The 40,516-nt window shown below is 39.4% G+C and carries 45 protein-coding genes; 32 read left to right on the plus strand and 13 right to left on the minus strand.

Annotated elements, in window-relative coordinates:
* Nucleotides 1-163: 163 nt before the first annotated feature.
* Nucleotides 164-784 carry a YktB family protein gene (locus ACQKKK_RS25315; RefSeq protein WP_427619881.1) on the minus strand — a complete coding sequence of 207 codons (621 nt, stop codon included), beginning with the start codon at nt 782-784 and terminating at the stop codon, nt 164-166.
* A gap of 200 nt (nt 785-984) precedes the next feature.
* Between ACQKKK_RS25315 and ACQKKK_RS25320 the strand changes: the two genes are divergently transcribed.
* Entirely contained in the window at nt 985-1,182 is a 198-nt protein-coding gene (locus ACQKKK_RS25320) for a hypothetical protein (protein WP_034314018.1), read from the plus strand.
* 414 nt (nt 1,183-1,596) lie between these two features.
* Complete coding sequence (locus tag ACQKKK_RS25325; RefSeq protein WP_427619882.1) at nt 1,597-2,400, plus strand: inositol monophosphatase family protein; 804 nt, start codon at nt 1,597-1,599, stop codon at nt 2,398-2,400.
* A 120-nt stretch (nt 2,401-2,520) separates the two neighbouring features.
* Here ACQKKK_RS25325 and ACQKKK_RS25330 read toward each other — a convergent pair whose 3' ends face one another.
* On the minus strand, nt 2,521-2,703 hold the full coding sequence (locus tag ACQKKK_RS25330) for a YlaF family protein (RefSeq protein ID WP_427619883.1): 183 nt from the start codon (nt 2,701-2,703) through the stop codon (nt 2,521-2,523).
* Nucleotides 2,704-2,827: 124 nt separating this feature from the next.
* Here ACQKKK_RS25330 and typA point away from each other — a divergent pair, with 124 nt between their 5' ends.
* Genes typA through ACQKKK_RS25345 form a run of 3 tightly spaced genes read left to right on the plus strand, consistent with a single transcriptional unit; the run spans nt 2,828 to nt 5,295 of the window.
* Entirely contained in the window at nt 2,828-4,675 is a 1,848-nt protein-coding gene (typA, locus tag ACQKKK_RS25335) for a translational GTPase TypA (RefSeq protein ID WP_427619884.1), read from the plus strand.
* Nucleotides 4,676-4,697: 22 nt separating this feature from the next.
* A complete protein-coding gene (locus ACQKKK_RS25340) occupies nt 4,698-5,006 on the plus strand; it encodes a YlaH-like family protein (RefSeq protein ID WP_053345193.1) in 309 nt (102 codons plus the stop codon).
* A 4-nt stretch (nt 5,007-5,010) separates the two neighbouring features.
* Nucleotides 5,011-5,295, plus strand: coding sequence for a hypothetical protein (locus ACQKKK_RS25345; protein ID WP_427619885.1), 285 nt, complete (start codon nt 5,011-5,013; stop codon nt 5,293-5,295).
* 37 nt (nt 5,296-5,332) lie between these two features.
* Here the strand turns inward: ACQKKK_RS25345 and ACQKKK_RS25350 are convergent, their stop codons facing one another.
* The 3 genes from ACQKKK_RS25350 to ACQKKK_RS25360 form a co-directional block, all read right to left on the minus strand.
* The gene (locus tag ACQKKK_RS25350) at nt 5,333-5,764 is read right to left on the minus strand and encodes a hypothetical protein (protein WP_427619886.1); all 432 of its coding nucleotides are present in this window, start codon (nt 5,762-5,764) and stop codon (nt 5,333-5,335) included.
* Entirely contained in the window at nt 5,748-5,948 is a 201-nt protein-coding gene (locus ACQKKK_RS25355; protein ID WP_061462287.1) for a YlaI family protein, read from the minus strand. Before ACQKKK_RS25355 ends, ACQKKK_RS25350 begins: the two co-directional genes overlap by 17 nt.
* 158 nt (nt 5,949-6,106) lie before the next feature.
* Entirely contained in the window at nt 6,107-6,703 is a 597-nt protein-coding gene (locus ACQKKK_RS25360; protein WP_427619887.1) for a YhcN/YlaJ family sporulation lipoprotein, read from the minus strand.
* Between the two features lie 266 nt (nt 6,704-6,969).
* Here ACQKKK_RS25360 and ACQKKK_RS25365 point away from each other — a divergent pair, with 266 nt between their 5' ends.
* Entirely contained in the window at nt 6,970-8,301 is a 1,332-nt protein-coding gene (locus tag ACQKKK_RS25365; RefSeq protein ID WP_427619888.1) for a PhoH family protein, read from the plus strand.
* Between the two features lie 66 nt (nt 8,302-8,367).
* On the opposite strand, the gene ACQKKK_RS25370 is transcribed toward ACQKKK_RS25365, so the two are convergent.
* Nucleotides 8,368-8,871, minus strand: a complete 504-nt coding sequence (locus tag ACQKKK_RS25370; RefSeq protein ID WP_427619889.1) for a peptidyl-prolyl cis-trans isomerase — start codon at nt 8,869-8,871, stop codon at nt 8,368-8,370.
* A gap of 222 nt (nt 8,872-9,093) precedes the next feature.
* Here ACQKKK_RS25370 and ACQKKK_RS25375 point away from each other — a divergent pair, with 222 nt between their 5' ends.
* Nucleotides 9,094-9,375 carry a YlaN family protein gene (locus tag ACQKKK_RS25375; RefSeq protein ID WP_034313996.1) on the plus strand — a complete coding sequence of 94 codons (282 nt, stop codon included), beginning with the start codon at nt 9,094-9,096 and terminating at the stop codon, nt 9,373-9,375.
* A 601-nt stretch (nt 9,376-9,976) separates the two neighbouring features.
* Nucleotides 9,977-13,414: a pyruvate carboxylase gene (gene pyc / locus ACQKKK_RS25380; protein WP_427619890.1), complete on the plus strand. Its 3,438-nt coding sequence runs from the start codon at nt 9,977-9,979 to the stop codon at nt 13,412-13,414.
* A gap of 177 nt (nt 13,415-13,591) precedes the next feature.
* Here pyc and ACQKKK_RS25385 read toward each other — a convergent pair whose 3' ends face one another.
* Nucleotides 13,592-14,578 carry a COX15/CtaA family protein gene (locus ACQKKK_RS25385; protein ID WP_427619891.1) on the minus strand — a complete coding sequence of 329 codons (987 nt, stop codon included), beginning with the start codon at nt 14,576-14,578 and terminating at the stop codon, nt 13,592-13,594.
* A gap of 605 nt (nt 14,579-15,183) precedes the next feature.
* Here ACQKKK_RS25385 and cyoE point away from each other — a divergent pair.
* From cyoE to ACQKKK_RS25420, 7 genes are all read left to right on the plus strand, one after another.
* Nucleotides 15,184-16,122 carry a heme o synthase gene (gene cyoE / locus ACQKKK_RS25390; RefSeq protein WP_427619892.1) on the plus strand — a complete coding sequence of 313 codons (939 nt, stop codon included), beginning with the start codon at nt 15,184-15,186 and terminating at the stop codon, nt 16,120-16,122.
* 263 nt (nt 16,123-16,385) lie between these two features.
* Entirely contained in the window at nt 16,386-17,468 is a 1,083-nt protein-coding gene (gene coxB / locus ACQKKK_RS25395; protein ID WP_427619893.1) for a cytochrome c oxidase subunit II, read from the plus strand.
* 24 nt (nt 17,469-17,492) lie between these two features.
* Entirely contained in the window at nt 17,493-19,364 is a 1,872-nt protein-coding gene (gene ctaD / locus ACQKKK_RS25400; RefSeq protein WP_427619894.1) for a cytochrome c oxidase subunit I, read from the plus strand.
* Nucleotides 19,364-19,993, plus strand: a complete 630-nt coding sequence (locus ACQKKK_RS25405; protein ID WP_427619895.1) for a cytochrome (ubi)quinol oxidase subunit III — start codon at nt 19,364-19,366, stop codon at nt 19,991-19,993. The genes ctaD and ACQKKK_RS25405 overlap by 1 nt, the downstream gene beginning before the upstream one ends.
* A 3-nt stretch (nt 19,994-19,996) precedes the next feature.
* Complete coding sequence (ctaF, locus tag ACQKKK_RS25410) at nt 19,997-20,332, plus strand: cytochrome c oxidase subunit IVB (protein ID WP_427619896.1); 336 nt, start codon at nt 19,997-19,999, stop codon at nt 20,330-20,332.
* 146 nt (nt 20,333-20,478) lie between these two features.
* Complete coding sequence (gene ctaG / locus ACQKKK_RS25415) at nt 20,479-21,381, plus strand: cytochrome c oxidase assembly factor CtaG (RefSeq protein ID WP_427619897.1); 903 nt, start codon at nt 20,479-20,481, stop codon at nt 21,379-21,381.
* A 249-nt stretch (nt 21,382-21,630) separates the two neighbouring features.
* Complete coding sequence (locus ACQKKK_RS25420; RefSeq protein ID WP_427619898.1) at nt 21,631-22,092, plus strand: DUF420 domain-containing protein; 462 nt, start codon at nt 21,631-21,633, stop codon at nt 22,090-22,092.
* A 105-nt stretch (nt 22,093-22,197) separates the two neighbouring features.
* On the opposite strand, the gene ACQKKK_RS25425 is transcribed toward ACQKKK_RS25420, so the two are convergent.
* A complete protein-coding gene (locus tag ACQKKK_RS25425) occupies nt 22,198-22,560 on the minus strand; it encodes a YugN family protein (protein ID WP_061462299.1) in 363 nt (120 codons plus the stop codon).
* Nucleotides 22,561-22,904: 344 nt separating this feature from the next.
* Here ACQKKK_RS25425 and ACQKKK_RS25430 point away from each other — a divergent pair, with 344 nt between their 5' ends.
* From ACQKKK_RS25430 to ACQKKK_RS25450, 5 genes are all read left to right on the plus strand, one after another.
* Entirely contained in the window at nt 22,905-23,939 is a 1,035-nt protein-coding gene (locus tag ACQKKK_RS25430) for a CAP domain-containing protein (protein ID WP_427619899.1), read from the plus strand.
* Between the two features lie 490 nt (nt 23,940-24,429).
* The gene (locus ACQKKK_RS25435; RefSeq protein ID WP_427619900.1) at nt 24,430-24,861 is read left to right on the plus strand and encodes a YlbD family protein; all 432 of its coding nucleotides are present in this window, start codon (nt 24,430-24,432) and stop codon (nt 24,859-24,861) included.
* 12 nt (nt 24,862-24,873) lie between these two features.
* Entirely contained in the window at nt 24,874-25,116 is a 243-nt protein-coding gene (locus ACQKKK_RS25440; protein ID WP_427619901.1) for a YlbE-like family protein, read from the plus strand.
* Nucleotides 25,117-25,176: 60 nt separating this feature from the next.
* The gene (locus tag ACQKKK_RS25445; protein ID WP_427619902.1) at nt 25,177-25,602 is read left to right on the plus strand and encodes a hypothetical protein; all 426 of its coding nucleotides are present in this window, start codon (nt 25,177-25,179) and stop codon (nt 25,600-25,602) included.
* Between the two features lie 60 nt (nt 25,603-25,662).
* Entirely contained in the window at nt 25,663-26,112 is a 450-nt protein-coding gene (locus ACQKKK_RS25450) for a YlbF family regulator (protein WP_125162517.1), read from the plus strand.
* A 214-nt stretch (nt 26,113-26,326) separates the two neighbouring features.
* Here the strand turns inward: ACQKKK_RS25450 and ACQKKK_RS25455 are convergent, their stop codons facing one another.
* Nucleotides 26,327-26,650, minus strand: a complete 324-nt coding sequence (locus tag ACQKKK_RS25455) for a hypothetical protein (protein ID WP_427619903.1) — start codon at nt 26,648-26,650, stop codon at nt 26,327-26,329.
* 137 nt (nt 26,651-26,787) lie between these two features.
* Between ACQKKK_RS25455 and ACQKKK_RS25460 the strand changes: the two genes are divergently transcribed.
* Nucleotides 26,788-27,063 carry a YlbG family protein gene (locus ACQKKK_RS25460; RefSeq protein ID WP_048684554.1) on the plus strand — a complete coding sequence of 92 codons (276 nt, stop codon included), beginning with the start codon at nt 26,788-26,790 and terminating at the stop codon, nt 27,061-27,063.
* 53 nt (nt 27,064-27,116) lie between these two features.
* On the opposite strand, the gene ACQKKK_RS25465 is transcribed toward ACQKKK_RS25460, so the two are convergent.
* Entirely contained in the window at nt 27,117-27,506 is a 390-nt protein-coding gene (locus ACQKKK_RS25465; protein WP_427619904.1) for a DUF7147 family protein, read from the minus strand.
* A gap of 471 nt (nt 27,507-27,977) precedes the next feature.
* Between ACQKKK_RS25465 and rsmD the strand changes: the two genes are divergently transcribed.
* Both rsmD and coaD read left to right on the plus strand, forming a co-directional pair.
* Nucleotides 27,978-28,553: a 16S rRNA (guanine(966)-N(2))-methyltransferase RsmD gene (gene rsmD, locus ACQKKK_RS25470; protein ID WP_427619915.1), complete on the plus strand. Its 576-nt coding sequence runs from the start codon at nt 27,978-27,980 to the stop codon at nt 28,551-28,553.
* Complete coding sequence (coaD, locus tag ACQKKK_RS25475; protein ID WP_427619905.1) at nt 28,554-29,045, plus strand: pantetheine-phosphate adenylyltransferase; 492 nt, start codon at nt 28,554-28,556, stop codon at nt 29,043-29,045.
* 41 nt (nt 29,046-29,086) lie between these two features.
* On the opposite strand, the gene ylbJ is transcribed toward coaD, so the two are convergent.
* A complete protein-coding gene (gene ylbJ / locus ACQKKK_RS25480; protein ID WP_427619906.1) occupies nt 29,087-30,304 on the minus strand; it encodes a sporulation integral membrane protein YlbJ in 1,218 nt (405 codons plus the stop codon).
* A 289-nt stretch (nt 30,305-30,593) separates the two neighbouring features.
* Between ylbJ and ACQKKK_RS25485 the strand changes: the two genes are divergently transcribed.
* Together ACQKKK_RS25485 and ACQKKK_RS25490 are read left to right on the plus strand one after the other, a co-directional pair.
* The gene (locus ACQKKK_RS25485) at nt 30,594-31,391 is read left to right on the plus strand and encodes a patatin-like phospholipase family protein (RefSeq protein ID WP_427619907.1); all 798 of its coding nucleotides are present in this window, start codon (nt 30,594-30,596) and stop codon (nt 31,389-31,391) included.
* Complete coding sequence (locus ACQKKK_RS25490) at nt 31,381-32,406, plus strand: SepM family pheromone-processing serine protease (protein WP_427619908.1); 1,026 nt, start codon at nt 31,381-31,383, stop codon at nt 32,404-32,406. The genes ACQKKK_RS25485 and ACQKKK_RS25490 overlap by 11 nt, the downstream gene beginning before the upstream one ends.
* Nucleotides 32,407-32,497: 91 nt before the next feature.
* On the opposite strand, the gene ACQKKK_RS25495 is transcribed toward ACQKKK_RS25490, so the two are convergent.
* Nucleotides 32,498-33,703 (minus strand): nucleotidyltransferase, encoded by a 1,206-nt coding sequence (locus tag ACQKKK_RS25495; RefSeq protein ID WP_427619909.1) that lies wholly within the window; start codon nt 33,701-33,703, stop codon nt 32,498-32,500.
* A gap of 217 nt (nt 33,704-33,920) precedes the next feature.
* Here ACQKKK_RS25495 and ACQKKK_RS25500 point away from each other — a divergent pair, with 217 nt between their 5' ends.
* The 4 genes from ACQKKK_RS25500 (at nt 33,921) to ACQKKK_RS25515 (ending at nt 36,293) form a co-directional block, all read left to right on the plus strand.
* Nucleotides 33,921-34,442, plus strand: a complete 522-nt coding sequence (locus ACQKKK_RS25500; protein WP_048684570.1) for a YceD family protein — start codon at nt 33,921-33,923, stop codon at nt 34,440-34,442.
* A gap of 65 nt (nt 34,443-34,507) precedes the next feature.
* On the plus strand, nt 34,508-34,681 hold the full coding sequence (gene rpmF / locus ACQKKK_RS25505; RefSeq protein WP_034313929.1) for a 50S ribosomal protein L32: 174 nt from the start codon (nt 34,508-34,510) through the stop codon (nt 34,679-34,681).
* Nucleotides 34,682-34,838: 157 nt separating this feature from the next.
* Nucleotides 34,839-35,594 (plus strand): enoyl-CoA hydratase/isomerase family protein, encoded by a 756-nt coding sequence (locus ACQKKK_RS25510; RefSeq protein ID WP_427619916.1) that lies wholly within the window; start codon nt 34,839-34,841, stop codon nt 35,592-35,594.
* Between the two features lie 78 nt (nt 35,595-35,672).
* Entirely contained in the window at nt 35,673-36,293 is a 621-nt protein-coding gene (locus ACQKKK_RS25515) for an RsfA family transcriptional regulator (RefSeq protein ID WP_427619910.1), read from the plus strand.
* Nucleotides 36,294-36,335: 42 nt separating this feature from the next.
* Here the strand turns inward: ACQKKK_RS25515 and ACQKKK_RS25520 are convergent, their stop codons facing one another.
* Nucleotides 36,336-36,824, minus strand: coding sequence for an N-acetyltransferase (locus ACQKKK_RS25520; RefSeq protein WP_427619911.1), 489 nt, complete (start codon nt 36,822-36,824; stop codon nt 36,336-36,338).
* A 468-nt stretch (nt 36,825-37,292) separates the two neighbouring features.
* On the opposite strand from ACQKKK_RS25520, the gene ACQKKK_RS25525 reads away from it, so the two are divergent.
* The 3 genes from ACQKKK_RS25525 to bshC all read left to right on the plus strand — a co-directional run bounded on the left by ACQKKK_RS25525 (nt 37,293) and on the right by bshC (nt 40,312).
* Nucleotides 37,293-38,177, plus strand: coding sequence for a 2-dehydropantoate 2-reductase (locus ACQKKK_RS25525; protein WP_427619912.1), 885 nt, complete (start codon nt 37,293-37,295; stop codon nt 38,175-38,177).
* Between the two features lie 4 nt (nt 38,178-38,181).
* Nucleotides 38,182-38,574: a DUF3397 domain-containing protein gene (locus ACQKKK_RS25530; RefSeq protein ID WP_427619913.1), complete on the plus strand. Its 393-nt coding sequence runs from the start codon at nt 38,182-38,184 to the stop codon at nt 38,572-38,574.
* A 109-nt stretch (nt 38,575-38,683) separates the two neighbouring features.
* Nucleotides 38,684-40,312 carry a bacillithiol biosynthesis cysteine-adding enzyme BshC gene (gene bshC / locus ACQKKK_RS25535; RefSeq protein ID WP_427619914.1) on the plus strand — a complete coding sequence of 543 codons (1,629 nt, stop codon included), beginning with the start codon at nt 38,684-38,686 and terminating at the stop codon, nt 40,310-40,312.
* The last annotated feature ends 204 nt before the right edge of the window (nt 40,313-40,516 follow it).

Raw genomic sequence — 40,516 nt, forward strand, 5'->3', positions numbered from 1 at the left:
CGTTCTCCTCTGCCTGTAATCATTTCATTGTACAAAAAAAGACCCTGTAGGGCAGCCACTTTTTTTAAAGTGTCTACTCTACAGGGTACAGTTTATTGGGGCTCTCCTTTTTTCTTAATCAGTTTTATTTCCGATAATTCAATCCGAATACTATCAAAGTTGTTTAATTTAATTTATATAAGGGTAAAAGATGTTCAAACGCATCTTGAATGGTTTGAATGAAATCATCATCATTTAACTTAATCGCGTCATCTCGGGAAATTCTAATGCCGCATAGGATTTCGGCTTTCTTTACAGTTTGCAATCGAGTGAACATTGAATTCAAATCATCGACTCCAAGACCATCGTGAGGAATGACATCAGGTTTTGTATGGTCCATTGACCAAACATAATGGGAGGGAATGCTATTCACTAATCGGTCCGCCTGCTGCTCCAGTTGCTTTCCGATTTCAATTTTATTAGGCGCTTCATAAATGACGGCGTACCAAATGAACATATGCGTTTCCCACAACCCAATTTGGAAATGAGGCATCATTTTATAGCCTCTGCTGTTGGCAGCGAAAGCAACCCATGTATCATTAGGAGGATTCACTTTCCGTCTGGCATGCTTGGCGACGTGAGGGTACATTTCATCCCCCGTCAAAACTGACAGTTGTTGTGAAAATTGCTCTCCAAGAGCTTGTAGTTTAGGCTGGATACGTTCTTTTAACGCATCCATGCGGGGTTCCAATCCATCAATTTTAAAAACATTAAAATCATCTGCTGTAAAACTAGCTATATTCATAATCATCTCTCCTACCGTAATATCTGCACATATTGTAGCATAAGTAAAAGTGAAATTTAATAAATACGATTTGGATTGGCACTGCAAAAATTCCTTATAGGTTAAAGCACAAATTAGTTGCTATTTGTGGTAGGAAGTCATATGATAAAATAAAATAAATTCAGAAGATTAAGTTAATTGATGAAGGGAGAATGTTAATTATGAAACAAGTCATGAACCAAGCATTAAAAGCTAAAGAAGTTGAAAGACATAGAGCTGCAGTGTTAAGAATGGAAATGGACTATGAATTAGCAACCCTTTTTGAAGCAATTGGTGAAGAGAATGACCAAAAGAGATCACAATGTAAGCAAAGGCTAGAACGCATCCGGTTGGAACTGTTGAAACTGAAAGCCTTGTAAATGATTGGCTTAGATCTTGAAGGAGAATGAGTGAAAGAAATGAATCAATTTCAATACAAGGAATTTTATTATAGATGAACGGACACTTATTTTATTTTAAAAATAATGTGTCCGTTTTTCATTAAATGTCCAATATATATATATAAGGCGGTATTTTTTTCAAGCATCATTGGTGCGGCTCCATTTAATAAGGAAGGGAACTGGTAGAGTGATTTGAAAGTATTTGTACGGGATTATTCATGATCGGGAACTCGATTAATGGATGGGTGAGGAAGAAACCATCATTCCTCATTCTTTTTTTAATAATGGAAAATTTAAGATGTTAAAAACTTGAAGACAAGCTCTATTTGCTTTAATCTTTAGTAGAGGATCATTTTAATGTAGTTTCTGATCATAAAGGACGGGGATATTATAATGGTATCGATTAATGAAATGGATACATATGCGAAGTTATGGATGAAAGAAGCGGGTACGACGCTAAGGGCGTCCTTTAAAACCAAGTTGAATATTGAAATGAAAACGAATCCCAATGATTTAGTTACAAATATGGATAAAGCGATAGAAAAGTTTTTTTGCGAAAAGATTAGCGAAGTCTTTCCTGAACACCGGATTTTTGGGGAAGAGGGAATGGGTAATGATATTAAAGACCTAAAAGGAACTGTATGGATTATTGATCCGATTGATGGAACTTTGAATTTCATCCATCAACAGCGGAATTTTGCAATTTCTCTTGGGGTTTATGAGGATGGCATCGGAAAAATCGGCATGGTTTATGATGTCGTTACCGATGAATTATATCATGCGATTAAGGGGCAGGGAGCATTCATGAATGATCAAAGGCTTCCACCCCTTGAAGAGGCATCAGTAAGCAAAGCCATCGTTTCCATTAATGCCAGCTGGGTAACGGAAAATCGTAGAATTGATCCGAGCCTTCTTGCACCACTTGTTCGGGATGCAAGAGGGACCCGTTCCTATGGCTCGGCAGCATTGGAGCTTGCATTCGTGGCAGCTGGAAGGATTGATGCATACATAACCATGAGACTCATGCCCTGGGACTTTGCTGGAGGAGTTTTACTGGTTGAGGAAGTGGGCGGGGAAGTTAGTAATATTAATGGTGACAAATTGGATTTTTTAGAAGGTGACTCACTTTTCGTTTCTAAACCAAGGCTGCATAAAGAAGTATTCGATAAATACTTATCAGGTACTTCCGGCAATTAGCGCCATGGCCAAAGTTCCGAAATGGTTATGATTTTTCCAGATTTCAGTAATACTGGTGTTGAAAACCGAATTTCAAATAATTAACAAAAAAAACTCGCTGTCCGACAGCGAGTTTTTATATTATAACTTTCCTGCTTCGCGTAATTTCTTCTTTTGAGTGAAACCGAACCCCATAACTCCGCAAAGTATAACGATTGCAGCTAATATTCCAATCAAGCTTTTTTCAGCAATGAAGATGCCAATTGAGCCAATGCTGGATGCTGCCAATACCGCTAATATTAAGAAATTCCATTTAATATTCATTAATATCACCCCTAATATATCTATTGTACATAATTTCTGTATTTGTTTCTAGTATGTTTGTGATATAATATGTAAGTTAATACTAGTGATACGTTAAACACAAACTTTTTTAGGAGTGAATTTTTTGAAATTAAGAGAAAATATTCGTAATATAGCCATCATTGCCCACGTTGACCATGGTAAAACGACATTAGTGGATCAGTTGCTTAAGCAATCTGGTACTTTCCGTGAAAATGAACATGTGGAAGAACGTGCGATGGATTCTAATGCGATTGAAAAAGAACGCGGAATTACGATTCTTGCGAAAAATACAGCAGTTCAATATCAAGATACAAGAATCAATATTTTGGATACCCCTGGTCATGCCGACTTTGGCGGTGAAGTGGAACGGATCATGAAAATGGTTGATGGTGTTCTGCTTGTTGTTGATGCATATGAAGGCTGTATGCCGCAAACTCGTTTCGTGTTGAAAAAAGCATTGGAACAAAAGATCACGCCAATCGTTGTCGTGAACAAAATCGATAAAGATTCTGCACGTCCAGATGAAGTAGTAGATGAAGTAATTGACTTATTCATCGAACTAGGAGCTGAAGAAGAACAATTAGAATTCCCTGTTGTCTTCACTTCAGGTATTGCTGGTACGGCAAGCTTGGATTCAGATCCTGCTAAACAAGAAAAAGACATGACCCCACTATTCGAAACAATCGTCGAAACGATTCCTGCACCAATTGATAACACGGATGAACCGCTTCAATTCCAAGTGGCTTTACTTGACTACAATGATTATGTAGGTCGTATTGGTGTTGGCCGTGTATTCCGCGGTAAAATGCATGTAGGTCAACAAGTTTCATTAATGAAACTTGATGGATCGGTTAAGCAATTCCGTGTAACGAAAATCTTTGGTTATATTGGCTTGAAGAAAGTTGAAATCCAAGAAGCTGTTGCCGGTGATTTAATTGCCGTTTCTGGTATGGAAGATATTAACGTAGGGGAGACGGTTTGTCCGATCGAACACCCTGACGCTTTACCTATCCTGCGTATTGACGAGCCGACATTACAAATGACTTTCCTTGTAAATAACAGCCCGTTCGCAGGCCGTGAAGGTAAGTTCGTTACAGCTCGTAAAATTGAAGAGCGTTTGAAAAACCAATTGCAAACTGATGTTAGCTTAAGAGTTGAAAATACAGATTCTCCAGATGTCTGGATTGTATCAGGTCGTGGAGAGCTTCACCTTTCAATCTTAATTGAAAACATGAGACGTGAAGGTTATGAACTGCAAGTTTCTAAACCTGAAGTTATCGTTCGTTTGATTGATGGAGTGCGTTGTGAGCCAGTTGAACGTGTTCAAATCGATGTTCCTGAAGAGCACACTGGTTCTATCATGGAATCCATGGGAGCACGTAAAGGTGAATTGTTAGATATGATCAATAGCGGAAGCGGTCAAGTTCGTTTACTATTCACGATCCCAGCTCGCGGACTTATTGGTTATTCTACTGAGTTCTTAACAATCACACGTGGTTATGGTATCATGAACCACTCATTTGACAGCTACCAACCAATGGCCCAAGGTCAAGTCGGTGGAAGACGTCAAGGTGTACTTGTTTCAATGGAATCTGGAAAAACTACACAATATGGTACGATGCAAGTAGAAGACCGCGGCGTCATTTTCATTGAGCCTGGTACTGATATTTATGAAGGTATGATCGTCGGGGAACATAACCGTGATAGCGATTTGACTGTTAATATCGTAAAAGCGAAACAAATGACAAATATGCGTTCAGCTAATAAAGACCAAACTTCTTCAATGAAGAAACCAAGAATTTTGTCTCTTGAAGAAGCTCTAGAGTATTTGAACGACGATGAGTACTGTGAAGTAACTCCGGAATCAATCCGTCTTCGTAAAAAAATTCTTGATAAAAACGAGCGTGAAAGAGCGGCTAAAAGAAAAAAAGTTGCTGTTGAAGAAAAATAAATAGCAAGAGGAGGAGAAAAGATTGGATATCCAAGAGCGATTATCATTTTTTGCAGCATTGTACAGAGTGGATGAAAATCCTGAAGCAGGAATGTGGTATTTATATTTGACGATCTTTGGATTATGCATCCTTGTCTATCAGTTAGGTTTTGCCAAAAAGTTACCTTTGCTAAAAAATGTGATCATTTATGCGGTAATGGCACTTGGATGTACCCTTCTTTCTTTCTTTGCGGTGTTTCTTCCTATGGGGGAAGCATTAGTCATCGCTTCACTTGTTCTTGGGATTTATAGAATCCGTCTTCATAATTCGAGAAAAGAAGAACAGGCTTAAGACGATGAAATCATTACAGGATGCTTTATACAATTGGTTGACGATCAAAGTTGTCTGTGATGCAAGGCCGGATGATACAGCTGCCCGCGATACAGAAATGTTTTTCATGCAGATGTTGAAAGCCGATCATCAGGTAATCATCGATTCAGTATCAAAAACGGAACCTTTTTATTTCGTCGAGTATCTATTGGGAGACGAAATGAAAAAGCAACGTTTTCCGATTGAATTGATTGATATCATGCTAGACCAAATTCAGCTTGAGCCAGATAAGTATAAAAATATCGAGTGATGATAAAAAGAACCGTGCGATTTTCGCGCGGTTCTTTTTATATTGCTTTAGGGAGGAATAGTGCATAAAAAAGATGTAAGAGTGACCAAAAAAAGAAAGCTGTCAAATCAGAAGGAAGGACAACTTCTGTTATGGACAGCTCCGATAATGGAAAGTAAAGCATGATGACAGGTATAATCGTAAGAAAAGCAAGTGTGTATTTGTTCCATTCCCTGAACAGTTTTAAGGGATGAAGGATATAAACGTAACTAAACGTAATTGCCAATGAGAATAGAAGATGGAAAAAGTACAATGATGCCTCATTCCAAGGAATAGCTCCGATTACAGGAAGGAAATCCACATTCAATAACAGCTTATACACTTGTTTACCAGAAAACATTTCAACCCACTTCATTGTCAATCCAAGCATGACTCCATTTATGAGACCAATCAGGGAAACCTTATAAAATGTTTTACCATTCATCTTCATTTTTGATTGTCCGGTAAAGACGGAAGTTTCCAGTTGCAATCCGTTCGTTCGTACGCTTTTCTATGCGTTGATTGCATGCATTGCACATATAGGTATGTATAGGACGGTTACGAAGTTTCTTTGCTTCTGGGCTATCGTCAGGTATAGATTCGATTTGATCGCATATTACACATTTAACCTTCATATTATTTGAACCCCACTTCAATTTGAATATGCTTTTAAGTATACCAATAATTTTATGGTAAAACGAGGATAAAGTGAAACCACATTTGATCGTTAACGTTATTGGGTTAATGGCGGATATAGAAAAAAACCCGAAGATTCACTTCGGGTTGGGAAAATTCATTCTTTATAGTGATTGGATTGATCATTTTGCTCTTTATCAAGTTTTTTCCTTTCCGTATTATCAAGTTTGTTTTTTTCCTTATCGATGGCCTTTGAAGGCGTTGGGGTTAAAATATCACCAGGAACCTCAGGGATGACTCGACTTGTGATGTCAGCCAGTTCATTTAGTATCCCTGTTACCGGTTTACCGTCTTTAATATCCTTGGCTACCTCCCTGATCCGCTCATTTAAATCCGGGTCAGCGACGACGATGGCATTTGCACCTTTAGGATCGTGTTTTAAGGTTTCTCCAACTGAATACTTAATCGTACCTACCTGTGAACGCTCAATATCTTGGTCAATATCTACTCCGACAATGGCATATTTGCCAAGTACGACGGCAGTGGCATCGTTCACCTCCGGAATGGCTTTAGCCAAACCTGTGAGTCTTTGTGCTGTTTCCTGACCTGTAGTTCTGTCTGTTTCCTGGATGGTCGAGTTATTGACTTTCGTTATATTATTTTTAGCATTATTTTCAGACGCTCCATTTTTATTATTCATTGAGCAACCTGTCATCAGCAGAACAGCAGCGAGTGACAATATGATTTTTTGCAATGTACAACCTCCTTAATGTTTATCATTAGTTACAGCCTGTCCACACCGGCTAAGTCTGATGCATATAAGTATAAAATGAAGCGAAGTATGGGGTAATCCATGTTGAGTAAAGTATTCTTTGCTGGAAGTTTTCTTTATAGTCTGCAAATGTTCTTCTATCTTTATGCAAAGGAACATATATTTTATCAACAGTCTCGTCCGCTACATAACTGCTGAGTGTAGTAAATGGTAAGGCATATCCTAAAGAGCAGGCAGGAGGCGTCATATTGGGGAAAAAAATCTATGTTTTAGATACTAATGTCCTGTTGCAGGATCCATATTCGATTTATTCATTCGAAGATAATGAAGTTGTCATTCCAGCAGTCGTACTAGAAGAATTGGATTCGAAAAAAAGGTATATGGATGAAATCGGAAGGAATGCCAGGCAAGTATCGAAATTAATCGACAGCTTCCGTGAAAAAGGGAAGCTTCATCAAAGCATTCCGCTTCATAATGGGGGCAGCCTAAGAATTGAACTCAATCATCGTTCATTTCATAAGCTTCAGGAAATTTTTGTTGAGAAAACGAACGATAACAGAATATTGGCGGTCGCAAAAAATTTATCTTTGGAAGAAGAGACAAAGGAAAATGGGAAAACGGTCATTTTGGTTAGCAAAGATACTCTCGTCAGGGTAAAAGCCGATGCAATCGGACTCGAGGCAGAGGACTTTTTAAATGATCGTGTCGTAGAAATGGATCATATATACGGTGGGCATAAAGAAGTATTTGTATCAATTGATAATCTGAATAAGTTTTATGAGAAAAGTTTTCTGGCACTTGAAGAACTGACAAAAGATTCATATTATCCAAATCAATTCCTTTTGATGAAGGACATGCTGGGCAGTTCAGCCTCTGCGATTGGGATTGTGGACGAGAACTGCAGGTTGGTTAAGAAATTGATGTATGAAGGGGAACATATTTGGGGAATTAAACCGAGAAACGTCCAGCAAACGATGGCCCTCGATTTGTTGCTCCGTTCGGATATTCAACTTGTGACACTTATTGGTAAGGCAGGGACAGGTAAGACGCTATTGGCATTGGCAACAGGATTATTGCAAACTGAAGATTTGTCACAATATAAGAAACTTCTGGTCGCTAGGCCAATTGTACCGGTTGGTAAGGATATTGGTTATCTGCCAGGGGAAAAAGAAGAAAAATTAAGACCATGGATGCAGCCTATTTTTGATAATCTTCAATTTTTGTTCAATACGAAGAAACCAGGGGAATTGGATGCCATTTTAGCTGGCATGAGTTCGATTGAAGTGGAAGCCCTGACATATATCAGGGGAAGGAGCATCCCAGATCAGTTCATCATCATCGATGAAGCGCAGAATTTAACGAAACATGAGGTTAAGACAATATTGACGAGAGTCGGGGAGGGGAGCAAAATTGTCTTAATGGGAGATCCTGAGCAAATAGATCATCCTTATTTAGATGAATATAATAATGGCTTGACCTATGTGGTTGAAAAATTCAAGACCGAGCGTATTGCAGGCCATGTTAAATTGATAAAAGGGGAAAGATCGGGATTGGCCCAACTCGCTGCAACACTTTTATAATACAATCGGCAAGGGATTCCCCCTTGCCGATTGCCCTAAAGTTTTGTAGTCATTATGGGCTAAGTCTTATTTAACAGTGAAAGACCTTACATTTTTTATCGGATCATTGATGTTAGAAGCATCTCCGAAATAAATTTCCAAAGGGCCGCCCTCGGATACTTTAAGCGGCTTTCCATCCTTTGAAAAGCCAAGGAAAAATTCTAGTGCCACTTCCAACGGGAATGTAAGTTCCTCATCATCGGTAGTAACGATGACTTCAGTTACCCCATTTTCAAGTTCGGCATTTTTTAAAAAAGGTTCAAACGGGATGCCGAAGGTCCCTTCCAGCAATCTTTGCTTCTCGAATTTTCGTTCTGTTTTTAATGTGGGCGGCATGGTTGCGCCTTCCTGTATTTCTTTTTGCCAGTGTTTGGAGGCGGCAATCGTATATTCTTCTAATTCATTGACTTGTACTCTTTCAGCGTGGAAATATGTATCAATTTCAACTTTACGGTCATCAAAGATCCACACTCCAGGATCTAGCGTAATTGGATATTTCACTTTTCCATTAATAAATACGATGGGTTCCAAATATCTCATTCCTTTCTGTTGCTCTTTAATAATTATAATCAATTATAATTGAAATGTCACATCTGCACGATGGTGAACAATTTCTATATCTGGCTATTTTCAGCTGAGGGGTGAGTGTGTTATCTCGAAGGGTAAATTGTTTGTCAATGTCCTTGCTTTTTCACAAAACTAAAGGTAGAATTTAAAGATAAGATTTAATCGCTCTGAGCGGGGGGATTTAACATGGCATCTGATATGCTTGTCAATCATCGAGAAAAAGCTTATGCTTTATTAAAAGCAGATGCTGACAAGATTCTAAAACTGATAAAAGTTCAAATGGAAAATCTCACTATGCCTCAATGTCCTTTATATGAAGAGGTACTTGATACACAAATGTTCGGCCTATCACGAGAAATTGATTTTGCCGTACGCTTAGGCTTGGTAGAGGAAACCGAGGGCAAATCCCTTTTGGAAACCCTTGAACAGGAATTGTCAGTTTTGCATGAAGCATCATTAAAAAAATAATAAATAAAACATACTAACTCAAACAAATCTCGATGATTGTTTGAGTTTTTTATTTATGTACATCTATTAGTTTAAAGTGTTACACTATATTTAATAATGACATACTAATTAAATGCGCATATGCTTAATGGGGCTTTTTTTATTTTTTTTGAATTTTCATTTAATCCCTTCGACTCTTTCAAACTAGCATTTAAACCTGGTTGTGCCATTGTTAAATTACAATCGATCCGTTAGGCGGAAGAACAGAGAATTCCTTGTGTTTACATACAAATGTTCGTAATTTTTCATTTTTTTATTGTATTCAGTTTATTTTAGTATTATGGTTATATTAATTGTATTTTAAATCCAACTGATTCCCTTTTGATAATATACTATAATAACTAAATTTTCTTTTGGCTAATTGGTATGGTTCCTTTTTGGTATTTATGGATGAAAAACGAAAATATAAATATATATCGAAATAATTACATCAGCATCAAAAAGAGCCTTATCAGATCGGTCTCCTTTGTGGGGAAATAAACTTATGAATAAAAAGTGGTGAATCTATCACGCTTTTTTTCTATATATTCAATAAAAATACATATTGATTAGGGTGGTAGCAATGGGGAAACGTATAGAAAAAGTACTTGCGGCAAATCGTGGAGAAATAGCGATACGGATTTTTCGGGCATGTACGGAATTAGACATTCAAACAGTTGCAATCTATTCGAAGGAAGATTATGGTTCTTATCACCGATATAAAGCGGATGAGGCATATTTGGTTGGGGAAGGAAAAAAGCCGATTGATGCATACCTGGATATTGAAGGCATAATCGAGATTGCCAAAATGAGCGGAGTTGATGCGATTCATCCCGGTTATGGTTTCCTTTCAGAAAATATTGACTTTGCGAAACGTTGTGAGGAAGAAGGAATCATCTTCATCGGACCAGAATCAAGACATCTAGATATGTTTGGTGACAAAGTGAAAGCTAGAACACAAGCTGAACTAGCTGATATTCCGGTCATCCCTGGTAGCGATGGACCGGTGACCAATGTTGAAGAAGTAAAGGAATTTGGAAAACAATTCGGTTTTCCAATTATTATAAAAGCATCTTTGGGCGGCGGCGGACGTGGAATGCGGATTGTCGAAAAAATCGAAGAAGTTGAAGAGGCATATGATCGCGCAAAATCAGAAGCTAAAGCAGCCTTTGGTAATGATGAAGTCTATGTAGAGAGATTCATACAGAATCCAAAGCATATCGAAGTTCAGATTTTGGCTGATACTCATGGGAATATCGTTCATCTATATGAACGTGACTGTTCCGTGCAAAGAAGGCATCAAAAAGTTGTGGAAGTGGCACCTTCCGTATCCCTTTCCGAGGATTTAAGGGAAAGAATTTGTGAGGCAGCGGTCAAGTTGGCGAAGAATATTGATTATGTAAATGCTGGTACGGTAGAGTTCCTGGTGGCAAATGGCGAATTTTACTTTATTGAAGTCAATCCACGGGTGCAGGTTGAGCATACCATTACTGAAATGATTACGGGCATTGATATCGTTCAATCTCAAATCATGGTAGCCGAAGGGCATGATCTCCATGGCAAAAAGATCGGGATTCCCGAACAAGCAGGGATTAAAACACATGGATATGCAATTCAATCACGGGTGACCACTGAGGACCCATTGAATAATTTCATGCCTGATACCGGGAAAATGATGGTATATCGTTCTGGTGGAGGATTTGGTGTCCGTCTGGACGCTGGAAATGGGTTCCAAGGTGCGGTCATCACACCATATTATGATTCCCTTCTCGTTAAACTTTCTACTCATGCACTTTCATTTGAGCAGGCAGCTTCTAAAATGGTTCGTAACCTTAAGGAATTCAGGATTCGTGGAATTAAAACAAATATCCCCTTCCTTGAAAATGTTGTTAAACATGAAAAATTCATAAATGGGGAATATGATACATCATTCATCGATTCAACACCGGAATTATTTAGCTTCCCAATTAGAAAAGACCGTGGGACAAAAATGCTTTCATATATCGGAAATGTAACTGTGAATGGTTTCCCGGGCGTCGAGAAAAAGAAAAAACCTGTTTTTGATCCAGCCCCAATTCCGAATGTTGGTGGCCTGCCGCTTATCTCGGGTACAAAAAATATACTTGAACAGCAAGGTGCCGAGGGACTGGTCAAATGGATTAAAGAACAGAAAGAGGTATTGATCACAGATACGACTTTCCGTGATGCACATCAATCTTTACTGGCGACGAGAATTAGATCGAAGGATATCCTTGATATCGCTGAGCCTACAGCAAAACTCCTTCCTGATTTATTTTCAATGGAAATGTGGGGCGGGGCAACTTTCGATGTAGCTTATCGCTTCTTGAAAGAAGATCCATGGAACAGGCTGTTAAATTTCAGAAAAAAAGCACCGAACGTCCTTTTACAAATGCTTTTAAGGGCTTCTAATGCAGTTGGTTATAAAAATTACCCTGATAATGTCATTCGTGAATTCGTAGAGAAATCAGCGGATGCTGGCATTGATGTTTTCCGGATCTTCGATAGTTTAAACTGGGTTAAAGGGATGGAAGTGGCTATTGATGCAGTCCGTCAATCCGGCAAAATTGCGGAAGCGGCCATTTGTTATACCGGGGATTTGAATGATCCATCACGCAGCAAATATAATATCGGATACTATAAAAATATGGCGATGGAATTAGAAAATGCCGGTGCCCATATTTTAGCGATCAAGGATATGGCTGGCCTCTTGAAACCGGATGCTGCTTACCGTCTTGTATCGGAACTGAAAGAAACGACATCGCTTCCGATCCATTTGCATACTCATGATACAAGCGGAAATGGAATTTACATGTATTCAAAAGCAATTGAAGCTGGTGTGGATATCGTTGATACGGCGATTGGGTCATTAGCTGGCCTTACTTCGCAGCCAAGTGTACAAACGCTTCATTATGCTCTGGAGGGGTCAAGCAGACAGCCTAAATTGGAAGTCGATTCACTAGAGCGGTTAGGAGAATACTGGGGAGAGGTCAGAAAATTCTACCATGACTTCGAAAGTGGCATGAATGCTCCTCATACCGAAGTGTACAAACACGAGATGCCTGGCGGTCAATATAGTAATCTGCAGCAGCAAGCTAAAGCTGTGGGGCTGGGAGACCGCTGGAATGAAGTGAAAGAAATGTACCAGCGCGTCAATGCAATGTTCGGCGATATCGTAAAAGTAACGCCTTCATCCAAAGTCGTAGGAGACATGGCCTTATTCATGGTGCAAAATAACCTTTCTGAAGAAGATGTTCTTACAAAAGGTAAATCCATCGATTTCCCTGATTCAGTCATAGAGTTATTCGAAGGCTATCTGGGTCAGCCAGTTGGTGGATTCCCTGAAGAGCTTCAGGAGGTTATCCTGAAAGGGAAAAAGCCTATAACAGTTAGACCGGGTGAATTATTGGAAGAAGTGGACTTTACTTCCCTTAAAGAAGAGTTATTCAAGGAATTGGGACGGGCTGTCACTGATTTCGATGTGCTTGCATATGCTCTATATCCAAAAGTGTTCTTAGACTACAATAAAACAATTGAGCTGTTTGGAGATGTTTCAAACCTTGATACCGCGACTTTCTTATATGGCATGAGGCTAGGTGAAGAAATCGAAGTTGAAATTGAAAAGGGTAAAACGCTCATCGTTAAATTAGTTTCAATCGGTCAACCATTGGCTGATGGAACACGGGTCGTGTATTTTGAGTTAAATGGTCAGTCACGTGAAGTGATCATCAAGGATGAAAACATTAAATCTTCCGTTATATCAAAAATGAAAGCTGACCTGAAAAATAAAGAACAAATCGGTGCGACAATGCCCGGTACGGTTATTCGTGTAGTAGTCGAGAAAGGCGATCAGGTCAAACAGGGCGATCACCTGATCATTACGGAAGCGATGAAAATGGAAACTACCGTACAAGCGCCATTCTCCGGGACCATTAAAGACATCTATGTAAAAGATGGAGAAGCGATCAGTACCGGTGATTTATTGATTGAAATAACAAAGTAATATCGTGACTATGACCTTGTAAATGATTTGGGGTATATTGGGTGTGCTTGAGGTTTCAAGCTGCTCTGTACCCTCTTTTAGGCAATGTACGGTCACTCTCTCTTTAAGGTAAAACAAAAACCACCATTATGGTGGTTTTTGTTTTACCTATGATCTTATTGATTGAACAATCAGACATTAACGGGCGGGTATCGTTGGCTTTATATCGTGTTCATCCTGCCCTTTGACCGTGTGGGTGGAGCTTTCTTTTTGATTGGCCAGGGCATTTTTTTTGCTTCTCGAAGTCAGTAGCATCAAATAGCTCATTACACCAAAAAAGCAGGCAATGAATAAAGCGTGTGCCAATGCGATATATAAGTTCTGCCTTGAGAAAATTATAAAGGCTCCAGCGGTAACCTGTAAAAAAACGAGAATGAATGCAGCAATCCAACCGCCATATAACGCTTTTTGATCTCTGTAATATTTTTTTGCAATATAAGCCACATAAGAAACCCAAATGAAAATAGCGCCAGCAATTGCACGGTGCCCCATCTGAATCCATTCATAAAGGTTGGAGGGGAGCGCAAGGCTGCCATTTGCACATAAAGGCCAATCCTTACAGATTAGACTGGATTCCGTATGCCTTACAAGAGCACCCGTATATACGACTACCAGACAAAAAATCAATACGCCAATAATATGAAATTTCATTCGTTTATCAACTATAAGTTTTTCGGCTTCGAACTTCTTGTCGATTTCAAAAATCAATAGTGTCAGTAAAAAGACGGAAGCAAAGGAAATGAGTGATATGCCAAAATGAAGGGCAAGAACGAAATCGGATTGAGACCAAAGGACGGCGGCAGCGCCAATCAACCCTTGTAATAACAGAAAACCAAAAGAAAGGACGGATAAGAAACGAGCTTCACGGATATGGCCAATTTTTCGCCAGGACAAATACGATAAAATTAAAACCAAGAAACCCCCTGCACCTGAAACGAGTCGATGGGAAAGCTCAATGACCAATTCTAGCGTGATTTTGTCTGGGATCAATTGGCCATTGCACAATGGCCAGGATCTGCCGCATCCCATGCCGGAATCCGTCTTCGTGACCAAAGCTCCACCCAGTAAGATGAAAAGCATTACAATCGTAGTTAAAACAGCAAACCATTTAAGAGACGATTTCACTAGTAGTCCCACCTTTTTCTCTGTAGCCAAATTAGGTTGTTCAATAAAATAAATAATAGCATAAGATTTTTCATAATATTTGTCGAACTTCCTCGATATTACACAATATAGAATGATTTTACAAGTTCAGTTAATATTATATCTATTAATTAAAATGCCGGAAATAGTTGAAAGTTACAAAAGACTTTGATAGAAATAAAGGGAGTGTAAACCTTCAAGTAGGAGCAAAATAGGGAAGAGCCTAAGGGATGATGATAATAGCGTACTATTCATGTTCTTGATGAACATCTTAAAAGTGAATTGAAATTATTGAGACACAAATTGGTCAAAAAATAACCGAAAAATTTTCACAAAAGCTTCCAAAAATGTGTTTTAATATATTGAAGAAATGATTTTACTAAATTTTACTGTATTTAGGTATAATATTAAGAATGATAGCTCTCGATGGATTCCATTTACAACGGCCATTGGTAAATAATTTACTTTTTGTGTACGCTTCCTTGGTTACAAATATCAAAAAGTATGAAATAATGTTCTATAGCATATGTAAGTAAGTATTTTTTGCATTTGCGTCAGTGCTGAATGGATTTAAAGGAGGAAAACAAATGTCAGAAACAAGGGGTTTGTCAGAAGCTGTCATGAAGGACAGTAAAGCCGCCCTTCAATCGGATATACCGGAAACAACAGCTTGGAAGGATTTTCTCGCACTTATAAAAGTGGGGATTGTCAATTCAAATATAATCACAGCTTTTACCGGCGTATGGTTAGCCCTTCATTTTTCGGGGCTTAGCTTCTTAAGTAATCTTGATATAGTGTTTTATACACTTGCAGGTTCAGCGCTCATTATGGCAGGTTCCTGCAGTTTCAATAATTATTATGACCGTGATATCGATCATTTAATGGAAAGAACGAAAAATCGGCCAACGGTAACCGGTAAAGTACAGCCTTCAAAGGTATTGGCGTTAAGTTTTGGCTTAATTGCTGCAGGGCTGGTATTACTTGCTTTGACTAATATGACAACTGCCATACTTGGCGCATCCGGCGTCTTCGCCTATGTTGTCTTATATACCATGGTTTTTAAACGGAGATTTGTCTCGAATACGATAATAGGCAGTATATCAGGAGCGGTACCTCCACTTATTGGGTGGGCTGCCGTCGACCCGAGCCTTGATACGATCGCTTGGGTCTTGTTCGCGATCATGTTCTTGTGGCAGCCTCCTCATTTTTATGCACTTGCAATGAGGCGTGTCGAAGAATACCGTGCAGCGGGGGTACCAATGCTTCCGGTTGTAAAAGGGTTCAAGGCCGCAAAAAGATCAATTATGTTATGGATCGTCTGTTTAATGTTCATTCCTTTCTTTTTAACTCCATTAGGAACTCCACTGGTTATTCTTGCTGCATTATTGAGCACAGGTTGGCTTATTTTAGGAATTAAGGGGTATAGGAAGAAAGATGATGTTAAATGGGCAACATCCATGTTTGTATATTCTTTAAATTATATGACCATTTTATTTGTAGCTATGGTTATTGTCACACTCATCTAGTTTTTGTTAAATAAAAGTTACTGCGCGGCCTGTTTTTACAGGCTGCAGCTTACTTATAAATAATGCATTGACCGCCATTCATACATATTAACGGAAAACTTATCAACAGGGTCATTCATAAGAGCGGTTACATGAATCATCGTAATAATTCCTTAAGTTAGGGATTCTTTCTTTTTTAGAAATTGACATAGAGAGAATATTCGCAATTGCGCCCATTTTTATTTTTGTGAGAAAATTTTGACGAAAGAGGGGTTTCTGAAGCTATGAAAAAAAGGCTGCACAAATGGCGCCTAATTGCTTTGCTGGGAATTGTAGGACTTGTCCTTTCGGGCTGCGGCGAACCATTTCTATCCGCGCTGAAGCCAGCAGGCGATGTTGCGCAATCTCAGTATGACTTACTGATATTGAGTACACTAATCATGGTTCTGGTAATTATTGTTGTGGTTATTTTGTTCGTTGTAGTTTTACTGCGCTTCCGTCGGAAGAAAGGCGACGAAACAATACCGAAACAAATTGAAGGAAGTCATAAACTTGAAATTATCTGGACTGTTATTCCTATCCTTCTTTTAATTGTTCTGGCTGTTCCAACCGTCGTCACTACATTCGACTTAGCTGACACAAAGGCAATGGATAAGAAAGATAAGGATGGAAAAACGAAGGATGCACTTGTCGTGAATGTTAGGGCAAATCTTTATTGGTGGGAGTTTGAATATCCAGACCTTGGTGTTGTCACAAGTCAGGATTTGGTTGTGCCTACCGATCAAAAAGTGTACTTCAATCTAACTGCTTCTGATGTTAAGCATTCATTCTGGATACCGGCTGCCGGAGGAAAGATGGATACAAATACAGATGGAGTCAATCAGTTTTTCTTAGAATTCGATAGTGAAAAGGCGGAAGATTCGAACAACTTATTTTACGGGAAATGTGCTGAACTTTGCGGTCCTTCCCATGCCTTGATGGATTTTAAGGTCGTACCGAAGTCTAAAAGCGACTTTGTAGCTTGGACTAAAGATATGAAAGCCGCGAAAGAACCTGTCGTGGAAGGTGACCTAGCAAAACAGGGTGAAGATGTCTTTAATCAAAGTTGTATAGGTTGTCATGCAGTGACACCAAATGACAGTAGGCCTGAGGCTGCTCGTCAGGCACCAAATCTGGCTACATTTGGTGAACGTCAAAAAATAGCTGGCGTATTGGATCACACGGAAGAAAATGTGAAAAAGTGGATCAAGGATCCTGAGAAGTATAAACCGGGTAACACAATGACCGGTACTTACGGCCAACTTTCAGATTCAGATATTAATGCACTGGCTGCCTATCTTTTAGAGCTTAAGGTGGAAGAAAAATAGAACATTGATTAAGGAGGTTAAATCGTGAGTACGTACGCTAATAAAAAAGGATTTGGCGCTACGATTTGGGATTATCTGACGACGGTAGACCATAAGAAAATCGCCATCTTATATCTTATTGCTGGCGGATTGTTCTTTGTGATCGGCGGTTTGGAAGCGATGTTTATTCGTATCCAGCTTGCAGTCCCAAATAATGACTTCGTAAGTGCCGGATTTTATAATGAAATTTTGACCATGCACGGTACGACAATGATATTTCTGGCGGCCATGCCATTAGTATTTGCTGTTATGAATGCGGTTGTACCATTACAGATAGGGGCACGTGATGTTGCGTTCCCATTTTTGAACTCATTAGGTTTTTGGTTATTTTTCTTTGGGGGAATCTTTTTAAACCTTTCATGGTTTTTTGATGGGGCTCCTGATGCAGGCTGGACATCGTATGCATCACTTTCCCTGCACTCCGAAGGCCATGGCATTGATTTTTATGTCCTCGGATTACAGATATCTGGATTGGGAACATTAATTGCAGGGATCAACTTCCTTGTAACCATTATAAATATGCGTACGCCAGGTATGACCTACATGCGTATGCCGCTGTTTACATGGTCAACGTTTGTTGTTTCTGCATTAATATTATTTGCTTTTCCTCCACTTACTGTAGGATTAGTGTTAATGATGTTTGACCGGATGTTTGGCTCGAATTTCTTTGATGTAGCAGCTGGAGGTAATACGATTATTTGGGAGCATTTATTCTGGATATTCGGTCACCCAGAAGTATATATTCTGATTCTTCCAGCGTTTGGTATTTTTTCTGAAATTTTTGCGACATTCTCAAGAAAAAGATTGTTTGGTTATTCATCGATGGTATTTGCAACCGTTTTAATCGGTTTCTTAGGTTTCATGGTTTGGGCCCATCATATGTTTACCACTGGTCTAGGTCCTATCGCAAATGCAATCTTTGCAGTGGCTACCATGGCTATTGCTGTACCAACAGGTATAAAGATATTCAACTGGATCTTTACGATGTGGGGAGGAAGCGTCAAGTTCACGGTTCCGATGCTTTATGCAGTTGCTTTTATACCTTCCTTTACCATGGGTGGCGTGACAGGTATCATGAACGCATCTGCACCTGCCGATTACCAGTTCCATGACAGTTATTTCGTTGTTGCCCATTTCCACTATGTAATCGTCGGTGGGGTTGTATTGGGCTTATTGGCTGGTATCACATTCTATTGGCCGAAGATGTTTGGAACGATGTTAAATGAGACATGGGGAAAAGTCACGTTTTGGACTTTCTTGATCGGTTTCCATTTAACGTTCTTCATTCAACATTTCTTAGGACTGATGGGAATGCCTCGCCGGGTATTTACGTTCTTGGACAATCAAGGACTCAATGCAGGTAATATGATTAGTACCATTGGGGCATTCTTGATGGCTTTTGCAGTCATCGTAATGGTAATCAATATAATCATGACTTCAGTAAAAAATGAAAAGGTCGGCAATGATCCATGGGGAGATGGCCGTACACTGGAATGGGCCATTCCATCACCACCGCCTTTTTATAATTTTAAACAACTACCGCTTGTCCGCGGTTTAGATCCATACTGGGTTGAAAAAATGGAAGGGAAAAAGGAAATGACTCCTGCAGAACCACTTGGAGACATCCATATGCCTAATTCATCCATTCTTCCTGTAACGATTGCTCTTGGTCTATTTGTGGCCGCATTCGGTGCTTTATATAATATGGATGATAAGTCATGGACCTTACCTGTAATCATTATTGGACTTTTGATTACATTTGGTTCAATGTTCATTCGTTCCGTTAAAGATGATCACGGATTCCATATTCATAAAGAAGACCTTATGGACGATAAAGACAAGGGAGGTAAGGCATAATGCAAGCAGATGAAAAATTCACAGATGCTACTTGGCCTGCTGCTCCTGAGAAAGCGACTTTAGAAGGTAAAAATAAGTATTTGGGATTCTGGTTGTTTCTTGGTGGAGAAACGGTATTATTCGCCTCACTCTTTGCAACTTACCTTGCTTTAAAGGATAAAGTACCAAATGGCGATGCAGCACTAGCAAAAGATTTATTCGAATTACCACTTACCTTTGTTGCGACTATGCTGTTATTGACTAGTTCATTAACTAGTGTGTATGCGATGTATCATATGAAAAATAACCACTTTAAACAAATGCAGGCTTGGCTTGTGATTACGGTTCTACTTGGTTTTGCTTTCCTAGCTCTCGAGATTTATGAATTTAATCACTATGTTCATGAATATCATCATACTTTTACGAGTAGTGCGTTCGGCTCCGCTTTCTATACGTTAGTCGGGTTTCACGGAGGACACGTTGCTTTCGGTTTGATGTGGATCATTTCTCTGATGCTTCGTAATGCAAGAAGGGGCTTGAATTTATATAACGCTCCTAAATTTTATGTTGCGAGTCTTTATTGGCATTTCATTGACGTAGTCTGGGTGTTTATCTTTACAGTCGTATACTTAATGGGAATGGTGGGATAACTGATGGCGAATGAACAATCAAATTCAGCGAACCCGAATGTCGATTTAAAATATCGCCGGAAGAAAAATGCTGAAGAGATGAAACATCAAGTGATAACATTTACACTTATGATTTTCTTTACATTAATTGCTTTTGCTGCTGTAGGAATTGAAGGATTTTCACACTGGTTTATTAAACCGGTCATTTTGCTACTAGCGGTTATACAAGTAATTTTCCAATTGTATTATTTTATGCATATGAAGCACAAAGGGCATGGCACCATTGCATTGTTTTTATTCTCCGGCCTTGCTATCGGCTTGATAACTGTGCTGGCTTTCTTAACGATCGTTTGGTTATAAACCATAAGAAAATCGGCTATTAATGATAGCCGGTTTTCTTTATGTGTTGATGTGCTAGAAAAAGAATCCGAGTTTTTCCATATTTGTTATCATGTTTCATTTTAGTTATAATGAAAGTAAGAAAATTGTTTTGCGAGGTGATTTTTTTGTCCATTGATATTTTCGGATTTCGTGCTTTGTGGAGTCCTTATTATTTTGCTGCCCTCGTACTTATAACCCTTGGCTATTTTTTAATTGTGACAAAAAAAGGAAAAATGTTTTCGGACAGATCGCCGCTTTCCGGTAAACAAACAACTTATTTTTTAACAGCCATGTTCCTTCTTTATGTGGTAAAGGGTTCGCCACTGGATTTATTAAGTCACATTATGTTTAGTGCGCACATGTTTCAAATGGCATTGCTCTATCTTGTGATTCCGCCTTTATTTATCATTGCGATTCCGGATTGGCTATTGAGAACTTTCATAAATTCAAGGGGAGTGAAAGCGTTATTTCAATTTTTCACGAGACCTCTTGTCGCCCTTTTACTATTTAATGTTCTTTTTTCGTTGTACCATATCCCGTTAGTGTTCGACTTTATCAAAACGGGGATGTGGATACATGCCGGATACACGGTGCTATTATTTACTACTGCAGTTTTGATGTGGTTCCCACTTGTCAATCAATTGCCGGAACACGAAAGTCTAACAGGTGTAAAAAAAGTAGCTTATATTTTCGGCAGTGGCATTTTAATGACCCCAGCCTGCGCTTTAATCATTTTTGCTAATGATCCGATGTATGATACGTTTACCAATGCGGAATCTTGGGCAAGTGCCATGGAACTTTGCGTTCCCGCCTCAGCGCTGTCAAGTTTGGCCCTCAGTGGTCCAGAAATGTTCAATGGACTGCCATTGCTTGAGGATCAACAGCTTGGTGGGGTTCTTATGAAGGTGATCCAAGAAATCGTATTAGGCTATGTATTAGGTGTCATTTTCTTTGCTTGGTTCAAAAAGGAGAATGGCGGACAAAATGATATCGATCCGATACCTTCGGAATTTCAGACTGTGGAATAGTTGTACCATAAAAGACTTGTCTTGGGGGAGACAAGTTTTTTATATGTTGTCATTGCCTGCTAGGTTTTACCGATGACGATTGTAAATGGTTGTCGGATTATCAATTTCTAAGCAAATAGCCAGTGATTTGTCTTGGATAACACCATAAAAGTGAGCATTTTGTTAATAATACTTGATTTTATTGAATTTTATGATTACCTCTTATAAAATGGTAGGTGATTAATAAATAAAGAGAGGACTACAATTCATATGTCTTTACCAATCCTTCCAACGATAAGTACAGCCTTCATTGTATTAAGTGCCATCACTGTTGCAATAGGCTGGTATCAAATTAAACAACGCAAAATCGAGACTCATAAAAAAACCATGATGGTAGCTGCGGTTTTTGCGGTAATCTTTTTCACTATATATCTTTCTCGTACGGTCTTTATTGGCAGTACGTCATTTGGTGGACCGGATGATATTAAAATTTATTATACGATTTTTTTAATCTTCCATATAACACTTGCTACAACTGGAGCTGTTTTGGGAATCATTATGCTTACCACTGGGTTTAAAGGTAAATTCGCCATTCATAAAAAAATCGGACCTACGACAAGCATCATTTGGTTTTTCACTGGGATTACTGGAGTAGCCGTTTATATCCTGCTTTATGTCATTTATCATGGCGGCGAAACAACATCTTTAATAAAGGCGATTTTAGGATTTTAAAATAATGAAGAAGCCTGATGCAAAAAGCATCAGGCTTTTGTAATGGGAAAAAGAGAGTATCACTCATGATCCTCTCTCTTGTACCGCACTTTTTACTAACGGCTTTTACAGGCCGGTGAATTGTGTAAGTTCTTCTTTGATCTGAGCGAGAATTTTTTCACTTTGTTTAACTAGTGATGCAGGGAAGTCCTCCCCTTCGCCATATTCAACTCCGTGTGGATAATAATGTTTTCCTAAAAGAGGAACCATTAGCTTGATGACGGCCCTGTGAGCGCCTACATCGCCCTCTGTAGCATAGCCAAGTATTCGCAGGTAAAACGTGCCTTCTTTTAATTCGAACTTACGATCGTAACTGACTCTTTCGTAATCCCATTGTTCGGCACGTATTAAACCATATTGCGGCATTAGGTCATCTAATCGGTTTAAGTCGGCTGTGATGTTTTCAATTCCAAAGCTTTCAAATTTCACGAGTAGTACCTCCTATGTTTACTATTGGGAATTAAAATGACATACCGGGAAAATATTATGTACATGAATATATTAAAAATCTCCAAGTATGTTTATAATATACCATTTTATCCTATATTTTATAATAGTACGAAATGGTGGAAGTTGCAATGAACTCAACCACGGTATTTTAATGATTCACAAAAGTTCCACTTTAAAATAAATTTAATGAAGGGACAGTCTATCGTAAATTAGAAAATTATGATTGAACAGTGATATAATCAGGAAAGAAAGGTTTTTGCATTGGATACATAAATTAGATAGAGAGAGGGAGTGTTCCTCTGCGCAGTTTGGGTAAGGTTTTGGTGTTAATCGTTATTTTCTTCGTAATCGGTATTTATCTTAATATCGGCGATGAAAATGAAGGTAACCCTCTTATTGATGGAAACAAAGGCGTTAACCCCAATGGACATATAAATGAAAAAAGTACTTCTTCCGAAAAAGAAGGGGTGACTAAAGTGACAGAAGGTCTGGGAGTAACAATTGGAAAAAAGGCAAAAGAAATAGAAAAGGAATACGGTAAGCCGGATCGAATTGATATGTCCGCCTATGGATATGAATGGTGGGTTTATAAAAAGGACTATGACAATTACTTTCAACTGGGCGTAGAGAGTGGAAAAGTGGTATCTGCTTATGGAATCGGTGATAAGGTTAATGTCGCCCCTTTTAAAATTGGACAATCGATTGACGCCATCTATTCCAGCTTATATGTGGAACCTACTGTTGATATTGAAGTTGGCGACAGTTCCTATCGTTTTGAATTGTCGGAAGAAGATATGAACATGAGGCCATTGATTGATCTAGGGAACATTTATGTTCAGCTTTATTTGGATAAATTCACAGGGACTGTTTCAAGCATCCGATTTTTGAATGAGTCCGCCCTATTAAAGCAAAAGCCGTATGAGTTGACCTATCATGGTAAACTTGTGACCGTTAAGGAACTTTCTAAAGAAGACTTGGCGAAGGTGGAAGCTGGCAATGAGCAGCAAATTTTCGATATTACGAATATAATGCGCAGCAGGTTTGACCTTAATCCTTTAGAATGGGATGGTCCAACCGCTGAGGTTGCTTACGTTCATAGCCGGGAAATGACGGACGCTCCTGAAGGAACCCATGTTTCTGAAACAAAAGGGGATTTGGAAAAACGTCTCGATGCAGGTCATGTTAAATATAAGGCAGCAGGTGAAAATATTGCGGCTAATTATGTGGACGCAGCTGCAGTCATGGAAGGCTGGCTAAATAGTAAAGGGCATCGGGATGCGATGCTGAACGAGGAATTTACAGGTCTGGGTGTTGGGGTTTATAAAAGGTATTACACCCAGAATTTCATAAAAAAATAAAAAGACGGATCCGATTGGGGTCCGTTTTCTTGTTCTGGATTATTTCATTTTCAAGATGAAAAGGTTTCCTGTCGATACAGCGTATAGTTCCCCGGCATCACGGTGGACCTTCCCCTCGATGATGATCGTTTTATTATCTCTATTTATTAATTCACTCGTTACATATCGAAACTTTGATATCCGTAGTCACGTTACCCTTTTGGAACTGTTGAGTTGCAAGGCACCCATCCCCGAATCTATCAAGGTAGCTATCATGCCTCCATGTGTAAATTCAATTCATTATGTACAAGTGGTGTTTTTTAGGCATGATCATTGTAAGTGTCTTCCCCTGTTGGAAAACATCCGTATTTAATTCACTTACATCTGGCATGAAAATACATTCTTTTTTACTATATGAAATCCAATTGCATTTGAAGAGAAATATGATGCACTTTTTATTTACTTTTAGCATATGGTGCAATAGGCGATGTCTAAGTGTGAGGTGAGAGTAATGGCAAAAAGAAAGCGCCCCTCCGTCGATCGATTTCGGGAGTTTGTCAAGGAGCATCCTTATTTAGTGAATGAAGTGAGAAACAAACAAGCAACATGGCAGGAACTTTTTGAAGAATGGTATTTACTCGGAGAAGATCATCCACGCTGGCAGGCTAATGTAAGCGTGGATGAGTCCAAAGTGAATTCAGAATCCCCATCACCGCCGGTAGAAAAGGAAGACCAAAGTACTGAGTTGATCGGTTCGTTAATGAGTGCAGTTAAAAATATGGATATGGGCCAGATTCAACAATATATTACAAATGCCAATCAGGCCATTGGGGCAATCCAAGGAGTGCTATCTGCTTTCCAAGGGAATAAATCAGATGATACCAGTCCCCCTAAAAAAGAAAGGGAGCAGAGAGCTAACCCTTTTTTATTCACAAAAGATTAAGGAGGGTTTTTCATGCGCCAGAATATATATGAATTCATTCAAACGAACGAAGATATGCGAAATTACTTGAGGATTCAACCTGCTTGGTACAAAAGGTTAATGCGTAATCCTCATGAAGTGGATGAATTTGAAACTGAAGCTAAATATTTTTTTGAGAAGTCGATTCCACATCGGGTTTCTAAATTTTCAGAAAGCGTTCAGGTTGCTTCCATGATGCTTCATATGTTTCAAGCGATGAATACTCCGGGAGAATGAAGAAAAAAAGAGTAAATTACTCCTTTTGGCGAACAATAAAGGCAAAAGGGGGACGATGTTATGAGAAAGTTGATTGTGGTTCTAACAGTGTTGATGGCAGCATCGGGGTGTGGAAAGAAAATACCGGAACCTGAAAATTCAGGAGTAGCCCTACAAGGTGAACCTTCCCTTAAAGCTGCCACCACTGTATCGAGCGTCCGAAACTCAGATGAGGACTTTCGGTTAAAAACTTTTGTGAAAGGCAACTCTGTCTATGTGGAGTGCTACTTGAAAAACTATGTGTTTTCTGAAACGAATTCTGAACAATTGGCAACTGTTTCTGTATTTATTGATAATCAAAAGAAAGTCGATATGAGAACGGCTGCATTTATCTTAAAGGATGTCCCGAATGGCATGCATAAAATTAAGCTGGAGATTTTGAATGCTTCAGGTGAAAAAACAGGGCTTCAAAAAGAGTTCGAGGTACATATCACTTCCTCGATTTAATCAAACCATTAGCATGTGTAAGGGAGAAATGGTAAAATGGTGATGGAGGTGAGCTTGTTTATGCTTGCTACTATGGAAATCATCGACATTTTACAACAGGCTGACGGATTAGCTGAAATGATTCTTCATTCTGAAATAGGGGAAGAATATCTCCTTAGTTTATATAAATTACAGAGCGACAAAGAGGCACAGCGGAAAATTTCCAAGTTTACTTCACTAAAGGATCTATTTGAAGATGTTCAAAGGTTCGGTAAATATCATCCGGATTATAAGCGTATCAATTTAGAAACAAGGGAAGCTAAACGAGACATGGATATGCATCCAGCCGTTGCCGAGTTTAAGCGGGCGGAGACCGAATTGCAATCCGTTCTTGATGAAATAAGCGGAAGAATAGGACGAGCGGTTTCCGAACAGGTCAAAACCCCTGCGGGCAATCCATTTTTTGTATCATCAGGTGGATGTTCAACGGGAAGTTGCGGAACCGGCGGAAGTTGTGGATGCTCGGCTTAAAGAAATAGCCAGATCATAACAATTATTTGTCGGCTTTTATAGAAAGAACCTGCAGCCATCGAAATTCGATATTATTTCGGAGTTCGGTGGCTGTTTCATGTACGGCACCTTCTTCAGAAAGTGGGAGGAAAATATCCTTCTTTGAACCTTACACCAGTTTTTCGCCTTTTTTATATTCTGGATACGTTACAAATGCGATTGAAGACTGAAGGGGTTAACTTCGGTATAGGATACAGTCCGGACAAAGATTACCGCAGCAAAACATCTTTTGCTGCGGCACATAAAAACGGTGACGGAATACATATAAAGGTTCTTCATGCCGTACGAATATGGTTTCACAATGGAGCTGCTTGCCACGCATTGAAAGGCCTGCGGCTTTTTTTATTATGAGAGAAAGTTTACTTTTATCATTTTGTGCCGGATGAAAATCGATATATAAAAATGGTATACCTGTGAATTTTTTTATCGAAGCTTGGGTAATTTCATCATTATCTAATAGATGATCCATAAATTGATGCCAAATTTGGTCTAAATCCATCGTTTTTCCGGCTCCCTTCACAGTATGTATATTCATAATAGTAAGAGAATTTCGTTTATAATCTTTTTTCTTGGTTGAAAGTAAAGATTCTGCTATGCTACACTTAGTTAAAACCTTTATAAAAGGGAGTTATTGATATGCTTGGAGCGAGACAGGGAATCATCGTCTATTTACATACATTAAAGCAAGCCAAAATGCTAAGGAAATTTGGGAATATCCATTATGTTTCAAAAAAGTTGAAATATGTAGTCCTTTATACGAATATGGATGAAGTGGAGCCACTGGTGGAAAAACTGAATAATTATTCGTTCGTAAAAAAAGTGGACCTTTCTTACAAGCCTTTTTTGAAGGTGGAATTCGAAAACTCCAAACCGGATAAAGCGAAAGAATATGATTATAAAATGGGGATTTAAAAAAAGCTGACTCTTGCGGAGTCAGCTTTTTTCAATTAGTGCATCAATATCTCTCAACCTAGTGGAGGCAGATATCTATTCATTCGCAAAATCCCGATTAAGTGTTGGTAGTACAACTCGATTTCTGCAAAGAGCACCGAAGGTTTTACATCGATTTCGATTATGGATTTGTCTAGTTCCTCCGCCAAACCCTCAAAAAGCTCATAGCGTTTGTTTTTGTTTGCATGAGGGTTCGGTATACCTTCACGGCAAATGTAAAGCGGCTGGAATTTCCCTGGATCTGTAGGCTGCATGACGATAACCAATGACGTTACCTTTTTATCATTTATTGTTGTATGCAGGGCCAAAAGCCTTGCAACTCGATGTTTCTGATTGCGTCCTACTTCCAACAACTCATATATATCGGAATATCCTTGTCCAAGTTCAATAAAACGTTGAATCAATTAAACCTCTCCTAACTACCTTATTAATCATTACTTTATCATTATCCCTCATAAAAGAGAAGGACAACTTCATTGACGAATCATGAAAAAGAAACCTAGGTATCAGAGGTTTTGTCAATAAAAAAAGCCCTGCAAAAATTTGCAGGGTCCTTCTATGTCTAAATAAGGACCAGAAGGCAAAGGGAGAGGAGAAACCGGAGGAAGAACTTATGGGGAAACGTAAGCCTTCTCCGCGGTTGGCAACAACACCTAAAAAGGAATGTTGTTATTCATATTATTACCAAAAACCACTTTGTTATTCAAAATGTAGGTGATTTATAAAAAGAATGGAAATCATCTATCCAATGTACGAAATGATAAGTTGATTTTCATCTTGCAATTGAAGGAAATGGCTTTTATTATTGGCTAGCTTTTTCTAATATGTTAGGATAGGAAAGTAACAGAAATTTGTCATAAAATGTGGTGAGAATGATGAGGGTCGTTTCCGGAATTTGCAAAGGAAGACCACTTAAGGCTGTACCGGGTACAGGAACCCGGCCGACTACTGATAAAGTCAAGGAATCCATTTTCAATATGATTGGTCCTTATTTCGAAGGAGGGCAAGTTCTGGACTTGTTTGCCGGGAGCGGTGGACTGGGAATTGAAGCGTTAAGCAGGGGCATGGATAAAGCCATATTTGTTGACCGGGATTTTAAAGCAAATCAAACGGTTAAGGCCAATTTGGAACTATGTAAGTTTTCAAATCGTGCTGAAGTTTATAAAAATGATTCAGAGCGTGCATTGAAAGCTTTGGTGAAAAGGGAAATGACTTTTGAATTAATTTTTCTTGATCCACCTTATAAGAAACAAAAGCTTGTGGAGATTCTTGAAGAAATACATAAATACCGATTGCTGAGCGATATGGGATATATTGTTTGTGAACATGGCCATGATGTTACATTGCCAGAAAGAGTTGGCGATTTTACCGTTAAGAGAAAAGAGGTTTATGGCGTCATTGCTGTTACGATTTATCACTGGGGAAACGTACACGAACAGGGGGAACTATGAATGTCCAAAATAGCGATTTGTCCGGGGAGTTTTGATCCAATAACATTTGGTCATCTTGATATCATTCAAAGGGGAGCGAATGTTTTTGATGAAGTGTATGTGGTCATCGTGAACAATTCAGCGAAAAATTCACTGTTCACAGTGGAGGAGAGGCTGGAATTGATTACTGAAGCCACGGCCCATATGTCAAATGTTAAAGTGGATTTCTATCAAGGATTGACGGTCGACTATGCTGAAAGCGTTTCCGCGAATGCTATTATCAGGGGTCTAAGGGCGACTTCCGACTTTGAATATGAAATGCAGGGAACTTCAATGAACCGATTCCTTAACAGTAAAATAGAGTCATTCTTTATCATGACGAAAAATCAATATTCTTTCTTAAGTTCAAGTATCGTGAAAGAGGTTGCGAAATATGGCGGGGATATCTCTGAATTAGTGCCACCTGTTGTCCAGAAAGCTCTTTCCAAAAAATACGGGGAACAAAAAGAATAGAAAAAAGAGCATTGCTAACTGCGCAATGCTCTTTTTTCGGTTTAAGAAGGGCCTTTGAACAGCCTTTTGGTAAATATGATGATGTATAGGATCAAAAACGCGAGGGTAAGAATAGGACCGAAATCAAGCATGTTCTGATAAAGGGAATGCGCATGTTCACCAGATCCACTGACTGGGAAGGCGTGTATTGGGATGCCGCTGTACCTATTGCCATTATAGAATGGTTCCCAAAGCAAGACGGTGATTATGGATGCCACAAGGCCATGTACTATCCTAGCCAGAAAAAAGGGAGTGAAACGAATGTCTGTTGCGGCTATGATGCTGGCAACTTGCGCTTGAATGCTGAATCCGTTGAAAGCCAAGATGAAGCTTGTCATCACAGTTTGCTGAAAGAGATTTGCATTTTCGACCGAACTGGTTAATTTTGAACCAAGAGTCATTTCAAACATGCCTGATATGAACGGTAGGCTTAAGGAATCCGGGAAATTAAAAATATGTAAAATCCCTCCGACCAACGATGCGAGCAATCCGGTAATGTTCATGTGAAATAAAAGTTTGTTGACCACCGAAAAGAGTATAATGAATCCTCCAATCATTAATAGGGTTTGAATGGATGAGATGACTGCATCTCCAAGTAAACTGCCAAATGGTCTTTTTTCTTTTATTCGGGTTCGGTGCATCTGGCTAAACGCTTGTCTAATGGAGGGAAGCTTGGTCATTACTTTTGTATGGGATTTTTCTTCTTTCCAACGGTAAAAACGCATCATGATGCCTACACAAAAGTTTCCTAGGTAGTGGGAAAGCGCAAGGATGATCCCTAAATGAGGATTGTGGAAAAACCCTACGGCAACGGCAACGAACAGGAACAATGGATTTGATGAATTAGTAAAACAAACAAGTCTTTCAGCTTCAATCCGGGTCAATTGTTCCTCCTGACGCAGCCTTACAGTGAACTTCGCTCCAGCTGGAAACCCTGATGCAAGTCCCATTGCCCAAACAAACCCGCCCACTCCTGGTACACGGAACAATGGACGCATAAATGGTTCGAGAATGACGCCGATGAACCTAACAACCCCAAAACTGATTAATAACTCCGATAAAATCAAGAAAGGCAGAAGAGAAGGGAAAACAATTTTCCACCACATATTCAGCCCGCTTTTGGAAGCTTCAAAAGATTCTTGGGGGAAGATGATCAAGCCAACTGCCATCATCGTGGCGGAGGTAGCTAACACTACTGTTTTAGATTTTGATTTTAGCAAAATTCAGCCTCCTCTTGAAGGTTACTAAATAAGGGCAGTCCGTTTCGTATATAATAAAATATGAACTTCCTTTTCTCGAAAAGTAAGGTACAGGATGGAACGTGGATTGTACCGACTTGAAATGAAGATGATCCGTACAATGGAAATTTCAATGTAGCCATTCAATTACATGGCTATAGGCTTTTTCTGCAATGCTTGTTTCACTGTCAATATAAATAATATGCTTCTATAAATCCGTTTAAGACCATAACTTTGAATGAGTGTTATTTCAGCGGGAGGGGGGATATCTTTGTCGAAACCAAAGGTCGGGCTTGCACTTGGGTCAGGAGGAGCTAGGGGGTTTGCACATATTGGTGTGATAAAGGTATTACAGCAAGAAGGCATTCCGATAGATATGATTGCTGGAAGCAGCATGGGGGCTATGGTTGCGGCCTTTTATGGAGCAGGTTCGGATATCGAGAGGCTGTATAAGTTGTCCCGTGCATTTAAGCGAAAGTATTATTTAGACTTTACCATCCCTAAAATGGGCCTCATTTCAGGTAAACGGACAAAGGATTTAATCAGGGTATTTACATATGGTAAGAAATTTGAAGAACTCGATATTCCTGTGGCAGTGGTCGCCACTGATATAAAAACGGGGGAAAAGGTCATTTTTCAGGAAGGTCCCATCGCTCCAGCTGTAAGGGCAAGCATCTCCATTCCGGGCATTTTCATTCCCGAAAAAATTGGAAATCGACTGCTTGTTGATGGCGGGGTTGTTGACAGGGTCCCTGTTTCCGTCGTGAAGGATATGGGAGCCGATATCATAATTGGAGTGGATGTAGCCCACGTGAAACAGGATATGGAGATAAACTCAATCTATGATGTCATCATGCAAAGCCTCGATATCCTGCAAATGGAGCTGGTTAAAAGCAGGGAGTTTGCTTCAGACGTCATGATCCGCCCCAGGGTTGAGAAATACAGCTCGAAATCATTTACAAACGTTCAGGAAATAATTAGTATTGGAGAAGAAGCTGCAAGAGGAAAAATAGATCAAATTAAGCAAAGCATTGTTACTTGGAAGGAGTCCTTTGAAAATGAGCCGTAAAATGTATGTACGCACTTTCCTGGTGGTGGCTATACTTCTCATAGCATCAGCCCTTTATTCCCTACCTTTTTATGTATCAAAACCAGGAATGGCTAAAGAATTGGAGCCAATCATAGAGGTTTCCGGAGGAGATGAAGCGAAAGGCAGCTTTATGTTAACCACTGTAAGGATGGGCCGGGCGAATATTTATTCCTATATGCTGGCGAAGTGGAGCAAATATCAGGAGCTTTATCCAGAGACCTCCATTCGAAGCGAAGATGAAACAGATGAAGAATATAATATCAGGCAGCTTCACTTAATGGATGAATCTAAAAATAATGCCATTCAGATAGCATATGAAAAAGCAGGGAAAGAAGTCGATTACGAGTACCTGGGTGTTTATGTTTTGGACGTGCTTAAAGGAATGCCGGCAGCTAAAGAACTGAAAGCGGGCGACCAAATCATTCAGGTCGATAATGTTAATTTCAAGTCTGCACAGGAATTCATGGATTACATTAACAGAAAAAAAGCTGGAGATGAAGTGAAAATAGTGTATAAGCGGGAGGAGACGAAGAAAACAGCCGTTCTTTCATTGCAGCCTTTTAAAGATGACCCAAATAGGGTTGGAATAGGCATTTCGCTTGATGATAACCGAAAAGTGATCACAAAACCGGCGATTGCCATAGATTCAGAACAAATAGGCGGACCTTCTGCCGGTTTAATGTTTTCTTTGGAGATTTATAATCAATTAACAGAAGGCGACCTTACAAAAGGATATGATATTGCCGGTACAGGAACGATGTCGGATGATGGGACAGTCGGTCCAATTGGCGGGATTCAACAGAAAATAGTGGCTGCAGATAAATCTGGGGCCGAAATATTCTTTGCCCCAAATGAAAACGGAGTGGCTGGTTCGAATTATGAAGATGCACTCATTGCAGCAAAGGACATTGAAACGGACATGAAGATCGTTCCGGTTGACAACTTTGAGGATGCTTTGGCCTATTTAACGAATCTAAAAGAAAAAGAAAAATAAAAAAAAGCGCAGGCAGTCATCTACTGTTTGCGCTTTTTTTTGATTAGCTGATTTTATATTTAAGGATGGGGCAGGCCAAGTTTAAAGCACTTCATTTGATAATGATGGGGGCTTCATATTCCCGTTTCATCAAGTCAGCTTGATACGGTTCGGACAAGCCCAATGCATACACCTGTGCCGCTCGTAAGTCCATATCGATGTCCTGCTTCTGATAGGACGAAAGTTTAGAGATGAGCGGGAGAGGTAAGCCTTTTTTTACGGTACGAAGATATTCTTGTCCCCGGCCATTCATGCCAAGAAGTCTGATATAGGATGGTTGGTCATTGTGAATCACTTGTTCCTTTAATGTATGAGTCAATACATGGACACACATCCGCTGAAGTCGTGTCCATGTATACCGTTTTGTCTTCAGAGCGGCCATGAATCCAGTAAAGCTCGAAGATTGTTTGGCAATCTCCTTTATTCGGTGTTCTATGCCTTCCTCGATTTCGTAAATCTCTGCCAATTCGATTAAAGGGGAAGACAGGATTCGGTATTTCAACATTGTCCAATACATTTCCCAGTCATGTAGGGCATGATAGTTCGATAAATATTGCTCAAGAGCACTCATTGTCGACTGAGGAATATAACTGGAAACAGGATCCAATTCCTGGTGTTCATGGATGGCTTTACGTATCCCGGTTGCGCTGGCAATAGGGTCTTTAGACAACTTTGTTTCATGGTATCCGGCAGCAACCCTTTGAATCGTATAAGGGCGAATGGAAAAGCCGTTAGACAGGGCAGCACTTACATATTCCTTTCCAAGAATATTATTAGGCTTCGTCAAATCCAGTGCCGCATCTCCATTGGTGATCAATCGATAGGCCTGGGCAGCACTGGACGGATAACTATTACCGGCATCCATGTACGATTTAATGGCGGCGTCGAATGCAGCGGAATTATCTGTAAGAATTCTATGGGCGGTGATGAATGGTTCAATTCTGCCATCCTCACTTCCGAAGCAAAAAGAGTCACAGCCAAGGGATTCCAAAAGAGAGATAGATCCTTTTGCAAATATCTCCGCCTTCTGTGTTGCAAAAGCATAGGGAAGCTCGATGACAAGATCTATGCCGCCATTCAAGGCCATTTCGGCACGTTTCCACTTGCTGACGATAGCAGGCTCGCCACGTTGTAAAAAGGGCCCGCTCATAACTGCCACCACAATATCTGCCCCTGTTTTTTCTCTACTTTCTCTTGCATGTAAAACATGTCCATTATGAAAAGGGTTATATTCGACAACTAAACCGCAAGCTTTCATTCGTTCACCTCAGAGAAAAACTTTGTATTTTTTCAACTTAGTGCTAAAATAGTATTTCAAGTAAAATTACTATAATGTTCGTCTTGATTTTTTGTTTGAAAAGATTCTTAACCTTGGATAATCAGTTAGGATGACTACATTATAGTGTAAAGAAAAAATATTGACAAACTTATAATTGAAAGCTATAATTATTTTTGTTGCCTTGAGGTGATTTCATTTGAAATGGACAATTAGTCAACTTCAAAAAATTCGGGACAAAGATTTACGGTTTGATGAACTGGTGGATGTCTTAGACATTAGAGAAAGAGACCCGCAAATTCGCGATGTTTCTCCGATTAGAGTAGCAGGAAGAGCTGATATAAGCTCGACCGAGATTACTTTTCACTTGCATCTTTCAGGTGAATTAACATTACCTTGCTCCCGTACACTGGTAGACGTTAAATATCCGATTGATATTGATACAAAGGAAACCTTTCTTTTAAAGGCAGATGGCACTGATTTCTACGGAGATGATGTCACTGTTGTGGAAGGTGACGTTGTAGACCTTATACCGGTAATTAAAGAAAATTTATTGCTAGAAATTCCGATGCAGGTTTTTTGTGAGGATGTCGATTCGAATGAAGCTGCTCCTCAATCTGGGAAAGACTGGGCTGTTATTTCTGAAGAAGAAAATGAGCATAAGGTTGATCCGAGATTTGCAAAGCTTGCCGACTTTTTTGACAACAATAAAGAATCTTGATTGGAACGAAAAATCGCTAATCCGATTTTTCCAGCTTTTTTATATTTTTTAAGGAGGTGGGAATAATGGCTGTACCTTTTAGAAGAACGTCGAAAACTGTAAAAAGAAAACGTCGTACACACTTCAAGCTTCAAGTACCTGGTATGGTAGAATGCCCGAGCTGTGGTGGAATGACTCTTTCACATCACGTTTGTAAAGAATGTGGAACATATAAAGGAAAAGAAGTTGTCGCAAAATAATTTCTTGACCTACTTGAGAGCTTTGCTTTCTTGATGCAACACGCTAATCAAAGCGCAGAGATATATCTCTGTGCTTTTTTTGCAAACTTTTTTGGCAGAATATTTGGAATCATCTATATTTGGTGATGACTTTGGAGAAGGTGAATACGTGTATCGGATGATTAAAGTTGAAAAGGATTTACGGGGTTTCATGAAGGTCCTAATTAATAGACCGGAGAAAAGGAATGCCGTGAATTATCAATTGATGGACGAACTTAAGTCAATATTGTCAGAAGCGGCACGCGATGACGAAGTTAAGTTACTGGTCCTGACAGGGGCGGGCTCTGAGGCATTCTGTTCAGGTGGGGATTTAAGTGAATTTCAGGATTTGCATACAGAAGAAGAGGCCTTTACTATGTTATCGAAAATGGGGGAAATACTTTATACACTAGCAGTTTTTCCTAAACCAACATTTGCGCTCATTAACGGAAGCGCAGTCGGCGGGGGATGCGAAATAGCGACAGCTTGTGATTTCAGATTGGCAAAGAGCGGGGTTAAACTGGGATTTGTACAAGGAACTCTAGGAATTACGACTGGCTGGGGCGGTGCTTCACTTTTGCTTGAAAAAATACCAGAGCAAAAAGCGCTAAAGCTATTATTGGATGCAAAAATACATAAAGCTGAGGAAGCAAAGGAATTTGGTTTCGTAGATGAGATAGTCGGAGAAGGATTGGATGGGTGGGAGAAGTTCGCAGAAGATTTTCTTCGCCATGAGACAGGGGTATTGATGGCTTATAAAAGATTGTTGGTCCATAAATGGGAGGATAGCGGGCTTAGAGGAAGAATGGATGCGGAAATCCGGGAATGTTCTAAACTGTGGGCGAGTGATGAGCATCATGCTGCGGTTGCCCGTTTTTTAAATAAGAAAAAATAAATATTACACCCTCTATATATCTTCTATCTTTCCTAGCATGTGCATATTATGAATTAAAACTTGCTGGGAGGTAGAGAGATGTCGATTGCGAGACAAGATGCATGGACTCACGATGAAGATTTGTTGTTGGCTGAAGTGGTGCTAAGGCATATACGGGAAGGCAGTACACAATTAAAGGCTTTTGAAGAAGTGGGGAAACAGTTATCGAGGACATCGGCTGCATGTGGATTCCGTTGGAATTCATTTGTAAGGAAGCAATATAAATCAGGGATTGAGCTGGCAAAAAAACAAAGGAAAGAACAGGTAGTCAATGATCCTGATTCGGAAAGGGATCCCGTTGCAGTGGTGGAAAATAACACTATTGAACAAAAATCGCTCCAGGAGGAAGGAAAAGAATCTATTACCCTCCAGGAAGTTATATTATATTTAACCAAAATGGATGAATTCTTTCAGCTTGTAAATAAGGAAAAAGAACGGATTTTTGAGCGATCCCTATTTCTTGACCGAGAAAATGGCCGATTACTGGAAGAGAATTCACTGCTTAAAGAAAACTTGAAAGCGGTTGAGGAAGATTATCGGGCGTTAATGCAGATTATGGAGCGGGCAAGAAAGCTTAGTGTACAAGAAGATGAAAAAACGAATCCCAAGGTGAGTTTTCAAATGGATAAGAATGGTAATTTAGAAAGAGTAAATAAATAAAAAATGCGGGTGGGAAAATCCGCCCGCATTTTCTATACTTCCTTATTCTTGTGTATCTATTTCTTTATTTTCTTGTTTGTCAAATGGGCTCCAAATCAGTGGGTTTTCTCCAAGGTCCCTTTCCATATCATAGGAAACTGCAGAAAAGCCCATCTTTTTCCAAAAGTCTTGTGAATGAACTCTTGGGTTGGTTTTGATAGGCATGTTCAGGCTTTTGGCGAATTCGACTAAAGCTTTTCCATAACCCTTTTTCTGATAGTTAGGCAGGACTTCAAGTTTCCAAAGAACAAGGAAGTCCCTTGAATTGTCAAAATATTGGTCGAATTTAGCGCTTCTTTTATACAGGCTCATCCGTGCTACAAGTTTGTCGCCATAAAAGATTCCATAAAAAGGTGACTGGCTGTCATTTTCAATGATGTTACCCTCTAAATCATCTAGCATTGACAGTTCCTGTATCCCATATTCTTTGAACTTTTTGAATTCCTCAAGCGTTTTAAAATTAACAAGTAATCGTTCCACCTTGTATTCCATAAAAAAGCTCCCCCTTAATTCTGATAAACCTCTTCCCATAGTACCCATTGAAAGTCATCCCACAGATCGTAACCATGTGGAATTCCAGCTAAAGGCTAAACCTAGTGTGACATCGACCGATTTATCCTTGCTGACTAAATGCTTACAGCCTTTTATCCCCCGCCCTATTCCCTTCGATTTCTCGCCGGTTGAGATTGGAGGTTCTTTGTTCCTATATAGTCTAAAGAATGTAAGCTTTTCCTATCTAATATACCATTAAATTATCGCTTAAAGAAGGAAATATATCTTCTAATGGGTATTTATAATTCTTTCCGTTGATTTTTATTGCGACCCTTGTTGATGGGCAGGGAACTTCATTTAAGCTGATTAGCGGGGTTTTCCAAAGTTGTTGATGTGAAAATTGATGCAGGATAAAAAAGATAATGTGTTAAAATAGTAAATATATTTCAAAAAGTAAGGAAGGTTATTATGAGAATTGGAATCATTGGGGGAGGGGCCATTGGGCTGCTGTTTGCATCTCGTTTGAGTGAAAAGCATAGAGTGACTCTTTATACCCGTACTTCGGAACAGGCCTCCATCATCAATCATGAGGGTATTCGTCTTATTGTGGATGGTGAAAGCCGTCTGCAGGCAGGCATCGTTTCTAAGAGCTTGGATGAGGGGATTTCGGATGAGGATCTTCTTATAATGGCCGTTAAGCAATATCACCTGCCGCAAATACTGCCTAGGATCAATGATATCCAGGTTCCATTGCTATTCTTGCAGAATGGCTACGGGCATATTTCTTATTTGAAGCAGCTTCAATCCCAAGCCATCTATGTGGGGGTAGTGGAGCATGGGGCATTAAAACATGATTTGAATACCGTAGAACACATTGGATTAGGTATTACAAGAATCGCTTCATTTAAAGGGGAACTTGAACAACTCTCGTTAGTTAATGAAATGTTCGATCAATTCCCCTTCGCTAAGAGTGAAGATTATCATACAATGCTGGTGGATAAGCTAGTCGTTAATTCAGTGATAAATCCACTAACAGCGATCCTTGCCGTGGAAAATGGCGGTCTAATCACTAATGCCTATTATTATCAATTGTTTCAAACCCTTTTTGAAGAAATCTCTGGTATTTTGGACATGCAAAATAGAACAGAGTCATTTGAACATGTGAAATCCGTTTGTATGGCGACAGCTGAAAATCGATCGTCGATGCTAACAGATTTAGAAAATGGCCGAAAAACGGAAGTTGATGCTATTTTGGGTCATATCCTCTCGGAGGCAAAGAGTAAAGGGAAAAATGATCGCCTGACGTCTTATCTATATAAGATGGTCAAAGGAAAAGAGTCTCAGGGGGGATGAGAGTGTGCCGAACGTTGTTTCTAGCCTTGCCGCGATATTCATTACCTTGCCTTTCGTAGGGTATATACTTTTTTTTATAAGTGCCAAACAATTCACTGGAAACCATAGGCGCTCCGTTCAATTTGCAATGGACATGAGTACGCTTCTGTTCGTATTATCCGTCCATTATTTAATTATTACAATTTGGGATAAGCAAATTCTTTGGGTGATCATGCTCATCATGATCATCAACGCACTCGTGGTGGTCCTTGTCCATTACAAGGTTAAAGAAGAAATCATTTTCCATAAGGTATTAAAGGGTTTTTGGAGAGTGAACTTCGCCTTCTTTTTCGTAGCTTATCTTCTGTTATTTTCCATTGGTTTAATTACAAGTATTACTAAGATATTGACTACATAACATAGAACATCGCATCAATTTTCTGCTGCTGGGCAACTTCTTTTGTTTTCTTAAACCGGAATGTTATACTCTAAAAAGAATTGTAGTTGCAGAGAAAGGGAGAACAGAAATGGAGATGAAAGATCTCGCGTTACCATCTTTAAACCGTTTTGCATCGGACTATTTACAAAACCGCCTTGAAACGGAGGATTATTTTCACTATGACTTGGCTAAGCCTGACATTTATCGCAATAGATATAATGAATTGATGAACCGCTCTTTTTTACGTGGTGAATTGTCGGATTACATACAACAATACATGTCTCGTCTTTCAAGCAGTGAGGCCGTTAAGGGAAATATTGAAAGGTTGCGCAGGGATGATTCCGTGGTTGTGATTGGAGGACAGCAAGCTGGGTTATTATCTGGTCCGTTATATACCATTCATAAAGTGATTTCGGTCATTAAGCTTGCGGAAGAACAGGAAAAAGAACTAGGGCAGCCAGTGATTCCAGTTTTTTGGATAGCTGGAGAAGATCATGATTTGGCTGAAGTGAATCATGTTTATGTAATGAAAAACGGTAAACCCTACAAAAAAACCTATCCTTCCTATCAGCCGTATAAAACAATGGTTTCTGATGTGGAACTGGAAACGGAAAAGGCAGAGAAGTGGTTTGAAGAAATCATTGAAACATATGGTGAAACGGCCTTTACGAATAAACTTCTGATTGATATGAAAGAAACCATTAGGCAATCAAAAACCTTCGTCGATTTTTTCGCCCAGCTGATTCATGAATGGTTCAAAGAATATGGCCTTTTACTAGTCGATGCGGGAGATCCGGAATTAAGGCGAATCGAGAGGGCCTACTTCGAATCGATGATCAATGAAAGTGAAAGGATTGCTGAAGTGGTCGAGGAACAGCAGTCATTCATGCATGCTAAAGGGTATGCAAAAATGATAGAAATGGATAAACAGGCAGCGAATTTATTTTATTATGATCCAGAAAAAAAAGACCGATGTTTACTCGAACGTGTAGAAGGTGGTTTCAGCGGGAAAAACGGCGAGGTATCTTTTTCCAGGCAGGAACTCCTGCTGATAGCTAAAAATCATCCAGAACGATTAAGCAACAATGTCATTACACGCCCACTTATGCAGGAAATGCTTTTCCCTGTTTTGGCTTTCATTTCTGGGCCAGGGGAAATAGCCTATTGGGCAGAATTAAAACAGGCTTTTGAGTTGTTTTCCATGAAGATGCCTCCGATCATTCCTAGGTTAAACATCACGCTTGTAGAGCGCAGTGTCCATGCGGATCTTGAAGAAATGGAACTCAGTTTGGAAACTGTTCTGACTGAAGGAACCGCTAATGCAGTAAAAAGTTATCTGGATTCCGTGAAAGATGAGACGATTGACCAGCTGTTTGGGATGCTGAAATCACAGCTTGAAGAGAACCATGGAAAGCTTTTTGTCCACGCTGTCTCTATAGATAAAGGACTTGAGCCAATGTTGAACAAAAACATTGAATTCATCCAAAAGCAACTGGATTTTATGTATGGGAAAATTGGTGACCGTACAAAGGAACGTCATTCGGTCATATTGAAAAAATATGAACGGATAGCAAATTCAATGTATCCTCTTGGATCACCCCAGGAGAGGATTTGGAATGTTTTTTATTACTTAAATCTATATGGACCAGAGTTCGTCCGGGATATCATGAAATTGGAATACCGGTTCAATAATCAGCATAAATTGATTTTCATGTAGAAAAACCATCCGTTTGGGGAAAAGTGGTGGCCTAATCATTTTGAATGAGGGTTTCCACATCCCTATCTGACGGAGGGGTTGAAAAATGGAAAAAAAGACAGGTGTTAACCCGAGGGCACTGAAAAAGTCCCTTCGGGCCAATAGAGGTAGATTTTCTCAGTTTATTCTGAGGAAATCTACCTTTTTTTGTTTTATAATCAAGGT

Source organism: Peribacillus sp. NPDC006672 (genome assembly GCF_050274955.1).
Classification (GTDB): Bacteria; Bacillota; Bacilli; order Bacillales; family DSM-1321; genus Peribacillus.

What these genes read in the sequence shown, in the direction of transcription:
- ACQKKK_RS25315 (WP_427619881.1), bottom strand. Translation starts at nt 784, where the DNA reads ATGAATATAGCTAGTTTTACAGCAGATGATTTTAATGTTTTTAAAATT.
- ACQKKK_RS25320 (WP_034314018.1), top strand. Translation starts at nt 985, where the DNA reads ATGAAACAAGTCATGAACCAAGCATTAAAAGCTAAAGAAGTTGAAAGA.
- ACQKKK_RS25325 (WP_427619882.1), top strand. Translation starts at nt 1,597, where the DNA reads ATGGTATCGATTAATGAAATGGATACATATGCGAAGTTATGGATGAAA.
- ACQKKK_RS25330 (WP_427619883.1), bottom strand. Translation starts at nt 2,703, where the DNA reads ATGAATATTAAATGGAATTTCTTAATATTAGCGGTATTGGCAGCATCC.
- ACQKKK_RS25345 (WP_427619885.1), top strand. Translation starts at nt 5,011, where the DNA reads ATGAAATCATTACAGGATGCTTTATACAATTGGTTGACGATCAAAGTT.
- ACQKKK_RS25350 (WP_427619886.1), bottom strand. Translation starts at nt 5,764, where the DNA reads ATGAAGATGAATGGTAAAACATTTTATAAGGTTTCCCTGATTGGTCTC.
- ACQKKK_RS25355 (WP_061462287.1), bottom strand. Translation starts at nt 5,948, where the DNA reads ATGAAGGTTAAATGTGTAATATGCGATCAAATCGAATCTATACCTGAC.
- ACQKKK_RS25375 (WP_034313996.1), top strand. Translation starts at nt 9,094, where the DNA reads ATGGCATCTGATATGCTTGTCAATCATCGAGAAAAAGCTTATGCTTTA.
- pyc (WP_427619890.1), top strand. Translation starts at nt 9,977, where the DNA reads ATGGGGAAACGTATAGAAAAAGTACTTGCGGCAAATCGTGGAGAAATA.
- cyoE (WP_427619892.1), top strand. Translation starts at nt 15,184, where the DNA reads ATGTCAGAAACAAGGGGTTTGTCAGAAGCTGTCATGAAGGACAGTAAA.
- coxB (WP_427619893.1), top strand. Translation starts at nt 16,386, where the DNA reads ATGAAAAAAAGGCTGCACAAATGGCGCCTAATTGCTTTGCTGGGAATT.
- ACQKKK_RS25405 (WP_427619895.1), top strand. Translation starts at nt 19,364, where the DNA reads ATGCAAGCAGATGAAAAATTCACAGATGCTACTTGGCCTGCTGCTCCT.
- ctaF (WP_427619896.1), top strand. Translation starts at nt 19,997, where the DNA reads ATGGCGAATGAACAATCAAATTCAGCGAACCCGAATGTCGATTTAAAA.
- ACQKKK_RS25420 (WP_427619898.1), top strand. Translation starts at nt 21,631, where the DNA reads ATGTCTTTACCAATCCTTCCAACGATAAGTACAGCCTTCATTGTATTA.
- ACQKKK_RS25435 (WP_427619900.1), top strand. Translation starts at nt 24,430, where the DNA reads ATGGCAAAAAGAAAGCGCCCCTCCGTCGATCGATTTCGGGAGTTTGTC.
- ACQKKK_RS25440 (WP_427619901.1), top strand. Translation starts at nt 24,874, where the DNA reads ATGCGCCAGAATATATATGAATTCATTCAAACGAACGAAGATATGCGA.
- ACQKKK_RS25445 (WP_427619902.1), top strand. Translation starts at nt 25,177, where the DNA reads ATGAGAAAGTTGATTGTGGTTCTAACAGTGTTGATGGCAGCATCGGGG.
- ACQKKK_RS25450 (WP_125162517.1), top strand. Translation starts at nt 25,663, where the DNA reads ATGCTTGCTACTATGGAAATCATCGACATTTTACAACAGGCTGACGGA.
- ACQKKK_RS25455 (WP_427619903.1), bottom strand. Translation starts at nt 26,650, where the DNA reads ATGGATTTAGACCAAATTTGGCATCAATTTATGGATCATCTATTAGAT.
- ACQKKK_RS25460 (WP_048684554.1), top strand. Translation starts at nt 26,788, where the DNA reads ATGCTTGGAGCGAGACAGGGAATCATCGTCTATTTACATACATTAAAG.
- rsmD (WP_427619915.1), top strand. Translation starts at nt 27,978, where the DNA reads ATGAGGGTCGTTTCCGGAATTTGCAAAGGAAGACCACTTAAGGCTGTA.
- coaD (WP_427619905.1), top strand. Translation starts at nt 28,554, where the DNA reads ATGTCCAAAATAGCGATTTGTCCGGGGAGTTTTGATCCAATAACATTT.
- ACQKKK_RS25490 (WP_427619908.1), top strand. Translation starts at nt 31,381, where the DNA reads ATGAGCCGTAAAATGTATGTACGCACTTTCCTGGTGGTGGCTATACTT.
- ACQKKK_RS25495 (WP_427619909.1), bottom strand. Translation starts at nt 33,703, where the DNA reads ATGAAAGCTTGCGGTTTAGTTGTCGAATATAACCCTTTTCATAATGGA.
- rpmF (WP_034313929.1), top strand. Translation starts at nt 34,508, where the DNA reads ATGGCTGTACCTTTTAGAAGAACGTCGAAAACTGTAAAAAGAAAACGT.
- ACQKKK_RS25510 (WP_427619916.1), top strand. Translation starts at nt 34,839, where the DNA reads ATGATTAAAGTTGAAAAGGATTTACGGGGTTTCATGAAGGTCCTAATT.
- ACQKKK_RS25515 (WP_427619910.1), top strand. Translation starts at nt 35,673, where the DNA reads ATGTCGATTGCGAGACAAGATGCATGGACTCACGATGAAGATTTGTTG.
- ACQKKK_RS25520 (WP_427619911.1), bottom strand. Translation starts at nt 36,824, where the DNA reads ATGGAATACAAGGTGGAACGATTACTTGTTAATTTTAAAACGCTTGAG.
- ACQKKK_RS25525 (WP_427619912.1), top strand. Translation starts at nt 37,293, where the DNA reads ATGAGAATTGGAATCATTGGGGGAGGGGCCATTGGGCTGCTGTTTGCA.
- bshC (WP_427619914.1), top strand. Translation starts at nt 38,684, where the DNA reads ATGGAGATGAAAGATCTCGCGTTACCATCTTTAAACCGTTTTGCATCG.